Source organism: Streptomyces sp. NPDC048623 (genome assembly GCF_040650755.1).
In the GTDB taxonomy this organism is placed as follows: domain Bacteria; phylum Actinomycetota; class Actinomycetes; order Streptomycetales; family Streptomycetaceae; genus Streptomyces.
Genome location: NZ_JBEZHV010000001.1, coordinates 165,328 through 218,285, shown reverse-complemented (window position 1 = coordinate 218,285; position 52,958 = coordinate 165,328). Strand labels below are relative to the sequence as shown.

Below are 52,958 nucleotides of genomic sequence, written 5' to 3'. Positions count from 1 at the left end.
CCGCACCCGGCCCGGAAATCGAACCCGCCGGGTAGGGACTGGACGAAGCGGTAGTCGAGACGGTGGGCGCCGAAGGCCCCGTACAGCGCGATCTTGTTGAGGTGGCGGTAGGGCGTGGCGGCGAGGGCACGCCGGAGGTGTTCGAGCTCGGACCCGAGGGCGAGGGCGCCCGGAGGAAGCCGGTGGAGGGGCAGGACGAGGGTGGGCCCGGGGGCGTCGTGAGCGAGGACGACGGTGGCGGGGACGGTCCGTTCGCGCTGCGCGCGAGCGCGCCCCTGTTGCGGGCGCCGGCCCGCCCTGACCGGTTGCGGCCGGTTGCCCGCGCCGTCCCGTTGTGGGCATTCGTCCCGCAGGGCGGGACGGGCGGGCACACGGGACGGCGCCCTCGGCGGCGCCTCCGCCCCCTGCACCCCCGCGCCCCCTGCACCCGCACCTACCGGTGCCGCCCCGCCCGCAGGGCCGACCCCGCCGCCCGCCGGGCCACCCGCCCCGCAGAACCCGCCGCCCCCGGGCGCTGACGCCGGCCCGGGACGCCAAGGTCCCGCGACATCACGCCGCACAACCCACCGGAATCCGCATCCCCTGCACGACCTCCGTCCACAACTCATGCACCGCCAGCCCCCACAACGCCATCGCGATGTGCTGGTTCGGCCGCTCCAGATGCCGCGCCAACAGCCTCCCCACCCGGTCCGCCCGCACCTTCCCGCCCAGCACCAGCCGCGCAGGCGACAACAACTCCCGCACCGTCTCCAACAGCGGCCCGCCCGGCGCGATCATCGCCGCGATCGGCAGCGTGAACGGCTGCTTCGGCCGGTTCAGGACGCCCGCCGGCAGCAGCTCCGCCCCCGCCCCGTACAGCGCCCGCTTCCCCGTCCGCTCCCGCACCAGCAGGGCACGCGCGTGCGCGACCACCGACGGCTGGCAGAACGGCATCCGCGCCTCCACCGCCCACGCCATCGACAGATGGTCGACCCGCCGCAGGTGGTACGCGGGCAGCCGCCACCGCGTCTCGAAGGCGGACATCACCTTCACCCGGTCTGTCCCCGTCGCCTCCGCCGAGCGCAGCTCCTGCTCGATCCGGTCGCCCGCCGACCCCTGGTCGGCGATGAAGGCGGCGTACGACGAGGTGTACAGGTGCTCCCGCAGCAGCCTCGGCGCCGCCGACAGCGCGTCCGCGTACCCGCTCGCCCAGTCCACGCCGGGCGGCGCCGTCAGCGCCGCCCGCATCCGGTCGTACCCCCCGAAGAGCTCGTCCGCGCCGTCCCCGGCGAGCGCGACGGTGAAGCCGTTCTCGCGTACGGCGCGGAAGAGCGCGTACGTCGAGAGCGCGATCGGGTCGGCGTTCGGCTGCCCCAGGTGCCGTACCGTCCGGGTGAGCAGCGACGGGATCTCGTCGGGGTCGACGGTCACCTCGTGGTGCACGGTGCGGGCCCGCCGGGCGACGGAACGCGCGTACGCCGCCTCCGAGTCGGGCCACTTGCCCCGGTAGGTGAGGTGGAAGGTGTGCAGCGGCGGCGCGTCCGTCTCGCGCGTGTGCTCGGCGGCGAGCGCCGTGACGAGGCCGGAGTCGAGCCCGCCGCTGGTGATCGCGCACACGGGCGCGTCGGCGGTGGCGAGCCGCCGCACCTCGTGCCGGAGCACGTCCTGGGTGTCGCCGACCGGCCTCGCCACCGCATATGGCGCGCGTCGGCGCACGACGGGCGCCCGCCCCGGCCGTACGAGCGCGGTCGCGCCCGGCGGCAGGACGCTGATCCCGTCGAGGGCGGTCTGGGAGGCGTACGGGGTACGGGTCGCGAGCACGGTGTCGAGGGCGTCCTCGCGCGGCGCGATCCGCACTCCCTCGAACGCGAGCAGGGCCGGGATCTCGGACGCGAAGCGGGTCGAGCCGTCGTACGGGTCGTGGTGGACGTGGATCGGCTTCATGCCCATGTCATCGACGGCGAGCACGAGTTGGAGGTTGCCAGGCCGCAGGTCGAGGACGGCGACCGCGAACATCCCGTCCAGGTGCTCGGCGAAGGCCGGCCCGTACTCGGCGTACAGCGCGGGCAGCAGCGTGCCGTCGCAGCGGTCGGGGAAGCGGTGGCCGCGCGCGGCAAGGCGGCGGCGCAGCTCGGCGTGGTTGTAGATCTCACCGTTGAGCACGGCGAGGATGCCGGGGAGGTGCGGCAGCCGGTACGGCTGCGCGCCGCCGCACGGGTCGGTGACCGCGAGCCGGTCGCAGCCGAGCGACCAGCCGGGGCCGCTGAGCACCCGGTGCTCGTCGGGGCCGCCGTGCCGTTGGCGGGCGGAGACCGCCGCGAGCTCGGCGGGGTCGGGACGGGCCGCGTCCGTGCCTGCGGCGAGGGAGCCGAGAATCCTGCACATTGCCGGTCGCCTCCGGATCACTTGACCGATGTCAACTTCTCGCACCAATGATTTGAATCTACCAAGTTTTTGAATGGCGCGTAAGTGCCATGTCCTGTTCACGCCACGCCCTGGCCTTGCGACACCCCCGCCCCGCCAACAGGCTGACCCCATGGAGGACTTGGAGACCGACTTCGCGATCGACCCGAATGCCCGGAGCGCGCCGGAGTCACTGCTGGTGGTGGCCGCGCACCCGGACGACATCGAGTTCTGCGTGAGCGGCACCGTCATGCAGTGGATCGAACGCGGTACCCGCGTCACGTACTGCATCGTCACGGACGGCGGCGCCGGCGGTTACGATCCGATGCTCCCCCGCCAGGCCATGGCGGACCTGCGCCGCGCCGAGCAGGTCCACTCGGCGAAGCTCAGCGGCGTCGCCGACGTGCGCTTCCTCGGCTACGCCGACAGCTTCGTCGAGGCGGACGTGCGGCTGCGGCGCGACCTGTGCCGGGTCATCCGCGAGGTGCGGCCCCAGCGGTGCATCGTCCCCTCCCCCGAGATCAACTGGGCCCGCGCCGCCGACCTCCACCCCGACCACCGCGCCGTCGGCGAGGCCTGCCTGCGCGCGATCTACCCCGAGGCCCGCAACCCCTTCGCCCACCCCGAACTCCTCAAGGCGGAGGGCCTGGAGCCCTGGATCGTCCACGAGCTCTGGCTGATGACGGGCCCGACCCCGAACCAGTACGTGGACGTCACCCCCGTCTTCGACCGCAAGGTCGAGGCCCTGCGCATCCACACCTCCCAGACGGCCCACTTCGACGACCTGGCGGGCCTGCTACGGGACTGGCTCAGCGAACACGCGAGAGCGGGCGGCCTGCCGGCGGGGCGGATGGCGGAGGCGTTCCAGATCGTCCACATCGACTGAGGCGCGCGCGGCCGGCGGGGCCGGAGCCCCGCCGGCTACGGGGTCACGCGGGGTTGCGCGGGAAGAACGTGACGCGGTTGTCGCCGGTGTACTGGAACTCGCCGCCCGGCAGGCAGTTCTCGCCCTCGACGGTGCCGAGGCCGTCGCAGTGCTCCGCACTCAGCCGCATGAACACCGTGCTCGTGTGCTCCCCGGCACTCAGCGGACGCAGCGGCGCGGTGGCGAAATAGGTGAAGGGGAGCCCCGACTCGCTGTCGATCTCGGTGCGGCGCACCGTCTCGGGACCGAAGGTGAAACTCCGCTCCCGGACCGTGTCGATGTCGTTGACGACGCGGACACCGAGAAACTTCGCGAGGAAGTCGTCCATGGGCGCGGGACGCTGGGGGGTGTAGCCCGCGGGATACACGGCCTCCTCGGCGCTCGCCGCCGTCCCCCAGGAGGGGAAGGTCCTGACCCACTGCTCGCCGACGAACGCCTCGCGGCAGGGCGGCGGGCCGATGAGCCGCTGAGTGACGCCGAGGAACACGTTCAGGTCCTGCCCCTCGAAGAAGCAGACGTGCTCGGCAGGCGGCCGAGCCTGGGCGCCGGCACTGCCGGGCAGCGCCATGACCAGGGCGAATGCGGCGAAGGCGACGGACGCGGCGGCGAGACGGAGACGGGTTCGGCGGCCGGCTCGCGTGCCGGTTCTGGGCTGTGTCATGCGGCGAGAATGACCGGCCCGCCGAACCGCCCACGCCCGGACACGCCGCCCCTCTGCCACATGGACGAGCGCGGGCGGCTGTGGAGTACCCTCAATACCCACGGGGGTATCCAACAGCCTGCTGGAACGACTGGAGCGCGCACACCATGGACTACGGCATTCCCGTCACCGTCGACCTCCCCTTCGCCGACGCCGTCGACCGCGTACGCGCGGCCCTCGCCGAGCAGGGCTTCGGCATCCTCACCGAGATCGATGTCCAGGCGACCCTGAAGACGAAGATCGGCGCGGAGATGGAGGACTACCTCATCCTCGGCGCCTGCAACCCGCCGCTGGCCCACCGCGCACTGGAGGCGGACCGCCACATCGGGCTGCTCCTGCCGTGCAACGTGGTGGTACGCGCCGATGGCGAGCCGGGCCGCACCATCGTCGAGGCGATGGACCCGCAGCTCATGGTCTCCGTGACCGGCCGCCCGGAGCTGGCGGCGGTCGCCGAGGAGGCGGGGACGCGGCTGCGGGCGGCGCTGGGGTCGCTGGCGGGGTGAGGGTCGGTGGCGGGTGGCGCGGGGGTCGCTCCTGTACGGCCGTGATCCGTTCAGAGCAGGTGCGGCGGCGGCACGACCAGCACCACGGCGATCAAGCGCGGCCGCAACCGCGGAAGAGCCTGGGTCTCGAACCAGCCGCCGCACGGCAGCGTGTGCCGACGGGCGGTGCCTGGGGTGGGCTCGCCGAGCTCGGAGGGGTCGATGCCAAGATTGGCCAGGTCGACGATCTGGTCAGCGAGGGCCGTCACCTCGTCGCGGACCAGCTTGGGATAGCTGACCTGGTCCTCTGCCTGGAACGCGTAATCCCACATCCATTCGTCGGTCATCGATCGACTCCGCCGCCCCTGCCGAGGCCGGCCTCGGCCGCGGCGGCACGGCGGATACCGCTGATCTCGGCGGCGATACCGAGTGCGGCAGGCGGGTCGGCGACTTCCTCGGCCGCCGCCTCCAACTCGTGCAGCCGGGCCGCGGTCTCGGGGTGCCGGGCGATGGCGACCTCGACAGCCCAGGCCTCCGCGAACACCCGCAGCGGGGTCGACGACGTCTCGGCGCGGGCGCGCGCGGTGGCCGCCGCCCGGTCCTGATCGAACTGCGGAAGCAGGTGGGGGGCGACCTGGGCGAGCACGGAACGGATCGCCTCGGCCTGCACAGGCGGCTGCGGTACGGCGGCGGGATTGTGGGCGGGCTGGCTCATGCTGCTTCGCTCCCTTCGTCGAGATCGCCGTTCATGGGCCCAGGCTCCCACAGAAGTCCCTTCGTCGGGGTCGTCGAGGAGACACGGGAGCCGTTCCGGCGACCCGCCACTGCGCAGCTCGCACCACACCGTCTTCCCGTACGGCCCCTGCTCCACCCCCCACCGCACCGCCACGGCCTCCACCAACCCGAGCCCCCGCCCCGACTCGGCCCCGTCGGTGACCTCCCGCAGTACGGGCCACACCCGCGGGTCCGGATCGGTGACGGCCAGCCGCAGACTGCCGGAGCGCGCGGCGGTCACCCGTACGGTCACCGGGGTCCCCTCGCCGACGTGCCGGATGACGTTCGTCAGCAACTCGCTCACACAGAGCCGCAGATCGTCCCCCACCAGTATCCGCCGCACCACCGGCACCTCCTTGGGCAGAGCCAGGACGTCCACGGCGAACGGCAGCCTCACCCGCCGACCCCGGTCGCCGCCTTCCGCAGCACGGCGGTCAGCCGGCGGGCGGTCGCCACGTGACAGTTGCCGAGCGCGACGAGCGGAGGGTGGATGTACGTCCCGACGATGCTCAGCAGATCCACCCCGAGCGACGGCAACGTGATGCCGTGAGCTGCGAGTGCGTCGCGCAATGCATCGACGTCGGGCCGGATGTCCTCGTTCTCGTCCAGCATGAGGAAAGTCACCTTCCATTGCGTACCGTGACGGACCCCTCACACGCTGCCGCCTCCAGGCCCTACCGTGGAAGGGTTTCCCGCTCCACGAAGCACGGTGCGAAAGGCGGTCAACGGTGGCTGCACGCAAGGAGATCGACGGCTCGGCAGGCGTTCCGCAGTTCTACGGGAAGGAGCTGCGCTTCAAGAGAGAGGAGGCCGGCCTGACGTTGAAGAAGCTGGTCGAGGGCAGCTTCTACGGCATCACGTACCTGAGCGAGATCGAACGCGGCGAGCGCAGCATGCCGCTGGACCTGGCCAGGCACGTGGACCGCGAGCTGAAGACGGACGGCTTCTTCGAACGGCGCTGCAACGACGCACGCGAGGCGAGACTGAAGGGCCATGCCCCGTACTTCGAACGCGTGCTGGAGGCGGAGAAGCGCGCGACGACGATCGAGCAATGGTCGCCCACCGTATTTCCGGGCCTGCTCCAGACCGCCCCGTACATGCGCGCACTGTTCCGGGGTGAATGGACGCAGGAACTGCCGGAGGAGGTCGACGAGAAGATCACCGGCCGCCTCACGCGCGCCAAGCTCTTCGAGCAGGACCACAAGCAGCCCGAGTACACAGTCATCCTGCACGAGTCCCTCGTGCGACTGCCGGTGATGCCCGGCCCGCAGATGGCCGACCAACTCGACCACATCGCCGCCCTGATCAACCGAGGCCGGGTCTTTGCGCAGATCCTCCCGTGGAACGCGGGAGCGCACCCTCTGATGCTGGGCAACGCGATGATGCTGGACTTCGCGGACGCCCCTCCGCTCGTCTACATGGAGGGGCAGCACCACGGGCACACCATCGACGATCCAGCCCTCGTGAAGCAGTATCGAAGGTCGTACGATCTGCTGAGGGCCGCTGCCATGCCGCTGGGGGCGTCCCTCGCCCTGATCAAGGACGCGGCAGAGGGTTACCGAAATGGCAAGCAGCCGGATCGATTTGAGCGCCGCGACCTGGCGTAAGAGCAGCTACAGCAACACGTCCGGCGGCGATTGCCTGGAGGTCGCGGACAACGTGGGCGGCCACGTCCCCGTACGCGACTCCAAGCGGCCCACCGGCCCCGTCCTGGTGGTCACCGCCACCGCCTGGGCGCCCTTCATCGCAGCGGTGAAGGTCACGACGGGCTGAGCCGGAAACCCCTGTCCCGCCAGTCCGCGAAGGCGGCCGGTCGGCCGTTGACACTCAGCGGCAGGATCCGGTCGCACGTGGCCCGCGCGTCGAACCACATCTCGCCCCGGTGCGGACCGGTGACGACCAGGAGGGGGCTACAACCGCGGCCGCCCTCCTGGAGGTAAACGGCGCCGGCCGTCTTGCGCTCTTCGAGGACCCCGCACTCGTCGTCCCACGCCCGCCAGGCCCCCGCGTCCTCGCGCGGCGGCTCGCGGTCGCCCAGCTCAGCGTCGTACGCGGCGTACGAGTCGGGGTGCGGGAACGGCTCGGTGAGGAGGTGGTAGTTGGTGTCGTCGTCGCCGTACCAGACCCAGCCCCGCGGCCCGCGCCACAGCGGGCGGAACCCGGCACCGCGGCTCACGCGCAGCAGGTGGTCGCGGTAGGCGTCCGGGAAGGTAATCCCGAGGTCGCCCTCCGCCTCGCGGACTTCCGTCTCGGTCAGCGGCGGGTGCGACGGGTCCACGTACGTGTCCCACTGGCCGGGGGTGACGCGGTCGTGGCGGTGGCCGAGCGCCAGGCGTTGGCACTCGGCCGACCAGTCCGGGCTTCCCGTCACGGCATCAGTTCAGGGCGCCGAAGAGCGCGACCGCGACCGCCAGGTACACGATGAGGGCCGCGAGGGCGACGCCCAGCATGGCTATCACCTTGACGGGCGTCGACAGCTGCGTGCGGGCGATCTTCACGTTGGTGAGCATGGCCAAGGCGCCGAGTGCGCCGCCGATCATGCCGCCGACGGCGATCAGGGCCAGCGGGAGCGCGGCGAGCACCTTCTGCCAGGTCGTGAGTCCGGCGAAGGGCTTCTTCTTGTCGAGGGGAGCGAGGGGCGGGAGCTGCGGCGCCTGGGACATGCCTGGACCTTCTGGTGCGGGTGAACGATGACCGCCCGCTCGACGGGCCTCGCGGGCGCCCGATCGTATCCGGCCGGATGACCGGCGAACACCCGCCTCCTCAGGCGTGATGCGTGCTCGGATCTTGAGCAGGGGGGCCGGGTGAACGACGAAGGGCGCGGCCCTCCATGATCACGTGATTCCACTCGCGTGATCGTGAAGGCCGCGCCTGCATGCCACCCTGCCCGACGCTGCACACGCCACGCCATCACGAAGGTTCTGAATAGCCTTCCAGGATCCGCTCCCACTCTCCGATAAGGCCAATCCTAAGCAGCGAATCCATTTCACCGTGATCGATTTGCCCGACCAAAACCCCGGCGAGATAGACCGTAAAGGTTACTCCAACCTCAGCAGAGATGCGGCACATCTCATGGATGACGAGTTTGACCTCTTCCAAATGTGCGCGATCAACCGCCTCATCAATCTCATCGCGCCATGGCGGCAAGGCCGTAAAGAGTGACAAAGTTAGGCCCACGGTCCGCCGACCTTCGGCGTCTACCTCGTCGACGAACCTGGGAGGCTCGATCACCCACGGTCGAAGACGAGCCAAACCCTCCACAACAGGTCGAAGTGGGGTGACGGCCGAATCGTTCGGGGCTGCGTCTAATGAAACCAGTAGCAAGTCAACTGGATGATCTTCACGCATGCCTGGATTGTATCGAAATCCGCCTGTCACGCGCCGTCAGGCCCAGCCCAGCTCCCTGATTCCTCGAATTCCGCACAGCCGTCATGCTCGAACCGGACAGTCCCGTCGAAAGGCGACGCCGCGTTCGCGCATGCGCCGTAATCCAGTCCGAGTGTTCCGGAGAGCGGAAACCAGAAGCGGCACCCTCCGCACTGCTCGGCGTACCAGGATTCCCGATACTCGGGATCGTCCGTGCGGCGATTCCTGTTCTGGATCCATCGGTCATGGATCTCATCGAGTTCACCGGGCCCGCGCGCCGCGTGGCCCTTACCCATCGCCAGCGGCCACCCTGCGCTCACATCCCGTCGTCTCGGCGGAGACTCAGTCGAGGCAGAACTCGTTGCCCTCGATGTCCTGCATGTTGATGCAGGACTCGTTCTCCTCGTCGGCGAGCAGGACCTTTCCCTGTACGGCGCCGAGCGCGACCAGGCGGTCGGATTCGGCCTGGAGGGCGGCCAGGCGCTCCTCGCCCACGAGGCCGGTGCCGGCGCGTACGTCGAGATGGACGCGGTTCTTGACGACCTTGCCCTCGGGGACGCGCTGGAAGAGCACGCGCGGGCCCTCGCCGGTGGGGTCGGTACAGGCGAACCAGTCGACCTGGCCCTCGGGGGCCTCGGGGGCGACGTAGCCGAGCACCTCGGCCCAGAAGTGGGCGAGGCGGACGGGGTCGGCGCAGTCGATGGTGACCTGGAACTTCCTGAGCATTGCCATCTGGCCACCGTAGCAAGGGGCTTCGCGGAGAGCCGGGGATTAATCCCTGGCGAGGACGCGGGCCCGGCTTCGAGAATCGGCGGATGCATGACGTGACACTCTCGGACGGGACCATCACGCTGTCGCCGCTCCGCCCGGAGGATGTGGACGCCCATCTCGCGGGCGAGGACGAGCTGCTGGTGCGCTGGCTCAACGGCGGGCCCGGGGCGCGCGAGGGCGTCGAGGCGTACGTCCGGCACTGCCGGGAGCAGTGGGACGCGGGCGGGCCGCTCCGGGCCTTCGGGATCCGGGTGGGGGCGGACGGGGCGCTCGCGGGGACGGTCGACCTGCGGTTCGAGGGGGAGGGGCTGGCCCCCGGGCAGGTGAACGTCGCGTACGGGCTGTATCCGTCGTGGCGGGGCCGCGGTCTGGCGACCCGGGCGGTGCTCCTGGCGGCGGAGTACGCGGCCCGGGAGGGCGGAGCGGAGGCGGTGATCCAGGTCGACCCGGAGAACCCCGCATCCGCCGCCGTCGCCCGGCGGGCCGGATTCACGCCCGCCGAGCCGCCGGCCGGCGGTCGGGAGGCTCGCCTCGACCGGTACGTCCAGGACCTGCGCGGCGACCGCGCGGGACGAGCCCGGCCGTCATGTGACCCACGTCACCCGCCGCTCCTGTCAGGAATCGCCGCGCTGTCCCGCTCAAGCCATCGACAGCAGGCGCAACGACAGGAGCGAGAGAGACATGAAGCAGATGAAGCACCGCATCGTCGTTCTCGGGGCCGGGTACGCCGGGGCCTATGTGGCCGGGACCCTGGCGCGGCGGCTGGCCGCGGCGGACGCCGAGATCAGCGTGGTCAACGCCGAGCCCGACTTCGTGCAGCGGCTGCGGCTGCACCAGCTCGCGGCCGGGCAGGAGATCGAGGCTCCGCGGCTCGCCGAGGTCTTCGCGGGTACGGGGGTACGGCTGCGCCTGGCACGCGTCACCGCGGTCGACCCCGAGCGGCAGGTCGTCGCCGTGGCCGACGCGGACGGTGGCGGGGAGCTCGGGTACGACACGCTCGTGTACGCGCTCGGCAGTCACGGTGACGACCACGGCGTCCCCGGGGTCGCCGAGCACGCCTTCGACGTCGCCGCCCGGCCCTCGGCACTGCGCCTGCGCGAGCGCCTGGACGGTCTGGAGGGGATGCGCGAGGGCGGGCGGGTGGTGGTCGTCGGGGACGGGCTGACCGGGATCGAGACCGCCACCGAGATCGCCGAGTCCCGGCCCGGCCTGGCGGTGGCGCTGGTCGCCCGCGGGGAGCTGGGCGCCCGGCTCTCCACCGGGGCCCGCAGCCATCTGCGCGAGGCGTGCGACCGGCTGGGGATCACGGTCTGGGAGCACACCGAGGTCGAAGCCGTCGAGGCGGCGCGGGTGGTGTGCGCCGACGGCACCGTACTGGCGTCGGACGCGACCGTGTGGACGGCCGGGTTCGCGGTCGCGCCCCTCGCCGCCGCCAGCGACCTCGAGGTCACCGAGAACGGCCGGATCGTCGTCGACCGCACCATGCGGTCGGTCTCGCACCCGAACGTCTACGCCGTCGGCGACAGCGCCGACGCCGTCGCCGACAACGGCCGCCCCCTGCCGATGTCCTGCGCCTCGGCCGGCTACACCGGCATGCAGGCAACGGCCGCGATCGTGGCTCGCCTGACCGGCCGCACGGTCACGAACACCAGGCTGGAATACGTCGGCAACCACATCAGCCTCGGGCGGCGGGACGCGATCCTGCAGATGGTCGACGAGGAGGGGCAGGCCAAGCCGAAGTACCTGGGCGGCCGGACGGCCGCACGGATCAAGGCGGGCATCCTCTGGGGGTCGCTGTGGACCACCTCCCACCCGACCTTCGGCCTGCCCCGGCGCAGGCACCGCCTGGCCGACGTGCCCACCAGTACGGCCGCGGCCGCCCGGGCCACCGCCTGACCGACCCCTCAACTCACCTCTGCCACAGCCTCTAGGGTGGTCCACGTGGACAGCTCCGCCACCGATCCCTTCGACACCGATCGGTTCGAGGCCGGCCGGAACCGGCTGGCCTCGCTCGCGTACCGGCTGCTCGGCTCCGCCGGCGACGCCGAGGACGCCGTGCAGGACGCGTTCCTGCACTGGCAGGCCGCCGACCGGCAGCGGATCAGGGTGCCGGAGGCGTGGCTGACCAAGGTGGTCACCCACCTGTGCCTCGACCGGCTCCGTTCGGCCCAGGCCCGCCGCGAACGCGCCGTCGGCGCCTGGCTGCCCGAGCCGCTCCTCGACGGCGACCCGATGCTCGGCCCCGCCGACACCTTCGAGCAGCGCGAATCGGTCTCGCTGGCCGTGCTGACGCTCATGGAGCGCCTGTCGCCCGTCGAGCGGGCCGTCTACGTGCTGCGCGAGGCGTTCGACCACAGTCACGCCGAGATCGCCGAGATCCTCGACATCACCGAGTCCGCGAGCCAGCAGCACCTCCACCGGGCCCGGCGCCGCATCACCGCCGCGCGCCGCGGCGGCACCGAGGTCGACCGGGCGGCCGCCCGCAGGATCGTCGAGGAGTTCCTCGCCGCCGCCTCGTCCGGCCGCACCGAACGGCTGGTGGCGCTGCTCACCGACGACGCGACCGCGATCTCCGACGGCGCCGGTCTGACCGAGAAGCTGCTGCGGTACGACACCGCACAGCGCGTCGCCGCCGTCGCGAGGGCCGGCTTCCGGCCCACCCCCGCGAAGCGGCGCCTGGCCGGCGGCACGCCCGCCATCCACTTCGCGCTGGTCAACGGCACCCCCGCCATCCTCACCGTGGTGGGCGACCGGGTCGTCGGCTCCGTGACCTTCGACCTCGCGGGCGGAAAGATCGCCACCGTGCGCGGCATCGCCGCCCCCGTCCGCCTCGTCCGCCTCACGGAGGCCTGGCGGCGGCACGGACCGGACACGCCGCTGATCAGCGAGTGGTGACCCGACGCCGCCGCCTGCCGGGCCCGCGGGTCAGGACCGACAGGTCAGGGCAGACGGGTCAGGACCGCGCGGCCGGCTTCCACTCCTCCGCCAGGAGGCCGAGCAGCACCTCGTCCAGGAACTCGCCGAGCACCCACGCCGAGGAGCGCAGCAATCCCTCGCGGACGAAGCCGTTGCGTTCGGCGGCGCGGAGCATGGCGTGGTTGTCGGCGAGGGTGTCGATCTGGAGGCGGTGCAGGCCGCGGACGACGAAGCCGTAGTGGGTGAGGACCGCGACGATGTCGGTGCCGTAGCCCTTGCCGCGGGCGGACGGGAGGAGGCCGAGGCCGATGTGGGCGGTGCGGTTGTGGGTGTCGATGCCCCACAGGGTCGCCACGCCGATCAGCGTGCCGCCCTCCAGCTCCACCACGGAGAACGGGACGACTCCTTCCTTGGAGTCGTCGCCGACGAGCCGCGGATCGTTCGAGCCGGGTCTGATCGGACGCCACGGCCCGCCCTCGGCCCTCGATCCGGTGACGACGTCGTCGAAGAGCTCGGTCCGCAGGATCGGTATGTCTTCCTCGTGCCGGGCGCGGAGCCCGACCTTCTCACCCTTGAGCATGCGAGCTTCCTACCGGGCGGGGGCGGGCACGGCAAACCGTTAACTGCCCATCGCGCGAGGTACGTTGTCTGCCATGACTGAACGGGGAATCACTTCTGACACCTGGCCGCCCGCCCCCATACAGACCGAGCGCCTCGTGCTCCGCGCGTCCGAGGCGCGGGACCGGGCGGCGTTCGTCGAGCTGTTCGCGTCGCCCGAGGTGGGCACGTACATCGGCGGCGCGCGGCCGCGCGAGGAGCTGGAGCGCGCGATGCCCGAGGTGCCGGGGCAGCGGCCCGGCTCCTTCGTGGTCGAGCGCGACGGCGCGATGATCGGCATGGTCACGCTCGACCGCCAGGACGGCGGGGAGAGCGAGCTCGGGTATCTCTTCCTGCCGGAGGCGTGGGGACACGGGTACGCGGGCGAGGCGTGCGCGGCTGCGCTCGGCTGGGCCGCCGGGGCGCGGCCCGGTGAGCCGGTCGTGCTCCGGACCCGGTCCGACAACGAGCGCGCGATGCGTCTCGCGGCGAAGCTGGGGTTCACCGAGGTGAAGCGGTACGAGGAGTACGGCGCCGAGCAGTGGCTCGGCATGCGGTAGGGCCACCGGAACGACCCTCGCGCCACCACCCACCCAGCGCCGGCACCGGCACCGGCGCCGGCGTCGGTGTCCGGAACCGATGTCGACAGCGGGCGCGTCCGCCCAGGGGAACGGAAGACCGACGTCGCTTCTGCCTGGAGGACCCGCCGATGACCGGAACGGCCGCCGCCCGCTACCTCTATCTGACCCGGCACGGGGAGGCCTCCGCGGACGAGAGCGCGCTGACGGAGGCGGGGCGGCGGCAGGCCGGGCTGCTCGGGGAGCGGTTGCGCGGGGTGCCGCTGGCGGCGATCCACCACGGGCCGCTGGCCCGCGCCGAGGAGACGGCGCGGCTCGTGGGCGCGGCGCTCGACGGCGTACCGCTGCGGTGTGACGAGGCGGCCGGGGACTACGTGCCGTACGTGCCGGGGCGGGAGGAGCTGCCCGCCGCGTCGGCGGACGCGATGCTCGGCTTCCTCGGCGGCTTCCCGGCCGAGGAGCGCGAGCAGGGGCCGGGGCTCGCGGCGGCGGCGCTCGCGCGGTTCACCGGGCCGGTGGCCGGGGACGAGCCGCGTCACGAGCTCGTCGTGACGCACAACTTCCTGGCCGGCTGGCTCGTACGGGCCGCGCTCGACGCGCCGGAGGCGCGCTGGATGGGCATCAACCACGCCAACGCCGCCCTGACGGTGATCCGTTACGCCCCCGGCCGCGCGCCCGCGCTGCTCCTCTTCAACGACACCGGCCACCTGCCTGCGGAGCTCCGCTGGACGGGTTTCCCGCCGGAGCTCCACGTCTGAGCGCCGCCTCACCAGTGGGTGACGATCTTGCGTGGGCGGTCCGTCCAGTCCGCGAAGGTCGCCGGGCGTCCCTCGCACGACATCGGCACGATCAGGTCGCAGGTGGCGCGGGCGTCGAACCACATCTCGCCGCGATGGGGGCCGGTGACGACCAGGAGGGTGTTGAAGCCGCAGCCGCCCTCCTGGAGGTAGACGGCGCCAGCGGTCTTCCGTTCCTGCAGCACTCCGCACTCGTCGTCCCAGGCCTCCCAGGCCGCCGCGTCCTCGCGCGGCGGCTCGCGGTCGCCCAGCTCGTCGTCGTAGGCGGCGTACGAGTCGGGGTGCGGGAAGTCCGTGGTGAGCAGGTCGTAGTTGGTGTCCCGGTCGCCCCACCAGCCCCACCCGTCGGGCCCGCGCCAGAGCCGGTTGAAGCCCTGGCCCTGACCCCGGCCCCCGCCACCGCCACCACCCCCGCCGCCGGCACTGACGAGGAGCAGGTACTCCCGGTACTCGTCCGGGAATCGGATCCCCAACTCCCGCTCGGCCTCGACGACTTCACCCAGGGTCAGCGGCGGCGCCGCCGGCTTCCCGTACTGCTGCGCGGCAGGGCCGGTGTGGGGGTCGTGTCGGTGGCCGCGCGCCAGGCGCCGATACTCCGCTGACCAGTCCGCCGACCAGTCGGCCGTCCAGTCCTCCGTACGCACCCGCCGAGTCTAGAACGGGTCAGGCGGGCCGCCCCGCGGAGTCCGTCACCTCACCCGAGGCGTCCTGCCGTGTCACGCCGGTGATGCTCAGGAACACCCCCCAGGCGGCCAGCAGCACCGCGACGAGCGTGTTCCACCAGCTCGGTGTGAGCCAGGGGAACGAACCCACGATGAACACCGCCGCGGCAGCGATGCCCACGACTCTCCCAAGGGGGCCACCGCTCGTCGACCACGTGAGCGTCACCGCGGCGACGGCGAAGCCCAGCAGCGCCAGATGAAGGGCGCCGTACATCGAGCTGATGAGCAGAGCCGACGCATCAGGGGACAGGCGAATCCCGAACACCGGGTACACCAGGCGACCGACGACGAGCAGAAGCACCAGGAGAGAGACGAGAGCGACGGCAAGGGCAGCCAGTCCGATGTCGATCCGTGCCGACCGTTCGGCTCTCCGAGCGCCGAAGAGGCCACGTGCACCGGCCCCCCAGCTCACGATCGCGAAGAACAGCAGCTCGTCGCTCCATGACAGCAGCGCCTTGCCGTTGTCGACCCACGCCGTCATGTCGGCCGCCTCGGACGGCACGCCCGGGAGCAGCGAGAGGAGGAGAAGAGCGACGCCGGCGAGCGACGCGCCCGCGGCCGTGAGCAATCCATGGACGCGTTCGGCAGGGGGCCTCATGGTCGGTCTCATCGCCGCACAGCCTAGACGGCCCGTCGTCCGTCCCAACAGGCCCCCGGCGCAGCGGGACTAGCGCGCCCTGCGCTCCCGGTCGGCCGGGCGGCGGCGGCCCCGTACCGCCCACGCCCTCGCCGTCAGGGCGATCGAGCCGTCGCGTTCCAGGGGGACGGCGGAGGCGTAGGCGGTACGGACGCGGTCGCGGTCGCCGGCGGTGAGGGAGGTGACGTAGGCGGGGGCCGGGCCCTGGCCAGCGAGGAAGGGGTCCCAGAGGTCCGCGAAGCCGGGGAAGACGGTGGGGACGTCGATCGCGGTCGTCGTGACGTCGGTCAGGCCCGCGTCCGTCCACAGGCTGTGCAGCCGTTCGGGACGGCAGATCCCGAAGCGCCGGCCTTCGTCGAGGGCGACCGCCGCGGCCGGGTCGACGGTGGCGACGGCGTCCCAGAAGCGGCGCAGGAAGCCGGGGTGCTCGGCGTAGTCCCACACGTACGCGGCGGCCAGGCCGTCGCCCGGGCGCACCGCGCGGGCGAGTTCGGCGGCGCCGACGGCCGGTGCGGGGAGGAAGTTCAGGGCCAGGCCGCTGACGGCCACGTCGTACGCCCCGTCGGGGACCGGGAGGGCCGTCGCGTCGGCCACCGCGAAGGCGGCCGGGACATCACCATGGCCAGTGGCCCGGGCCGTACGGACGAAGGGTTCCGACAGGTCGAGGCCCACGAGCGCGCGGGGGCGGCAGCGGTCCGCCACCACGGACGACAGGGCCCCCGTCCCGCAGCCCACGTCCAGCCAGCTCAGCCCGTCCGCACGGCCGAGCCAGTCCGTGAACCGGGCCGCGACCAGCCGACTCCAGCGGCCCATGTACCGCTCGTACGCCTCGCCGGTCTCCCACATGTACGCGCCTCTGCCCGTGCCCCTGCCCATGGCCTCACCTCGTGCCGCCTCTGGCCGACTCCTCAGTCCAGCGTCTCCTCCTTGCCCGGCGTGAGCCAGCGCAGGCGGCCCGCGAGGGCGGGGTCCGCGGCGAACGCGGCGGTGATGCGGGCCGGGTCCTCGGCGAGGTGGGCCCAGGAGTCGAAGTGCAGCGGGACGACCTGGCGGGCGCCGAGGGTACGGGCGAGGGCCGCGCCCTCGGCGGCGCTGAGCGAGAAGGCCCGGTCGCCGGTGGACGGGAAGTGCGCGTCGCCGAAGTGCAGGAACGCCGTGTCGAGCGCGAACCGCTCCCCGATCCCGTCCAGCGCGTCATGGCGGACGGTGTCGCCGGAGACGTACAGCGTCCCGTCCTCGGTCTCGATGACGAACCCGGTCACCGGGCCGGTGGCCTGCTCGGTGCCCTCGGGGCCGTGCCGGGCCGGGGTCGCGGTGACGGTGACGGTCGTGCCGCCCGCGGTGACGGTACGGCGCTCCCAGGGCGCGAGCCCCTCCGCCCGGCCGGCACCCTCGCCGTCACCGAGGCGGGCCGCGGCCTCCGGTGTCGTGAGGACGAGCGCGGCGCGGCCGAGCACCTCGCGGCCCGCGTGGTCCAGGTTGTCGAAGTGCTGGTCGTGCGAGAGCAGCACGAGGTCGAGGGGCGGCAGCCGATCGGCGGGGAGGGCGGGGCCCGCGGTGCGGTGGAGGGGGCGGGCCGCCTCGTAGTCGGCGGGGGCCGCGTCGAAGGCGGGGTCGGTGAGGACGGTGAGTCCGCCGATACGGAGCAGCACGGTGGCCGTGCCGATGTAGGTGGCGGTGACGGCGGTCGCGGCGGTGGTCATGGTCTTGCGCCTCCTGGAACGGGTCCTGGAACGGGGTTCGACTCGACGCCGAGGAAACTAGACCGATCGGTCTCGGTTCGTCAACTGAACTTAGCAGTTCAGCGATTGCTCGCCTCGGGCCGCCGCCGGGCGGAATACGATCGGGCCGTCGGCGGCTGACCACAGCTGACGGCAGAAACACCCCCAGCAGTAGTCAGCAGTCAGTCGAAGGAGATTCCTCATGGCGCAGGTCGCGCTCAAGGGCAACCCGGTCACGGTCGACGGCACCCTGCCCGCCACGGGCACCCAGGCTCCCGAGTTCACCCTGGTCGGCGAGGGTCTCGCGGACAAGTCGCTGAAGGACTTCGCGGGCCGCCGCAAGGTCCTCAACATCTTCCCGAGCGTGGACACGCCCACCTGTGCCGCGTCGGTGCGCGCGTTCAACGCGAGCGCCGCCGAGCTCGACAACACCGTGGTGCTCTGCATCTCCGCGGACCTGCCCTTCGCGCAGGCCCGCTTCTGCGGCGCCGAGGGCCTGGAGAACGTGCAGAACCTCTCCACCCTCCGCGGCCGCGAGTTCCACACCGCCTACGGCGTCTCGATCGCCGACGGCCCGCTGGCCGGCCTGACCGCCCGCGCGGTCGTCGTCCTCGACGAGGACGACAAGGTCCTCCACACGGAGCTCGTCAACGAGATCTCCCAGGAGCCGAACTACGAGGCCGCGCTCGCCGCCCTGAAGTAGGCCCCGCAGACCCGCAGCACCGCAGCACTCCCGGGCCCGCCCGGCGCAGCACCGTCGCGCCGCGCGGGCCCGCCGCGCGCCGCAGCCCGCCCGTACCGACCCGTACCCCGCCCCTACCCGCCCGTACCGTCCTACGATCGAAGCATGTCACGACGCACCGGCTCGGACGACGGTTCCGACTCCCGCTCGTACCTCTCCCTCTGGTCCAAGGACTCCTTCCTCTCCATCGGGTCCGTCGGGTCCTTCATGTCCATCGGCTCCGTCGGATCCGCCTTCTCCATCGGGTCCGTCGGGTCCTTCCTCAGCGTCGGGTCGCTGCTCTCCGCACGCTCCCTGCTCGCCGTGATGTCGTGGCGGTCGGTGCGGGCCGTCATGGGCTCGCGGTGCGTGCCGGGCGGGCGGAAACTGGAGGAGTAGCGCGGCCGCCAGGCGGGGGTGCCCCGGAGGAGTGGTCATGGGCGGCACGGGCGGCATGAGCAGTACGGCGTTGGAGACCCTGCGCGAGCGGTTGCGGGGCGAGGTGATCGGCCCGCAGGACGCGGGGTACGACGAGGCCCGGACGATCTACAACGCGATGATCGACCGGCGGCCCGCGGCGATCGCACGGTGCGCGGACCGGACGGACGTACGGGCGGCGGTGCGCCTCGCGCGCGAGACCGGTACGGATCTGGCGGTGTGCGGCGGCGGCCACAGCGGCGGCGGCCTGGGCATGATCGACGACGCGCTCGTGATCGATCTGTCGGGCGGGCTGCGCTGGGTACGGGTCGATCCCGAGACGCGTACGGCCCTCGTCGGCGGCGGCAGCCAACTCGGCGACCTGGACCACGAGGCGCACGGCCACGGGCTCGCCACCCCCGCCGGGGTGATGTCGACGACCGGCGTCGGCGGACTCACGCTCGGCGGCGGGCACGGGCATCTGACCCGCGCGTACGGGCTGACCATCGACAACCTCCTCGCGGCGGACGTGGTCCTCGCCGACGGTTCGACCGTCACCGCCTCGGCCGAGGAGCACCAGGACCTGTTCTGGGCGCTGCGCGGCGGCGGCGGCAACTTCGGCATCGTCACCGCGTTCCGCTTCGCCCTGCACCCGGTGGACACCGTCGGGCTCGCGGTCACGCTGTGGGACCCGGAGCACATCGGGGCGGTGCTGCGCTGGTACCGGGAGTTCCTGCCGGCCGCCCCCGAGGACCTGAACGGCTTCTTCGCCACGCTGACGGTGCCGCCGGGGCCGCCGTTCCCGGAGGAGATCCACCACAGGAAGATGTGCGGCGTGGTGTGGTGCACCACGGGGCCGACGGACGAGGAGACGCTGGCGAAGCTGTTCGTGCCGGTCGCCGAACCCGCCCCGCCGGTCTTCCACTTCGCGACACCGATCCCGTACCCCGGGATCCAGACGATGTTCGACGAGCTCATCCCGAAGGGGCTGCAGTGGTACTGGCGCGGTGACTTCTTCGACCGTGTCACGGAGGACGCGATCGACGTGCACCGCACGTTCCTGGAGCGCATGCCGACCGAGCTGTCGACCATGCACCTGTACCCGGTCGACGGCGCCGCCCACCGGCCCGGCCCGATGGACACGGCGTGGGCCTACCGCGACGCCGTCTGGTCCGGCGTGATCGGCGGCGTCGGCACCGAACCGGCCGAGGCGGGCGCGCTCCGCGACTGGGCGGTGAGCTACTGGGACGCGCTGCACCCGCAGTCGATGGGCGGTGCGTACGTCAACTTCATCGGCCAGGACGAGCCGCAGGAGCGGGTGCGGGCGACGTACCGGGGCCACTACGAGCGGCTGGCGGAGGTGAAGCGGACGTACGACCCGGAGAACGTCTTCCACCACAACCAGAACATCCTTCCGGCCGGTTGACGACCGACCGACGTCCGACCGATGAGTTTTGCGGTGATCATGGGTCGTAGTAGGTGCAACGACATCACCGAGATCCCGAGATCACCGAGGACCCATCATGCGCAAGCTCATCGCCTCCGCCTTCGTCTCGCTCGACGGCGTCGTCGAGGCCCCGGGCGGCGAGCCCGGCTACCGCAACTCCGGCTGGACCTTCAAGCACACCGAGTTCCTGCCCGAGGCCTACGAGCTCAAGGGCCGGGAGCAGCGGGAGGCCACGGCGATGCTGCTCGGCCGCACGAGCTACGAGGCGTTCAGCCCGGTGTGGCCGGACATGGCGGACTTCGCGGACTACAAGGAGATGCCGAAGTACGTCGTGTCCACCACCCTCACCGAGGACGACCTGGTGTCGAACTGGGGCGAGACCACGATCCTGCGCTCGCTCGACGAGGTCGCCGCGCTGAAGGAGACCGAGGGCGGCCCGATCATCGTCCACGGCAGCGCGACCCTGGTCCGCGCCCTCGCGGACGCGGACCTGATCGACCGCTACCACCTGCTGGTCTTCCCGCTCCTGCTCGGCGCGGGCAAGCGCCTCTTCAGCACGACGGACAAGGACGCGCAGAAGCTGAGGCTGGTGGAGCACGAGGCGTACGCGAACGGGGTGCAGAAGCAGGTCTTCGACGTGGTGCGATGACGGGCCCCCGGCGGGGTCGGTGTATATACTGACCCGCACCGGATATACGCCCTGTCGGGAGGCTGCCGTGACCAAGACCCTGGTCGACATCGACGACGAGATGCTCGCCCTCGCCCAGCGGCAGCTCGGCACCAAGACCAAGCGCGACACCATCAACCGGGCGCTGTCGATAGCGGCATCCCTCAGCGCGGACGATCGCGCCCGCGCGCTCCGGTGGCTCCAGGACAACCTCGCGGAATACGTCGACCTCGACTACCTGGACGAACAGGAGCGACGGGGCCGATGAACTACCTCGCCGACACCTCGGCGGTGTGGCGCCTCCTGCGCGGGCGGGCCGGAGCGCCCTGGCCCGAGCGGGTGGCGCGCGGGCAGGTCGCACTCTGCCCGCCCGTCGAGGCGGAGCTGATGCCGGCGATGCGGTCCGACCGCGACTGCGAGCCGTTCCTCAGCATGCTGGGCCAGACCTTCGGCTGGGTGCCGGCCGTGGACGACCCGTGGCCTGAGGTTTTCGCCGTCCAGCGGGAGCTGGTGCGGATCGGACACCACCGCGGGCCGTCGCCGATGGACATCCTGATCGCGCTGACCGCGCGGCAGCACCGGCTGACGCTCATCCACGTGGACGACGACTTCGGCGCCATCGCGAAGGTGTGCCCGGACATCGCCATGGTCCGGCTCGACGCACTCTGAGCTGCGGCTCACCCCACCAGCCGCACCGCCAGCACCACGATCAGCGTGCTCGATGCCAGGGCCGTCGCCAGGCGGCCGCGTGGGCCGGTCAGGGTTCGGCCCAGGAGGGTGCCGCCGGTGGTGAGGAGGAGTTGCCAGCTGGCCGAGGCGAGGAGGGCGGCGAGGACGAAGGCGGTGCGGGTGGCGAGGGTGGAGGGGGCCGCGGCGGGGCCGGTCGCGAGGATGAGGGCGGCGAAGTAGATCACCGTCATGGGGTTGAGGATCGTGATGCCCAGGAAGGTGAGATAGGCGCGGGCCGGGCCGGGGCCGGGGGCGCCGTCGTCGCGGGAGGCGAGCGCGCCGGCGCGGTGGGCGCGGACGGCCGTCACGGCGGCGCGGACCGCGAGGGCCACCAGGACCACCGCGGACGCCCACCGCAGCGGCGCCATCACCGGCGTGAGCAGCGGGACCAGGACCGAGCCGCCCGCGACCGCGAGCAGCGCGTACACGCCGTCCGCCGTGGCGACGCCGAGCGCCGCCGCCGCGCCGGTGCGCCAGTCCGTGCGGGCCGTGACGGCCACCAGATAGGCGCCGACCGCGCCGACCGGGATCGCGATGCCGTAACCGGCGAGCAGGCCGGCCACCGCCGCCGCGATCACGCGACGGGCGGGGTCGCGCCTCCCGGGGCGCCGCACTGCTGCTGTCGGGCACCGGCAACGCGAACGGCGACGGCGACGAAGCGGGCAGCGGCAGTACGGTCAGCGGTCATGCGGTGCAGCTTCCCGCCGCCCGGCCGCCCGCCGCAATCCGTTTTCGAGCACCGCCTACGGATTGCCGCCTACGGATTCACGATCACCTTCACCGCTTCGTCGACCTTCGGCATGACCTGCGCCCCGTTCTCGTGGAAGATCGGCATCGCCTTCTCCACGAACGCCCGGAACGCCGCCTCCGACTCCCAGAAGTCCACCACCCGCCAGCCGCCCGTGCCGTCCGGGCCGCCCGCGTGGGCCAGGAAGCCCGGCATCGGGAACCAGGGGGCGGAGGTGATCTGCTCGGTCATGCGCTCGTACTGCTCCTGCGTGCCGCCGGGGATCTCGACGGTGACGATGACGGGCATGGGGTGCTCCCGTGAGAGGGGAAGGGGGGCGGGGGTGCCGACACCAGCACACCAGCCCACCCCCCACCCCGCACGTACACCACCGCCGAACGAACGAAGGACCCGCCGCCCTCAGCGGTAGATGAGCAGTTCCCGCTCGGTCGCGCCCGTCAGTTCGTAACGGGTTCTGACCAGCGGGCGGCCCGAATAGATGCGGATCAAGGTGGCCGCGTCACCGTGGAAGCGGGCCGGGGCGCGGCCCTCGACCGTGTTGCCGAGGTCGACCTCGCCGGCGTGGTCCGCGAGCACGCCGACGAGGCGCGGGGTCTCCCGCCTGCGGCTGGTGACGGACAGCAGCGGAAGGGCCAGGGCGAGGGCCGCGCCGCAGTAGGCGCCGGGCTCGCCGAAGGCCTCCCGTACGTCCCCGGCGTGCACCCACTCGCCGAGGGCGACCGCGTCGAGCCGCCCGTCCTCCTGCTCGGCGATGACCGGACCGGCCTCGCTCAGGCCGCGCTCCAGCTCGTCGAGGACCCGGCCGAGCGGCCAGTCCTCGCGCTCGGCCACGTCGCAGGCGTTGGCCTCGGGCAGGAACACGCCCTCCTCCAACCGCCCCTCGACGATCCTGACCAGCGCGGCCCCGCAGTGCGCGAGCACCTGCCGCGCGGTCCAGCCGGGACACGCGGTCCGGTTCTCGTACGCCTCCTCGGGCGTGCGCCGCAGCAGCGGCATCAGCAGGTCCCGCTCCGTCGTGAGCAGACGGTCCGGGAGCCACGGATCACGTACGTACTCGGTACACATACGACCTCAGTAGCGGTAGTGGTCCGGCTTGTAGGGGCCGTCGACCTTGACGCCGATGTAGGCGGCCTGCTCGGGGCGGAGGGTGGTGAGCTTGACGCCGAGGGAGTCGAGGTGGAGACGGGCGACCTTCTCGTCGAGGTGCTTCGGGAGGGTGTAGACGTCGGTCGGGTACTCCTCCGGCTTGGTGAAGAGCTCGATCTGGGCCAGGGTCTGGTCCGCGAAGGAGTTCGACATCACGAAGGACGGGTGACCGGTCGCGTTGCCGAGGTTGAGGAGCCGGCCCTCGGACAGCACGATGACGACCTTGCCGTCGGGGAAGGTCCAGGTGTGGACCTGGGGCTTGACCTCGTCCTTCACGATCCCGGGGATCTGGGCCAACCCCGCCATGTCGATCTCGTTGTCGAAGTGGCCGATGTTGCCGACGATCGCCTGGTGCTTCATGCGGGCGATGTCGGACGCCATGATGATGTCCTTGTTGCCCGTCGTGGTGACGAAGATGTCGGCGGTCTCCACGACCTCGTCCAGGGTGGCGACCTGGTAGCCGTCCATGGCGGCCTGGAGGGCGCAGATGGGGTCGATCTCGGTGACGATCACGCGGGCGCCCTGGCCGCGCAGGGACTCGGCGCAGCCCTTGCCGACGTCACCGTAGCCGCAGACCACGGCCGTCTTGCCGCCGATCAGCACGTCGGTGGCGCGGTTGATGCCATCGATGAGCGAGTGACGGCAGCCGTACTTGTTGTCGAACTTCGACTTCGTCACGGCGTCGTTCACATTGATCGCCGGGAAGAGGAGAGCGCCGTCGCGGTGCATCTCGTAGAGACGGTGGACACCGGTGGTGGTCTCCTCCGTCACGCCGCGGATACCGGCCGCGAGCGAGGCCCAGTCCAGGGTGCTGTTCTCCAGCAGGGCGCGAACCACGGCCAGTTCCTCGTTGGAGACCTCCGGCAGAGCACCGGTCTTCTGGTACTCCACACCCTTGTGGACGAGGAGGGTGGCGTCGCCGCCGTCGTCCAGGATCATGTTGGGGCCTTCGCCACCGGGCCAGGTGAGCGCCTGCTCGGTGCACCACCAGTACTCCTCCAGGGTCTCACCCTTCCAGGCGAAGACCGGGATGCCGGCGGCGGCGATGGCGGCGGCGGCGTGGTCCTGGGTCGAGTAGATGTTGCAGGAGACCCAGCGGACCTCGGCGCCGAGCGCGACCAGGGTCTCGATGAGCACGGCCGTCTGGACGGTCATGTGCAGGGAGCCCGTGATGCGGGCGCCGGCGAGCGGCTGGGTCTTGGCGTACTCGCGGCGGATGGACATCAGGCCGGGCATCTCGTGCTCGGCCAGCGTGATCTCCTTGCGGCCGAACGCGGCCAGGGAGAGGTCCGCGACCTTGAAGTCGGAAAACACGGCATCGGTGAACTCAGACACGTGCGAGGCTCCTTGAAGCTCGGGAAGCTTGGATCGATCGGTGGATTTCGAGGGCCGCCGTGGACTTGTTGAGCGTGATGTAGTGCAGGCCGGGCGCGCCCTCGGCGAGCAGCCGCTCGCCCATCGCGGTCGCGTGCTCCACCCCGATCCGGTACGCGGCGGCCGGGTCGTCCTTCGCCGCCTCCAGACGGTGCGCCAGGTCCTCGGGGAAGGCAGCGTTCGACAGCTCGGCGAAGCGGCGGATCTGCCGTACGTCGGTGGCGGGCATGATCTCCGGGATGATCGGGGTGTCGCAGCCGGCCGCCGCGACCCGGTCCCGGAGCCGCAGATAGTCCTCCGGGTCGAAGAACATCTGGGTGATCGCGTAGTCCGCGCCCGCCCGGCACTTGGCGACGAAATGCCTGATGTCGCTCTCCCAGTCGGGCGAGCGCGGGTGGCCCTCCGGGAAGGCCGCGACGCCGATCCGGAACTCCCCCAAGGACCGTACGAGCTCGACGAGTTCGTACGCGTGGGTGAAACCGTCCGGGTGCGCGGTCCACTCGCCGCACGGGTCGCCCGGAGGGTCGCCACGCAGGACGAGGACGTCACGGACACCGGCGTCGGCATAGGCGCCGATGATCGCGCGCAGCTCGGCCACCGAGTGGCCGACGGCCGTGAGGTGCGCGACCGGCCGCAGGGTGGTCTCGCGGACGATGCGCTGGGTGACGTCGATGGTGCGGTCGCGGGAGGAGCCGCCGGCGCCGTACGTCACGGAGACGAAGTCCGGCGCGAGCGCCTCCACGCGGCGGATGGCGTTCCACAGCGTCCGCTCACCCCTGTCGGTCTTCGGCGGGAAGAACTCGAACGAGAAGGTCGGCTTCACCTGCGGCCTCCCGCGTTGAAGTAGGTCGCCTCGGGGTGGTGGACGACGAAGGCGTCCGTGGACTGCTCGGGGTGCAGCTGGTACTCCTCCGACAGCGCGACCCCGATCCGCTCCGGCCGCAGCAGCGCGGCGATCTTCGCCCGGTCCTCCAGGTCGGGGCAGGCGGGATAGCCGAGGGAGTAGCGGCAGCCCTGGTACTCGGTGCGCAGGATGCCTTCCAGGCCTGCCGCGTCGGTGCCCCCGATGCCCCACTCGCCGCGCACCCGTGCGTGCCAGTACTCCGCCAGAGCCTCCGCCAACTGCACGGACAGGCCGTGCAGTTCGAGGTAGTCGCGGTACGAGTCGGCGGCGAACAGCTTCGCCGTCTCCTCCCCGATCCTCGACCCCACGGTGACGATCTGGAGGCCCAGGACATCGACCTCGCCGGAGTCCTCCGGGCGGAAGTAGTCCGCCAGGCAGAGGTGCCGGCCCCGTTCCTGGCGGGGGAAGGAGAAGCGGGTCCGCTCGTTCCCGTCCTCGTCCAGGACGATCAGGTCGTCGCCCTTGGACACGCACGGGAAGTAGCCGTAGACCACGGCCGCTTCGACCAGCCGGTCGGTCTGGATGCGGTCCAGCCAGCCGCGCAGCCGCGCCCGGCCCTCCGACTCGATCAGCTCCTTGTCCTTCAGGCCCCACTGGCCCTTGAACAGCGCACCCTCGTCCAACCACGAGGCGTACTCGCCCAGTTGGATTCCCTTGACCACCTTCGTCCCGAGGAACGGCGGCTCCGGTACGACGTTGTCGGCGGCCACATCGGAACGTCCGGCCGGCTCCGCCTCGCGCACCTCCAGGACCGGGGCCTCCCGCTTGGGCACGCGCCGCTGCTTCAGCTCCGGCAGTACGGCTCCGGGCACGCCCCGCTTCACCGCCATGAGCGCGTCCATCAACCGCAGGCCCTCGAAGGCGTCCCGCGCGTAACGGACCTCGCCGTCATACAGCTCGTGCAGGTCCTGCTCGACATACGCCCTGGTCAGCGCCGCACCGCCCAGGATCACCGGATACCTGTCGGCCAGCCCGCGCCCGTTCAGCTCCTCCAGATTCTCCTTCATGATCACCGTGGACTTGACCAGCAGGCCCGACATCCCGATCACATCGGCCCGGTGCTCCTCCGCAGCCTCCAGGATCGCCGAAACCGGCTGCTTGATCCCGATGTTGACCACGTTGTAGCCGTTGTTGGACAGGATGATGTCGACAAGATTCTTTCCGATGTCGTGCACATCACCGCGCACGGTCGCGAGCACGATCGTGCCCTTCCCGTCCCCCGCATCCGACTTCTCCATGTGCGGCTCCAGATACGCCACCGCGGTCTTCATCACCTCCGCCGACTGCAGCACGAACGGCAGCTGCATCTGCCCCGAGCCGAACAGCTCCCCGACCGTCTTCATGCCGTCCAGCAGCACCTCGTTGACGATCTCCAGCGCCGGCCGCCCCACCAGCGCCGCATCCAGATCCGCCTCCAGGCCGTTCTTCTCGCCGTCCACGATCCGCCGCTTCAGGCGCTCCTCCAGCGGCAGGGCGAGGAGCTCCTCCGCCTTGCCGGCCTTCAGGGACTTCGCCGTCGCGCCCTCGAACAGCTCAAGCAACCGCTGCAGCGGGTCATAGCCCTCCCGTCGCCGGTCGTAGATCAGATCGAGCGCGACCTCGACCTGCTCCGGCTCAAGCCTGGCGATCGGAAGGATCTTCGACGCGTGCACGATGGCCGAGTCCAGGCCGGCCTTCACGCACTCGTCCAGGAACACCGAGTTGAGAACGATCCGCGCCGCCGGATTGAGCCCGAAGGAGATGTTCGACAACCCCAGGGTCGTCTGCACATCGGGGTGCCGCCGCTTGAGCTCCCGGATCGCCTCGATCGTCGCGATCCCGTCGCCCCGTGACTCCTCCTGGCCCGTGCAGATCGTGAAGGTGAGGGTGTCGATCAGGATGTCGCACTCCCTGATCCCCCACCGCCCCGTCAGGTCGGCGATCAGGCGCTCCGCGATCCCGACCTTCTTCTCCGCCGTCCGGGCCTGTCCCTCCTCGTCGATCGTCAGCGCCATCAGCGCCGCGCCGTGCTCCCGCGCGAGCGCCGTGACCTGCGCGAACCGCGACTCGGGCCCGTCGCCGTCCTCGTAGTTGACCGAGTTGAGCACCGCTCGGCCGCCCAGCTTCTCCAGACCGGCCCGCAGCACCCCCACCTCGGTGGAGTCGAGCACGATCGGCAGCGTCGAGGCCGTCGCGAAACGCCCGGCCAGCTCCGCCATGTCGGCGACGCCGTCACGCCCGACATAGTCCACGCACAGATCGAGCATGTGCGCGCCCTCGCGGATCTGGTCCCGCGCCATCTCGACGCAGTCGTCCCAGCGGCCCTCCAGCATCGCCTCGCGGAACTTCTTCGAACCGTTGGCGTTCGTCCGCTCGCCGATGGCCAGGTATGACGTGTCCTGGCGGAACGGCACATGGCTGTAGAGCGACGAGGCCCCCGGCTCGGCGGCCGGCGTCCTGGCCGGCACCGCCGCGCCCCGCACCCGTTCCACGATCTCCCGCAGGTGCTCCGGAGTCGTACCGCAGCAGCCGCCGACGAGGGCAGGGCCGTAGTCCCGTACGAAGGCCTCCTGCGCGTCCGCCAGTTCGGCCGGCGACAGCGGATAGTGCGCGCCCTCCGAAGTGAGCACCGGCAGACCGGCGTTGGGCATGACGGACACCGGGATGCGGGCGTGCCGGGAGAGGTGCCGCAGATGCTCGGCCATCTCGGCCGGGCCGGTGGCGCAGTTGAGGCCGATCATGTCGATGCCCAGTGGCTCCAGGGCCGTCAGGGCGGCGCCGATCTCCGACCCGAGGAGCATCGTCCCCGTCGTCTCGACCGTCACCTGCACGATCAGCGGCAGGTCCATGCCGAACGCGTCGAGCGCTCGCCGGGCGCCGATGACGGCCGCCTTGGTCTGCAGCAGATCCTGCGAGGTCTCGACGAGCAGCGCGTCCGCGCCGCCGGAGAGCAGCCCCTCCGCGTTCTGCCGGTACGCGTCCCGCAGCGGCTCGTACGTGACGTGGCCGAGCGTGGGCAGTTTGGTGCCCGGGCCCATGGAGCCGAGCACCCAGCGCGGGCGCCCGTCGGCGGCCGTGTGCGTGTCGGCGACCCCGCGGGCGATCCGCGCACCCGCCTCGGACAGCTCGTACACGCGCTGCTCGATGCCGTACTCGGCGAGCGCCGCCAGGTTCGCGCCGAAGGTGTTGGTCTCGACGCAGTCCACGCCGACCGCGAAGTAGGCGTCGTGGACGGAGGCCACGACATCGGGCCGGGTGAGGTTCAGGATCTCGTTGCAGCCCTCCAGGTTCTGGAAGTCGTCGAGACTCGGGTCGGCGGCCTGGAGCATGGTGCCCATCGCCCCGTCCGCGACCACGACCCGCCTGCCGAACTCCTCACGGAGGGAAACCTTCGACCGGCTCATGTCAGCCCCCTCAGATGGCTGAGCAGCTCCGCGGTGCAGCCCACGCCGTACGTCGTCCGGATGCGGTCCAGGAGCGAGTCGCGGTGCAGCCGGTACTCCTGCGTCCCCACGTAGTCGAGGACGGTCGAGGCGACCGCGCAGCCCAGCTGGGCCGCGCACCGCTCGGGCACGCCCCACAGCGTTCCGGCGAGGAAGCCGGCCCGGAAGGCGTCGCCGACGCCCGTGGGGTCGACCACGCCCGCGACCGCGGGCACCGCCGGCACGGCGAGCGGGGCCCGGGCCTCGCCCCGGATCCGTACCCCGGCCTCGCCGTGGGTGGTGATCCAGGTGCCGACCCGGCGCAGCACCTCCGCCTCCGGCCAGCCGGTCTTCTCCGACAGCAGGGCCGTCTCGTACTCGTTGGTGAACAGGAAGCGCGCCCCGTCCACCAGTTCCGCCACCTGGGCGCCGTCGAGCCGCGCGAGCTGCTGCGAGGGGTCGGCGGCGAACGGCACCCCGAGCTCGCGGCACACGCGCGCGTGGCGCAGCATCGCCTCGGGGTCGTCCGGGGAGACGAGCACCAGGTCGAGGCGCCCGGTGCGGGCGAGGACGTCCCGCAGGTCGATCTCGCGGGCCTCGGCCATCGCCCCGGCGTAGAAGGTGGCGATCTGGTTCTGCGCCCGGTCGGTCGTACAGACGAACCGGGCGGTGTGGAGCGCCTCGCTGACACGCACCGAGTCGGTGTCCACACCGTGGTCCTTCAGCCAGATCCGGTACGGCTCGAAGTCGGCGCCGACCGCGCCCACGAGGACGGGGCGCAGGCCGAGCACGCCGAGTCCGAAGGCGATGTTCGCTGCCACTCCGCCGCGCCTGACCTCCAGGTTGTCGGCGAGGAACGACAGGGAGACCTTGTCGAGCCGGTCGGCGATCAGCTGTTCGCTGAACCAGCCGGGGAAGGTCATCAGATGGTCGGTCGCGATGGATCCCGTGACAGCGATACGCATTTCTCAGACCCCCGCTGCCTGCTTCAGGGCCTCGACCCGGTCGGTGCGCTCCCAGGTGAACTCCGGGAGCTCGCGGCCGAAGTGCCCGTACGCCGCCGTGGCCGCGTAGACGGGGCGCTTCAGGTCCAGATCGCGGATGATCGCGGCCGGACGGAGGTCGAAGACCTCGCTGACGGCCTCCTGGATCCGCTCGTCGGGCAGGGAGCCCGTGCCGAAGGTCTCCACGAAGAGGCCGACGGGCTCGGCCTTGCCGATCGCGTACGCGACCTGCACCTCGCAGCGCTTGGCCAGACCCGCCGCGACCACGTTCTTCGCGACCCACCGCATCGCGTACGCGGCGCTGCGGTCGACCTTCGACGGGTCCTTGCCCGAGAACGCGCCGCCGCCGTGCCGCGCCATGCCGCCGTACGTGTCGATGATGATCTTCCGGCCGGTGAGGCCGGCGTCGCCCATCGGGCCGCCGATCTCGAAACGCCCGGTCGGGTTGACCAGCAGCCGGTAGCCGTCGGACTCCAGGTTCACGCCCTCCTCGGCGAGCTGCTTGAGGACGTGCTCGACGACGTGCTCGCGCACGTCCGGGGCGAGCAGGCCCTCGACCGAGATGTCGGCGGCGTGCTGGGAGGAGACGACGACCGTGTCGAGACGGACCGGCCGGTCGCCGTCGTACTCGATGGTGACCTGGGTCTTGCCGTCCGGGCGCAGATACGGCACGGTGCCGTCCTTGCGGACCTCGGTCAGGCGGCGCGACAGGCGGTGCGCGAGCGCGATCGGCAGCGGCATCAGTTCGGCGGTGTCGTCACAGGCGTAGCCGAACATCAGGCCCTGGTCGCCGGCGCCCTGGGACGCGAGCTCGTCCTCCGCGCCCTCGACCCGCGCCTCGTGGGCGGTGTCGACGCCCTGCGCGATGTCGGGCGACTGCGCGCCGATGGACACCGACACACCGCAGGAGGCGCCGTCGAAGCCCTTGGCGGAGGAGTCGTAACCGATGTCCAGGACCGCGTCCCGCACCAGCTGCGCTATCGGCGCGTAGGCGGAGGTGGTGACCTCGCCGGCGATGTGCACCTGGCCGGTGGTGATCAGGGTCTCGACCGCGACCCGGGAGTGCGGGTCCTGGGCGAGCAGGGCGTCCAGGATCGTGTCGCTGATCCGGTCCGCGATCTTGTCGGGGTGGCCCTCGGTCACGGACTCCGAGGTGAACAGGCGGCGGCTCATGCCTGCACCGCCGTCTTGTCGTCGGCGAAGAAGTGCTGCTCGATGGCGCCGAGGGTACGGATGGAGTCGACCTCCAGGGTCTCCATCTGGATCGCGGTGCCGCTCTCCTGCTCCAGGAGGAAGACGAACTCGACGAAGGACAGCGAGTCGATGAGGCGGTTCTCGATCAGGTCGAGGTCGGAGGCGATGTCGTCGCGCTCGGGGTGACGCTCGAGGATCCAGTTCTTCACGGTCTGCAGGCCGTCGGCCATGATGCTTCTCCTCATTAGCTACTGCTGCTGGTTACGTGCGGGGTGGGGGCGTCACGTACGGGGTGGGGGCGATGATCGGCGCGGCGACCGCGACCGCGTAGTCCACGTCGTGGCTGATGGACACGGTGATCTCGGAGATGCCGGACTCCTGGGCCATCTCGGCCGCGGGTCCGCGCAGCTCCACCAGCGGCCAGCCGCCCTCGGAGCGGCGTACGACGATGTCCGGCCAGGGCAGGAACCTGCCCCGGACCCGTAACGTCTTGAAGGCCGCTTCCTTGGCCGCGATCCGGCCGCACAGGCTCAGGACGTCGAGCCCGCCGGCCGTGCGGCAGTCGTCGAGTTCGCCGGGGGTGAGCATCCGCTCGAAGAACCTCTCGCCGTACTGCGCGAGAAGCCTGCGGACACGGTTGACGGACACGATGTCCATGCCGAGGTTCGCCCAGCCCAGGCCGCCCGCCGGCGGGGCCACGGGACGGGCCGGCACGTCAGATCACCGGCCCGGCCGCGAGACTCGCACCATTCGCGGCACTCGCGGCACTCGCGGCACTCGCGGCGCTCGCATCGGTGCGCATGCGGGCGTTCGCGTCGAGGACCGCCTCGGTCGCGGCCTCCCAGCCGCCGTGCCGGCGGGTCAGCGCCGACAGCCAGCGTTCCAGGCCGAAGGCGACACAGCTGGTGAAAGCGGGCCCGCCGGAGGACTCCAGGGTGATGTCGCAGCGGTCGCCGAAGAAGTTCCGGTGCGTGTTGACCGAGGCGATCGCCAGGTCCTCGTACAGGAACTCGTGCTTCACCGGCGTGAGCCGCTGGAGCAGCGCCTTGGAGCCGCCCTTGTCGAAGAACGGGTCGCAGGCGGCCTCCTTGCGCAGCGGCAGGTCGAGCGCCGCGGCGAAAACGTGGATCCGGGCGGTGAAGTCCGCCAGGTGGGCCTCGGCGTGCTCGCGCCCGCCGATGGCCACGATCTCCCGCATGCGGAAGCCGAGTTGGCGCCGCATCCCCTCGTAGTGGGTCTCCTTGCGGAAGCACCAGGAGCAGATCGTGACGAGGGTGTCGTCGGCGACCCGGGTCCCCTGGTGGGTGAGGTAGACGGCGTAGCAGGACGCCGAGGGCAGTGCGAGCGCGGCCGGTTCGAGCGCCGTGGCCGGGAAGCAGCCGGTGTCGGCGGAGAAGGGCTCGGTCGCGCGCCGCTCCAGGTCGAGCGGGGCGGCGACGACGGCCTGGTGGGGGAAGTTGTCGTAGTAGTCGAGCCGGGCCAGGTCGGCGGCCGGGAGCAGCGGGGGCATGGTCATCGGGCGGGCGCCCGCGGCCACCCCCCAGCCCTCGAAGGTGTCGTCGAGGAGCCGCAGCAGGCGGGTCCCCTCGGGGCCGAGCACGGGAAGTCCCCGTGTCGCGCCCTTGGTCTCCCCGACGCTCTGCGTCCCGGGGGTCGTCACGGTCATGATCTCTTCACCTCTCGGGGCGGGTCCCCGTGCTCAGAGGACCGGCAGGGAGTCGTCGGAGAAGATCCCGATCTTCTGGAAGAAGGCCAGCGGCTTGCGGATGATCCTGCGCTCGACGGCGCGGCGGCGCTCGTCGGCGATCAGGCTCTTGCGCAGGCCGAGCGGGTCCGCGATGCCGGCGTCCTTGTACACCTGCGGGTTGTAGAGCGAGTTGATGCTGAAGACGACATAGCGCTTGAGGTACGCCTCGACCTCCCGGATCCGCTCGGCGCTGACCGCCTCGCACATGCGCAGGTAGAGCAGCGAGACCAGCTCGCGCCCGAAGGCGATGTGACGGGACTCGTCCTGGTGGTGGATGCGGTTGACCTCGCGGACGGTGTGGCAGAGGGAGGCGTCCTTGCCCATCAGGGAGTTGTGGTGGTCGACCAGCTCCTCGAAGAACAGGATGCGGGTGAAGACCAGGAAGTTCTCGATCTCGGGCTCCCAGGCGGAGTCGGCGCTCATGGCGGGGGAGCCGTAGATCTTGTCGCCGTACCGGCGGCAGAACTCGGAGAAGAACCACATGTGTTCGTTCTCCTCACCGATGAAGTGGTGGAAGAAGTCCGACGGGACCTCGAAGCCGGGCATGTGGATGCGGCCGATGACCTCGATGAGGAGCTCGCGGATGCCGTGCACGTTGAGGCTGTAGAAGTTGATCGACTCCCACTTCGACAGCCGCTGAAGCGTTTCCTCGCCGAGGGTGTCGAAGTGGTCGGTGCCGTAGACGCTGAGCAGCTCCGGAGTCATCCAGTACTGCTTCTCCTCCAGCGTCTCGGGCCACTGGAAGGTCTGGTACGGGTTGTAGTAGTCCTCGACGGAACGCTCGCTGAGCCGCTCCAGGATCTCCATGAACCGGTCGGTGACGGGCAGGGCGGCGCCCATGTTCTCGCTCCTCGTGGTGTCGGGGGTCGGGGCCGGGATCGGCCGCTACGGCCGGACTTCGTAGACCGCGTTGACCGGGGTCTCGTTCGCGCGCCGCCAGCGGGTGAAGCCGGCCTCCTCGGCGATGGCGCGGAAGGCCTTCTCGCCGGAGTGGTTGCCGAGCGCGTGCGGGCCGCGCTGGGCGACCGCGACGGGCAGGCACATCACGGCGGACAGGGCCATGAACATGCGGGCGGCCGGGGTCTGGGTGTCGATGTCGGCGGGCGAGACGTTCGACTCGACGAGCATCCAGGTGCCGTCGGCGTCGAGCGACTTGTGCACGTGCTGGGCGGCGGCGACCGGGTCGCCCATGTCGTGCAGGGCGTTGAAGAAGCAGACCAGGTCGTAGCCGGAGCCCGGGTAGTCGTCGGCCGAGGCGACGTCGAAGACGACCCGGTCGGACAGGCCGGCCTCCTCGGCGAGCTGGCGCGCGATCGAGATGGCCTCCTCGGAGTAGTCGAAGCCGTGGACGGTGGCGTTCGGGAAGGCCCTGGCGATGAGCAGCGTGGTGTGGCCGACGCCGCAGCCGACGTCGGCGACGGTGCCGCCGGCGGCCAGCTTGTCGGTGACCTCGTGCAGGGACGGCAGCCAGTCCGGGACGAGCTTGTGCTCGTACGTCGGCTGGAAGAAGGAGCCCATGCCGGTGTCGAGCGCCGCGTCGTGCTCGGCCCAGCCGACGCCGTCACCGGTCCGGTACGCCTCGACGAGCAGGTCCTCGGTGGCGTACAGCGCCTTGAGCGCCGTGAAGAAGCCGGCGGCGTAGGTGACCGCGGTCGGGTCGGCGAGCACCTCGACGTGGTCGGCGGGCAGGGTGTACGTGAGCGAGCTCGGGTGCCGCTCCACGTACCCGGCGGACAGCTGGGCGTGCAGCCACTCCTCGACGTACCGCTCGTTCGTGCCGGTCTTCCCGGCGAGCTGCGCGGCGGTGAGCGGGCCGTCGGAGGCCAGGGCCTTGTAGAGGCCGAGGCGCTCGCCGAGGGCGACGGTCAGTCCGCGCACGGCCGCGCCGGCGTCGGTGATGACCTTCTGGTGGAAGTCGTGGGCACTTGTGCTGTGGGCGCTCATGCGGCCTTGTCCTCCTCGTACGCGGGGAGATCGCAGGTGAACAGGAAGGAGCGGGGCACGCGCGGGACGGAGCGGGCCGGCACCGGGTAGGGCCAGCGGTCGAAGTCGGCGCCGGGCTCGCCCGGCTGCCTGACCTCGCGCACCGCCCAGCCGCAGTCGGCGAGCAGCGCCTCGGGCTCCTCGGTGCCGAAGAGCCACGGGTTGCCGTCCTCCTCCAGGGCCTTCATGAAGGACCGGGCGAGCGGGTTCTCCAGGGCGGCCTTGGAGATGACGTCGCCGAGCAGCACGGAGCCGGGGGCGGCGTGCGCGGCGAGCAGCGCGATGAGGGTGCGGACGGCCTGCTCGGGCAGGAAGAACAGCAGGCCCTCGACGACCCAGAGGACGGGCTCCTCGCTCTTCCAGCCGGCCTCCTTCAGGGGGCCGGTCCAGTCCTGGGTGAGGTCGACGGGGACGGTGATCCGGGTACGGCCGGCCGGCGCGGGTTCCTGGGCCAGCATCTCGGCCTTGGCCTCCAGGAGCGCCGGGCGGTCGAGCTCGTAGACGGTGACGCCGTCGGGCCAGGGCAGCCGGAAGAAGCGGGTGTCCATGCCGGCGGCGAGGAAGACGACCTGCTTGATGCCGCGCTCCTCGACCGTCCTCACGATCTGGCGGTCCAGGTAGGTGGTGCGGATGGCGAGGAACGGCACGGTGCCGCCGCCGGCGTAGCGCTCGAGCAGTTCGAAGCCGATCTGGTCGGCGACGGTGCGCGCGTAGGGATCGGCGAACAGCCGGTCCTCGCGCTCGGTCTCCAGGGCACGCGCGGCGGCGGTCCACTGGGCGGTGCGGGATACGGCCTCCACAGGAGGTCTCCCTTCACTGGTGGGTGGTCACTTCGCAGGTGGGGGGTGTTCGGACGGCCGTGTTCGGCGCGCTCTCAGGCACCCGGTCTCAGGCACCTGGTCTCAGGCGCTCATGGCCACTGCGGGCACGCTCTTCCTCGTGCGGCCGCAGCACCCGGCCGGGTCCTCGGCGGCGGGCATCGACGACAGACGACCGGCCTCGGACCCGGCGGGACGGCGCCGGAAGATGCTGTGCAGGATCATGCTGAACACGGCCGTCCCGTCGGCGGCCACCAGCGTGCAGCGCGGCTTGACGGTGCCGCTGGTGGGGTTGAACGGCGACGGCGTGGCGCCGAGGATCTCGACGCGCGCGGTGAGGACGTCGCCGGGGCGCACGGGACGCAGATAGCGGACCTCGTCGATGCCGGGCGAGCCCATGCAGGCGCTGTAGGCGAGCAGCCCGTCGACGTAGCGGCGCATGAACATCGCCTGGGTGTGGAAGCCGCTGGCGATCAGCCCGCCGAACTGCGAGTCCTCGGCGAGCTCGGGGTCCGTGTGGAAGGGCTGCGGGTCGAAGCGCCTGCCGAACTCCAGCACCTCCTCCGCCGTGACGGTGACGGTGCCCAGCTCGTGGACGTCGCCGGGCCGGAAGTCCTCGAAGTAGCGCATCTCGCGCCCTCCTTGACCTAGGAGTGGTCGTTTCCTGGCATCCCCCAATCTACGAATCACTCATTTATTTTGTCAACCCAAAAAAAGCTGGAATCACCCCCGGTCCAGGGCCTGTCGGAGTGCCTGCCTGACGTCCTCCCACAGGTCCTCGACGTCCTCCACGCCGACCGACAGGCGCACGAGCCCGGGCGCGATCCCGGCGGCCGCCAGCGCCTCGGCGTCCAGCTCGCGGTGGGAGGTGGAGGCCGGGTGGGTGACCAGCGATTCCACGCCGCCGAGGGACAGCGCGAGCTTCGCGACCCGTACGCCCTCGATGAAGGCCCGGCCGGCCTCGCGCCCGCCCGCGAGCTCGAAGGACAGCAGCCCGCCTCCGCCCGACAGGACCTTGCGGGCGGTGGCGTACGAGGGATGGCCGGCCAGCCACGGGTAGTGCACGGCCGTGACGTCGGGGCGGCGGGCGAGCCGTTCGGCGAGCACGGCCGCGTTGGCGCAGTGCTCGCGCATCCGCAGCGGGAGGGTCGGTATCCCGCGCAGGGTGAGCCAGGCGGCGAACGGGTCGGCGCACGCGCCGAGTTCGACCGTGCGCGGCCAGACCGTACGGCGCAGGGCGTCGTCGGCGAAGACGGCGGCGCCGCCGAGCACGTCGGAGTGCCCGGCGAGGTACTTGGTGGTGGAGTGCACGACCACGTCCGCGCCCAGCTCCAGGGGGCGGCAGAGGACGGGCGAGGCGAGGGAGTTGTCGACGACGGAGGTCACCCCCGTCCGGCGGGCGGCGGCGAGCAGCGCCGGCAGCTCGGGCACCCGGCCGGTCGGGTTGGCGATCGTCTCCAGGACGAGCAGCCGGGTCGCGGGGTGCTGCGCGGCGGCCTCGAACTCCGCCACGTCGTCGCCCGACACGTAGGTGACGTGGATGCCGTGGCGGGCGGCGAGGTCGGACAGGACCGCGTAGGTCCCGCCGTACAGACAGCGCTGCGCGACCACCCGGTCGCCGGGCTTGAGCAGCGCGAGCAGCACGCCGCTGATCGCCCCCATCCCGGACGCGAAGGCGATGGCCCCGGCGCCCCCTTCGAGCCCGGCGAGGGTCTGCTCCAGGGCCCGTACGGTCGGATTGCCGCGCCGGCTGTAGACGTACGGCCCGTCGGGCCCGGCCATGGCCTCGGCGAGTTCGTCGGCGGAGGAGAAGGCGAAGGCGGAGGACTGGACGAGGGGGACGGAGAGCGGGTGACTGCCGGGCGAAAGAGGCGGGTTGGCGACGTGGACGGCGCGGGTGCCGATGTCCATGGCGGGTTCCTCTCGGACGGGGTTCTGGAGGTACGGGAAAGGGGCCGCCCGATGTCCGGCGTACGGAACATCGGGCGGCCCCTCGGGGCTCGTACGGCAGGCTGGGCCGGTTACGCGGAGACCTTCTCGCCCTGCGGGGCGGCGGCCGGGGCGTCGGCGGCCGGGGCCCTGTCGGACTTCATCACCAGGAGGGTGACGATGCCGCCGACCGCGGCGATGACCGCGGCGCCGATGAAGGCGGCGGAGAAGCCCTCGGTGAGCTTGGGCAGGTTGCCGAGCCGGGCGGCGCCCTGGGACATGGCGACGGCGGTGAGCGCGGCGAGGCCGAGCGCGGAGCCGACGTTGTAGGTGGTGTTGACGATGCCGGAGGCGAGACCGGCCTGCTCCTGCGGGGCGCCGGACATGGCGGTCATCATCGTCGGGATGTAGGCGAGGGACATGCCGAGGGCGGCGACGAGCGAGGCCGGCAGGACGTCGACCAGGAAGGTGCCGGTGGGCTCGACGGCGGACAGCCAGACCAGGCCGGCGGCGAGGACGAGCAGACCGATGCCGATGAGCGGCTTGGCCCCGAACCGGCCCATGAGGCGGGCGGTGATGGCCGTCATGAAGATCATGAGGAGCACGGTCATCGGGAGGAGCGCGGCGCCGGACGCGAAGGCCCCGTAACCGAGCACCTGCTGGAGGTAGAGGTTGAGGAAGTACCACATCGGGATCCAGGCAGCGCCGAGCAGCGTCATGGCCAGGTTGGCGGAGCCGAGGCGCGGGACCCGCCAGACGCTGAGCGGCATGAGGGGCTCGCGGACGGCCGTCTGGATCACGAAGAAGAGGCCGATGAGGACGACGGCGCCGAGGAGTTCGAGGACGGTGGCGGTGGTGCCCCAGCCGACCTCGGGGGCGCGGACGACGGCGAAGACACCGAGGGCGAGACCGGCGGTGACGGAGACGGCGCCGATGATGTCGACGGAGCCGCGGCGGGACTCGACGTTCGGGAGGAGCCTGGTCGCGGCGAGGGTCGCGAGGCCGATCGGGACGTAGATGACGAAGCACAGCTGCCACCAGGCCCACTCGGTGAACACGCCGCCGAGGAAGACACCGGCGGTGCCGCCGGCCGGGGCCGCGGCGCCGTAGAGCGCCATCGCCTTGCCGAGCTCGCGCGGGTCGTGCATGAAGAGCATCATCAGCAGGGTCATCGCGGAGGGCGCGATGAGCGCACCGCCGACGCCCTGGACGGCGCGGCCGACGATCTCGACCCAGGCGGTCTGCGCGGCCGCGGCGACGATCGAGCCGGCGATCATGATCGCCCAGCCGGAGACGAAGATCTTGCGGGCTCCGACGAGGTCGGAGAGGCGGCCGCCGAGCAGCAGCAGACCGCCGAAGACGATGACGTAGGCGTTGAACACCCACTGCAGCTCGCTCTGGGAGAAGCCCAGTTGCTCCTGCATCTTCGGCAGTGCGACGCCGATGATCGAGGTGTCCATGATGACCATGAACTGCGCGGCGGCAAGCACGGCAAGTGCCCACCAGCGCCGGGGATTGACGGTTGCGGTTGACATTGCCCTGACCCTTCACTCGCGGTTACATACCCCTGGGGGGTACCTGCACGGAGGACCGTAGCATACCCGTGGGGGGTATGTAAGAGCGAGTTGAGGGCCGGATGGGACACGCCGCGGCCGGACCGCGGCCGGACCGCGAACGGACCGCGGCCGGACCGCGAACGGCCACCGGACGGCCCATGGGCGGACCACGAACGGACCGGGCGCACGATGCGTACCGGCGGCATACCGGCCACGGCCGGGGGCCGGGCGGCAGAATGCCCCCATGACCGCCCCGATGAAGGCAGACCAGGCAGACCGGGAGCAGGAACTGCTCCACCGCTGGACGACGACCCTGCTCGCGGCGCGGGCCGGCCGCGGGGGCCCCGACCCCGTGCCGTACGGCCGGAACCTGCTGTCCCGCTGGACCGAACCGCACCGCCGCTACCACACCGCCGACCACCTGCGGGCGGTCCTCGACCGCATCGACGAACTGACCGACCAGGGCGGAGAGGGCGGAGAGCTGGAACTCGTCCGCCTCGGCGCCTGGTTCCACGACGCGGTCTACCGCCCGGACCGCACCGAGAACGAGGAACGCTCCGCCGCCCTCGCCGAACGCGCCCTCACCGAGGCCGGCCTGACCCCCCACGAGGTCACCGAGGTCGCCCGCCTGGTCCGCCTCACGATCACCCACGACCCGGCCCCCGGCGACCTCAACGGCGAGACGCTGTGCGACGCGGACCTCGCGATCCTGGCGAGCCGGCCCGATACCTACCAGGGGTATACGGCGGCGGTCCGCGAGGAATACGCCTTCGTCCCGGACGCCGCCTTCCGCGAGGGCCGCGCCTCCGTCCTCCGCCAACTCCTCGCCCTGCCCCGCCTGTTCAGGACCCCGTACGGCGCGGCGGTGTGGGAGGAGCGGGCCCGGGAGAACCTGGAGCGGGAGCTGAAGGAACTGACGGATCCGGCCGGCGAAGGCTGAGCCGCCTGGCGGCCGGTCCGGACCGGACCGGGGCGTCGTCGGTCAGCGCTTGACGATCCGGTCGAGGACGGCGGCGATGCCGGACTTGACCGCGTCACGGTGGTGGAGAGGCTGCGCGGGCAGTTCGCTGGTGGGACGCACACCCCGGTCGGCGAGGATGTAGAGCAGGCGCAGGGTGCGCAGGCAGTTGCTGATGTGAGCGGGCACCGGGGTGCTGATGCGGTCGGCCCCGAAGCGGTCGGCGATCGGATCCAGCCAGCCGACGGCGTCGCGTTCGCCCAGGTCGGTTCGGGTGAGGACCCGGCCGATCGCCCGGGCCAGGCGGTCGTCCTCCAACTGGTCGTAGACATGGTCGGTGGGCGCCGTCAGCCGCGCGGCTGCGAGGTCCAGCATCCGCACCGGCGCCACCTCGGGGTGACGGCCGAAGCCGGCGAGCAGGTCCGCACCATGCGCCACCGCGTGAAGCCAGCCGAGTGTCTCGTCGTGGCCGCGCAGATCCCGCTCCGCCGGATACCAGCGCTCGAACGCGTCCACCCAACCGGCCCTGAAGTCCCCCGCGGTCACCAGCATGTCCAGCACGAGGGGCGCGAAGGCGCGGGCCTCGACCCGCGGGTCGGTGAACCGGGCGGCCATCTCGTCCCCCAGCTCCAGCTGCCGGGACGTCCCGATCACCCCGCGAGCGATCCAGGTCGCGAGGACGGTGTAGGGCGCGCCGTCCCGGACCAGTGGATCGGGATCCGCCAGGGCACGGGACAGCTCGGAGACGAGGTCGTCCAGGGGCCGGTCAGCGGGCACGGCACAGTCGGCGGCCTCGACGCCCTTCCAGTCGATCATGACGGGCAGAGTAGGCCCCGCCGTCGCCACACGCCCGCGAATTACGCCCCGGCCAGGCGGCACTTCGCCCGGGAAACGCTCGACAGAGCGGCGACCGCCCTCATCCGCCCGTACCTGGTCGCCGGCGAACGACAGGAGCAGCGCGCCCTGCAACGGCGGTGATGCCTCAGCCTCGTCATGGCGGCGGGCTTCGGGCTCGGCCTGGACACCCGGGACATCCACGCCATGAGGGTCGCCTGGTGAACGAGTCGACCCTTGACCCGCCATCGCGGAAGCCTGTCCGCATGTGCGTACGCTGCCACCACGTCACGGACACCGCAGCGTCTCGCCTGCGCCGGTCGTCCCGGTCGGACTCAGTACGACTGAAGCTCGATCAGGCGGCCCTCCGGGTCGCGGACGTGGGCGCTGCGGAGGGTCGGGCCCCACTCGGGGCGGTCGGCCGGGGTGGTGGCGGGGGTGGCGCCGTGGGCGAGGCAGAGGGTGAAGGAGCGGTCCACGTCGGGGACGTGGAAGACGAGGACGGCGGTGTCCTGGGCGGGGGCCGGGGCCGGGGGGAGCGCGGTGGTGCCGAGGGTGGCGGCCATCGCGGTGCGGTCGAAGAGCGAGAGGACGGCGCGGTCGTCCCGGTCCCAGTTGGCGTACGGGCCCGACGGGGCGCCCTTCGCCAGGCGGGCGCCGGTCAGGGGCGGGAGGACCGCGTCGTAGAAGTGGAAGCAGTCGGCGAAGCGGGTGACGAGCAGCCGGGGGTACGGGGCGTCCATGCCGGGCCTTCCTCGCAGGGCCTTCCTCGCAGGAGGCTGCCATCAGTAGGTGCAGGCCCACTATAGGGGTGCACCTAGAATTCCCGCATGGACTCCGCACACGCCGCCCCGCCCACCCTGCTCGACCTGAGCACCTACCTCCTCTCCCGCGTCGGCAAGACCGCCCGCGGCCGGCTCGCCGCCCGGCTCGCGCCGCGCGAACTGCGGTTGTGGGACATGGCGGTGCTCGCCGCGCTCGCCGACTTCGGGCCGCACGCGCAGCGGGATCTGGTCGTACGGCTCGGAGTGGACGCCAGCGACATGACCAAGGTGATCGACCAGCTGGCCGCCGCCGGCTGGGTCGGGCGGGCCCGCGATCCGCGCGACCGGCGCCGGGTCTCGGTGTCCCTCACCCCCGAGGGGCGGACCGCCCTCGCCGAGCTCGACGCCGAGGCCCGCGCCGTCCAGGACGAGCTCCTCGCCCCGCTCGACGCGGACGAGCGGCGCACCCTCCACACCCTGCTGCTGCGGGTGCACCAGGGGCTGCAGGCCCCTGCCCCCACCCCGTCCCGTCCCGGATCGCGAGACGTTCGCTCACGGAGGAATGACAGGGACTAACCCCGGGTTGGCCCTGACATGCCGTCGACGAACGCCGAAGCCACACCGCCGTCCCCCGGACCCGCCCCGACCACCGGCACCTCCACCGCCACCGCCACCGCCGCCACCCGCATGCCCCTGGCCGTCTACATCCTCGGCCTCTCCGTCTTCGCGCTCGGCACGAGCGAGTTCATGCTGTCCGGGCTCCTGCCGCCCATCGCGGAGGACATGCACGTGTCCATCCCCCGCGCCGGACTCCTCATCTCCGCCTTCGCCATCGGCATGGTGGTCGGCGCTCCGCTGCTCGCCGTCGCCACGCTCCGGCTGCCCCGCAAGACCACCCTCATCGCCCTGATCAGCCTCTTCGGCCTCGGCCAGGTCGCCGGCGCGCTCGCGCCGAACTACGCGGTGCTCTTCGTCTCGCGCGTGATGAGCGCGCTCGCCTGCGCCGGCTTCTGGGCGGTCGGCGCGGGCGTCGCCATCGCCATGGTGCCGATGAGCGCCCGCGCCCGGGCCATGGCCGTGATGATCGGCGGCCTGTCCATCGCCAACGTGCTCGGCGTCCCCGCCGGCGCCTTCCTCGGCGAACACCTCGGCTGGCGCTCGGCGTTCTGGGCTGTCGCCGCCGCCTCCGCGACAGCCCTCGCCGGCGTCGTCACCCGCATCCCGCACATCCCGCTGCCCGAGACCAGGCCCCGGCTCAAGCACGAACTGGTCATCTACCGCGACCGGCAGGTGCTGCTCGCCGTCCTCGTCACCGCCCTCGCCGCCGGTGGCGTCTTCTGCGCCTTCTCCTACCTGGCCCCGCTGCTCACCGACGTCTCCGGCCTCGGCGAGAGCTGGGTCTCCGGCGTCCTCGCCCTCTTCGGCATCGGCGCCCTCCTCGGCACGTACATCGGCGGCCGCGTCGCCGACGCCCACCTCTTCGGCGTCCTCCTCAGCGGCATCACCGCCTCCACCGTCTTCCTCGTCGCGCTCGCCCTGTTCGCGTCGAGCCCGGTCGCCACGATCGCGCTGACCTTCCTCCTCGGCGTCTCCGCCTTCTACACGGCCCCCGCTCTCAACGCCCGTCTGTTCAACGTCGCCGGCGCCGCCCCCACCCTCGCCGGCGCCACCACCACCGCCGCCTTCAACCTCGGCAACACCGGCGGCCCCTGGCTCGGCGGCACCGTCATCGACGCCGGCCTCGGCTTCGCCTCCCCGGCCTGGGCGGGCGCCGCGATGACGCTGCTCGGCCTCGCCGCGGTCGCCGTCTCCCTGCGCCTGACGAAGTCTCGCTCGCGGGTGGTCATGAGCGTCCGCGGCAGCGCCCGCGGCAGCGACCGCGGCAGCGACCGCGGCAGCGACCGGCCCGCCCCCGCCTCACGCCGAGATCGCGTCCTGGACCAGACGGGTCATCAGGGGTGACGGCTCGACCGCCAACTCCCGCCGCAGCAGGCGCCGGTACTCCTGGTAGCGCTTCACCGCGCACGCCCGGTTGCCCTCGGCCAGCAGGATCTCCAGCAGGATCCGCTGCGCCGTCTCCCTGATCGGGTCGATCTGGGTCGCGGTCAACGCCGTCTGGAACGCCTCCAGATACTCGCCCTCGCGGCGCAGCCGCTCCGCGAGGGCCTCAAGCGCGTGCAGCCGCAGCTGGTCCCAGCGCTCGCGCTCCAGGACCAGCCACTCGTCCGGCCACTGCGGCAGCAGCTCGTCCTGGAGGCGTGCCACCAGGGTCTCGCGTTCCGCGGCCGGGACGCCGTCCGTCGCCGCGCGCTGCGCCGTCACCCGTACGAGGTTCAGGTCGACGTCCACGACCGGGGCGAGCCGCAGCCGCCGGTCCACGCACTCGACCGCCGTCACAGGCCCGGCCCGGCGGCCGTGGCACAGCGCGGTCCTGAGGTTCGCGGACGCCCTGCTCGGGATGCAGTCGGGCCAGAGCAGCTCGGCTGCCGCACCCCGGTACACGCCGGCCGTGTGCACCGCGAGCAGCGCCAACAGGCGCTGTGCCCCTGAGGGGAGGGGGATGCGGCATCCGGCGTATGAGAGCTCGAAGGCCCCGAGCAGTTCGAGGAATACGCCGTTCGATGACACACCCCTCACTGTGCAACCGGCCCGTGGATCACGCATCCGCTCCCCGCCCCGCCGGCCCGCCCCTCCCCGCCCGGCAGCCCGCGCCTCACGGCGTCTCTCCGCCCGACGCCGACGCATCCCGGCCGGCCCCCGGCCCGCCCCGCGCGGCGTTCTGACCGGGGGCGCAGACGCCCCGGAAATGGTCACGCGCACGCTCCGGAAACGCTCCGGCGACGCCGCTTGGACAGTCCGGGTGACGTTCCGGGCGACATTCCCGGAACGACGCCCCCCGACGCTCGTACCGACGTAGCAGCGGGCCGGACGGCCGGCGGATCGGGAGGTCGGGATGAAGCCTCGGGAGGTCCTCGGCGAACTCCGCGCACGGCCCGGTGAGCCGTTCGGCGACCCCCGGGTGTGCGTGGCGCTGCTCGACGGACCCGTCGACCTCGCCCACCCCTGTTTCGCCGGCGCCGACCTGACCCGCCTGGACACCCTCGTGAGCGAGCCCGCCGGAACCGGCCCGATGTCCCTGCACGGGACCCACGTCGCCGGCCTCCTCTTCGGCGTGCCCGGCCCCGGCAGTCCCGTCACCGGGCTCGTCCCGCGCTGCCGCGGCCTTGTCCTGCCGGTCTTCCGCGACGACGGCGACGGCCGGGTGCCTCAGCTCGACCTGGCCCGCGCCATCGAGCGGGCGGTCGAGGAGGGCGCGCACGTCATCAACATCAGCGGCGGCGAACGGGCCGCCGACGGGCAGGCCGACCCCCTGCTCGACCGGGCCCTGCGGCTCTGCGCGGACCGCGGCGTGCTCGTCGTCTCGGCCGTCGGGAACGACGGCGCCGACACCCTCCAGGTGCCCGCCGCCCACCCCTCCGTCCTGGCCGTCGGCGCCGCCGCGGCCGACGGCCGGCCGCTCGACCTCAGCAACTGGGGTGCCGCCTACCGCACCCACGGAATCCTCGCCCCCGGCCAGGACATCGAGGGCGCCGCCCCCGGCGGCGGCACCGCCGCCCTGACCGGGAGCAGCTTCGCCACCCCCCTCGTGGCCGGTACGGCGGCCCTGCTCGTCGCGGCCCAGCTGGCCGGCGGCGGCACGGCGGACCCGAAGGCCGCGGGGCAGACCCTGCTCACGACGGCCACCGCCCCCGGCCACTGCGCCGACCCGGACGCCCCGGCCTGCCGCCGCGGGCTCGGCGGCAGCCTGGACGCCGTCCGGGCGCTCGCCCACGTCACCAGGACCAGGAAAGAGGACACAGCCGTGACCACTCCCGCAGCCGAATCCGCAGCAGCCGCCGCAGCCGCAGCCAGTCCCGCGGCCGCCCCCGCGCCCACGCCTGCTCCCGCACCCGCACCCGCACCCGCACCCGCGGTGGCCCCCGCCGGGTACGAGACCCCGGCGCCCGCGCCCCTTCCGCCCTCACCCCCGCCCCAGACCCCGGCACCGGTGCCGGCGGGCATCACCGCGGACGGCGGAGCAGCCGCGCCGCCCCCGGTCCACGCCCCGGCACCGGCACCGGTCCAGCCCCCGCCGCCGGCCCCCGTACAGGCGCAGGTCCAGCCCCCGGCCCCCGTGTACGCCTCCCCGCACTCCGGCGTACGCCCCGCGTGCGGATGCGGCGGCGACCCGGCCACCTGCACCTGCGGAGGCGGAGACGTTGGTACGACGGGGGGACGCCAGCTGGTCTACGCGATCGGCACCATCGGCTTCGACTACCCGACCGAGGCCCGCCGCGACGGCTTCCGGCAGCAGATGCCGTACATCTCCACCACCGTCAAAGACGAGGAAGTCGAGCAGGAACCCGATCCGTACAACGTGAACCAGCTCCACGACTACCTCATGGGCGCCCCCTGGGCGTGCGACAAGCTCACCTGGACCCTCGTCATGGACGGGGCCACGGTGTACGCGCTTGAGGCCGAGGCCCCCGTGGCCATGGACTGGGGTCAGCCGCTGGTACTCCCCGAAGAGGTCCAGAAGGCGCGCAAGACAGTCGCACAGCTCGCCGCCGCGAAGAAGAAGTCCGCCGACCAGATCCTCGCGATGATGGCCAGTCCCCCGGTGTCGACCGTCTACCGCGTGTTCCGCGACGCCATCGCGGGGCAGGCCATCAACGTCGAGCGGCAGAAGGACAAGCGCACCGACTACATCTCCCGCGTGTCCATCCCCGGTGTCCTCACCGGCCGCACCACGCGTCTCTACTCCGGCCAGATCGTGCCCGTGGTCGAGGTGAAGAGCCGGGGCCTGTACACCTGGCACGAGTCCGTGCTCGTCGACACCGTCATCAAGCAGATCAAGGAAGAGGCCGGCAGGCAGAAGGTCACGGTCCGCAACACGGACGAGCTGGACCTCACGATCCGTTCCTTCCTCGACAAGATCTACTACCAGTTCCGCAACCTGGGGCAGACCTCCGCCGACCGCGCACTCAACTTCATGGGCACCAACACCTACTCGTTCAGCAACATGCTGGCGCAGGGCCTGCTGTCGTCGAGCAAGGTGCCGGGCTCCAGCAAGAACCTGTTCGCGCTCGACAACATCACCGTCACCAAGAGCCCGTACTGCCGCGTCGGTTCGGACTGCCAGGACGTGACCGTGACCTTCTACGACCCGGAGGACGAGCGCAGGTCCCGGCTCTCGTACCAGTTCACCATCGACGTGAGCGACGAGCTGCCGGTCACCCTCGCCCCGGTCCACACCTTCCTCGGCTCCTACTGACCCTCGGCTCACGAGAGGAGAGTCCCATGAACACCCGGCGCACCCCACACCCCCGTCCCCCGGGCGCGCTGCCCCTCCAGGCCCGCCCCGTCCACCGCGACGCGTACGAGGCCGGCGCGGACCCCCGTACCGGCGTCGGGGCCGCCAAGTCCCCCTGCGCCACCATGACCGGCCCGGCCAGGCAGATGTGCTACGCGAGTTACGGCGTGGCCTGACCGCAGCCTGACCGGAGCCTTCGAGAAGGAACACCGAGGAGAGAACACCGAGAAAGGACACCGTGATGTTCGACGAGACCCACACCACCCACGACACCGGCAGCGACACGCCCCGCCGGTCCCCCGCCGGACAGCTCCGGCTCCAGCTCCCGCAGCAGTCGGCGCCCGTCCAGCGCGGCAAGCACCCCGAGGGCGCGGACGCGTCCGGCGGCGCGGCGGCCAGTGGCCTGCTGGGCAGCCTGCTCGGCGACATCCTGCCGTTCTGAGGGCCTTGCCCCTCTGAGGGCGCCACGCCCGCGAGGCAGGAGACGAAAGGGAAAGGAGAACACCATGTTCAAGGAGACCCAGGCCAAGGACGGCGGCGTCGAAACGCCCCGCCGCTCCCCCGCCGGACAGCTCCGGCTCCAGATGCCCCAGCAGTCCGCACCCGTCGAGCGCGGCAAGCACCCCGAGGGCGGGGACGCCTCCGGCGGCGCGGCGGCCAACGGCTTCCTCGGCAGCCTGCTCAGCGACGTCCTGCCGTTCTGAGTCGCACGTCGCGCGTCTCGAATCGCGCGTCTCGAATCGCGAATCGCGAGTACCGAGTCCTGAGGAAGCACCATGCGACTCGATCTGCCGAAACAGGCACCGTCAGTGGACCGGCGGGAGCACTACCTGCCGTTCCGCATCGTCGTCATAGCCCATCCCCCGGGCCTTCCTGAGTTCCTGGTGCACCAGCCGCCGAAGGGGCCCTTCGGGTCCCTGCCCGCCGACCCCGCACCTCTCGTGCAGGGGTACGGGCGCGGCTGGACCTGCGCACCGACAGGGGGCTGCCGGTGGACCGGCGTCCTGTGAAGTCCTGTGAGGGAAAGGGAAGGGGCCGGGCCGAGCAACCGGCGGCCCGGCCCCGCAGGACAGATCCCGTGGAAAGGAGCCGACACCATGGCCGGCCTCCGCGCGGCCGTCTCCTGGCCGAACGACAAGACGTACCTCTTCTTCGACGACGACACCTACGACCGCTACGACTCGGTCACCGGCCTCCGCGAGGACTCCGGCCTGCCCCTGTCCAACTGGCCCCGGCTGCCCCGCTCGCCCGACGCCTTCGCGTGGTGGGGCGCGGGCAAGGCGTACGCCTTCACCGGCGCCGACTACCTGCGGTACGACGAGCCTTCCGACGGGGTCGACCCCGACTACCCGCGCCCGATCGCCGGCAATTGGACCGGCCTGTTCCCCACGGACATCGACGCGGCGGTGAACTGGGGCAACGGCAAGCTGTACCTCTTCAAGGGCGACTCCTACGTCCGCTACGACATCACCGCCGACCGGGTCGACCCCGGATACCCCCTACCGATCGCCGGCAACTGGACCGGGGTGTTCCCCTCGGACATCGACGCCGTGACGTACCCGGGCGGGCGCCACGCCTACTTCTTCCGCGGCGGAGAGTGGCGGCGCTTCGACGTGGACGCCGACGCGGTGGACGCGAGCGGTCCGCTCGACGCCTCCTTCCAGCTCGCGCCCACCCCCTCGGGCGGGGTCACGGCCGCCCGGCTGCTCACCCTCACCCAGGCGAACCGGCTCATGGCCGACCTGCTGCGGCGCGGCAAGCTGACCCTCAAGAGCCCCGCGTTCGTCGACGGCCCGGCCGGGATCGTGCAGCCCAAGCCCGACCAGCGCGTGGTGGTCAGTCCGCCGGCCTTCGACGGCATCCGCTACACCAACCAGATCGCCCCGGCGTCCGCCGTCATCGACAACCTCGACCAGCGCATGCTGATCGCGCTGTACCGCCTGACCCGCTGGATCAACTCCTCGCATCCCGACGTCGCCGAACTCCTCCACCTGGGCATCGGCCACGGCGGGCCCAACCCGAAGGACTGCCACAACCAGGGCCGGGCGATCGACCTCTCGGGCATCAAGGGCACGGTGGACGGGACGCCGTTCACCCGGGGGATCCAGAAGGACTGGGGCGACCTGCCGCCCGGACATCAGCAACCGGGCGTCGTACGCATCGCTCCGGCGATCGACCCGCTCACGTACGGGCTGTTCACGACGGCCTTCCGGTTCGGTACGTACGAGTGCGAGGGCAACGCCATCGGTACGGGCAACACGTGGCCCATGCCGGAACTGGCCGGGGGCGGCTTCGTGGTCTACCCGGACCACAAGGACCCCGGGCTCGCGGCCCAGCACTCCAACCACATCCACATGCAGATCGGCGTCACGAAACTGCCGTGACGCCGACGCTGCGAACCATCGGACAGGTCAGTACGGCTTGACCAGGACGTGCGCGGCGCCCGGGACGCCGACCTTCAGGAGCTCGTCCTCCTCCGCCGTCGTCGGCGCGCCCATCTCCTGCTTGAGGACCGCGCGGGACAGCGCCTGCACCCACATCGCGCGCGGGCGGCGGCGGGCCTCCCAGGCGGCGAGGGCCGCGGGGACGGACTCCCCGTCCCGGAGCGCGTCCCGGAGCGCGTCGGCGAGGACGACCGCGTCCTCGACGGCCATCGCCGCGCCCTGGGCCAGGTGCGGGGTGGAGGCGTGGGCGGCGTCACCGGCGAGGACCACCCGGCCGACGTGCCACGGCTCCTCCACCGTCACCTGGGAGATACGGGTGTACACGACCGCGGCCGGGTCGGTGACGGAGGCGAGGGCCTCGGCGATCGGGCCGGAGAACGCCGCGAGCCGCTTGGCGAGCTCCTCGTGGGCGGTGTCCGGACCCGGGCGGTACGTCTCCTCCTCGGCGAACACCGCGCCCAGGTACATGAGTTCGTCGGTGATCGGGGTGAGCAGCGCCTTCGCCTGCTCGGCCATGCACATCACGACGCCCTCGACCTGCGGCAGCCGCGGCACGGTGACCCGCCAGTTGGCGAAGCCGGTGTACTCGGGCGCGTACCGGTCCCCGTAGAGGCGCGTGCGGAGCGGCGACCCGATGCCGTCGAAGCCGACGACGAGGTCCCAGCGCCCGGCGGAGCCGTCGGTGAGCGTCACGTCGACGCCCTCGCCGTCGTCGGCGAGCGTCGCGATGGTGGCGCCGAGCCGGATCGTGGCGCCCGCGGCGCGCGCGGCGTCGGCGAGCAGGGCGGCGAGCGCGGGCCGGGGGATGCCGTTGGCGGACGGGACGTCGTCCATCCGCGGCTGCGGGATCCGGGCGCGCGGGTTGCCGGCCGGGTCCGCGATGGTGAGGATCTCCCACTCGTAACCGGCCGCGAGGCAGGCGTCGAGCACGCCGGCCTCACGCATGACGTGCAGGGCGTTGGAGGGCTGGATGATGCCCACGCCGAGCGCGTCCAGCTCGTCGCGGACCTCGACGACCTCGACGGTGTGGCCGCGGCGGGCGAGGAGGGTGGCGAGGGTGAGGCCGCCTATGCCGCCGCCGTGGACGAGGACGCGAAGAGAAGACGCCGGGGAAGATTCCATCTCGAATGCCTCCAGGGGCAGTTGTCGTAAGGGGAATCGAGTCGAGGGGAGCTGTCAGGCCGGGGCCGGAAGGCTCATCAGGTGGTCGATCAGGGCAAGGAGCGTCTCCTTGCCGAAACCGCGCTGCCGTACGTCCCCGATCAGGAGCGGGACCTGCGGGTCGAGGTCGAGCGCGGCCCGGATCTCCTCCGGCGTACGGGTGTTGAGGCCGTGGAAGCAGTTGATGGCCACGACGAAGGGGATCTTGCGGCTCTCGAAGAAGTCGATGGACGCGAAACTCGTGTCGAGGCGGCGGGTGTCGGCGATGACGACGCCGCCGAGGGCGCCGTTGACCAGGTCGTTCCACATGAACCAGAAACGTTCCTGGCCGGGGGTGCCGAAGAGGTAGACCACGACCTCGTCGCTGACGGTGATGCGGCCGAAGTCCAGGGCGACGGTGGTCGTGTCCTTGGCGCCCACGCCCGCCAGGTCGTCGACGCCGACGCTGGCACTGGTGAGGTACTCCTCGGTCCGCAGCGGGGTGACCTCGCTGACCGTGCCGACCAGGGTGGTCTTGCCGACGCCGAAACCGCCGGCGACGAGGATCTTGACGGCCGCGGGGGCGGCCGGGGTGCTGATCATGAGGTGTCAGAGTCTCCGGATTCCGTCACGGACGGCGGCCAGCAGGCTGTGCGGGTAACCGCCGCCGGCGGCCCGGGCCACCGACAGCGGTGCGCGGGCGGTGAGCAGGCCGAGGCCGACCAGGTCGCCCAGCAGGATCTTGGTCACCGACACGGGGAGGCCGAGGGCGGCGGCGACCTCCGCGAGTGCCATGGGGCGGCGGCAGTGGTCGAGGATCAGCCGGTGTTCGGGCTGGAGTCGCTGGGGGCGGAGCGGCCGGCCGAACTCGTCGAGGGGCTCCTCGACGGTGGTGATCACCGTGATGAGGGTGAGGTCGTCCCGGTCGGGGGCGGTCCGGCCACGGGTCACGGTGTACGGGCGGACCATGGTGCCCGAGTCGTCCTCGTACCCGCCCTCGTCGCCGTACCCGTTCCCGTCGCCGTACCCACTCCCGTCGCCGTACGCGTGCCCGAAAGCCTCTCCGAAGGCCTCTCCGGGTACGTCGTCGGGCAGGCCCTCGGGCCGCGGGTCCCCCTGCTCCCAGCCGGTGTTCATCCGAGGGGCCCGGCCTGGGTGCCGAAGGCGTCGAACGGGGACCGGGCGGTCGTGCCCAGCTTCTGGCCGACCTGCTGGACGAGGTTGTGCATGGAGAGCGACATGACCTCCGCGTCCACCTCCTGCGAGGCGACGACGGCGAGGTGGCTGCCCTGACCCGCGGCGATGATGAAGAGCCAGAGCTCGGAGAGCTCGACGATGACCTGGTGGACCGCACCGCCGTCGAAGAGCTGGCCGACCCCCCGGGCCAGGCTCTGCTGGCCGGTGCAGATCGCCGCGAGACGCTCGGCGGAGGCCCGTTCGAGCGTCTGGGAGTGACTGATCACCAGGCCGTCGTCGGAGAGCAGCACGGCACTCCGGGTCTCGGCGACGGACTCCACCAGGCCGTCGAGCAGCCAGTCCAGCTCCTGGTGGGTGGCGGTTGTGCGGGTCATGACCATTCTTCTCTCGTGGAGGGGTTGGGGGAGGCGTCGGCGGAGGGAACGGAAGACGGGGTGTTCGCGCGGGCCTCGCGCGAACGGCGCTGGAAGGCGCCGATCGTGGCGCCTGCGCGGCGGGGCGCGGGCCGCAGCATCGGCTCGGTGCGCCAGTCCGGCGGCGGAGCCGCCTGGGTCGGCGGCACGTCCGGGGCGATCCGCAGCTCGTCGACGAGGCTGGCCTGCCGCACGCGGCGCGGCAGCGGCTGCTCGGACGCGGTGACGGCGCCGGGCTCGGGTACGGGGCCGGGCTCGGGCTCGTACGCCAGGGGCTGCTCGGGTACGGGGACGTCGGCGCCCTCGTACCCGTACGGGTTCGGGCTCCGGTGGTACGGCAAAGACGCCTCCGGCGCCTCGTACTGCCCCGTCACCTCGGCCATGGCCCGGCCCCGGCCACGGCTGGGCAGGGCGGGCTCGCGCTCGTCGGTCGCGGCCGGGCGCGGCAGCGGCATGACGACGGGCGGAGCCGGAGCCACCGGAGCCGCAGCGGCCACCGGGACCGCGGCGGCCACCGGCGCATCGTCTGCGGGCTGCTCCCCCGGCCCGGTCACGAGCTCGTTCGGTACGAGGACGACGGCGCGCGTCCCGCCGTACACCGAGGACCGGAACTCGACGCGCAGACCGTGCTGGGCGGCGAGGCGCGAGACCACGTGCAGGCCGAGCCGGATGTCGTCGGAGTGGGCGAGGAGGTCCATCCGG

64 protein-coding genes and 1 pseudogene (2 of these 65 only partly in view) are annotated in these 52,958 nt (G+C 71.9%); 24 read left to right on the top strand and 41 right to left on the bottom strand.

Features of this window, described 5'->3' with window-relative positions; translation table 11 throughout:
- Positions 1–371, bottom strand: partial view of a hypothetical protein gene (locus AB0C73_RS01140; RefSeq protein WP_362523191.1) — the 5' end (the start) only. It extends 619 nt beyond the left edge of the window; 371 of the gene's 990 nt are visible here — the first part of the coding sequence; its start codon is at positions 369–371; the stop codon falls past the left edge of the window.
- Between the two features lie 178 nt (positions 372–549).
- Positions 550–2,364, bottom strand: a complete 1,815-nt coding sequence (gene asnB, locus AB0C73_RS01135) for an asparagine synthase (glutamine-hydrolyzing) (RefSeq protein ID WP_362523189.1) — start codon at positions 2,362–2,364, stop codon at positions 550–552.
- A 151-nt stretch (positions 2,365–2,515) separates the two neighbouring features.
- On the opposite strand from asnB, the gene AB0C73_RS01130 reads away from it, so the two are divergent.
- Positions 2,516–3,268 (top strand): PIG-L deacetylase family protein, encoded by a 753-nt coding sequence (locus AB0C73_RS01130; RefSeq protein WP_362523187.1) that lies wholly within the window; start codon positions 2,516–2,518, stop codon positions 3,266–3,268.
- 43 nt (positions 3,269–3,311) lie between these two features.
- Here the strand turns inward: AB0C73_RS01130 and AB0C73_RS01125 are convergent, their stop codons facing one another.
- A complete protein-coding gene (locus tag AB0C73_RS01125; protein WP_362523185.1) occupies positions 3,312–3,968 on the bottom strand; it encodes a hypothetical protein in 657 nt (218 codons plus the stop codon).
- Positions 3,969–4,114: 146 nt separating this feature from the next.
- Between AB0C73_RS01125 and AB0C73_RS01120 the strand changes: the two genes are divergently transcribed.
- A complete protein-coding gene (locus AB0C73_RS01120; RefSeq protein WP_362523184.1) occupies positions 4,115–4,510 on the top strand; it encodes a DUF302 domain-containing protein in 396 nt (131 codons plus the stop codon).
- A 50-nt stretch (positions 4,511–4,560) separates the two neighbouring features.
- Here the strand turns inward: AB0C73_RS01120 and AB0C73_RS01115 are convergent, their stop codons facing one another.
- Genes AB0C73_RS01115 through AB0C73_RS01105 form a run of 3 tightly spaced genes read right to left on the bottom strand, consistent with a single transcriptional unit; the run spans position 4,561 to position 5,875 of the window.
- Positions 4,561–4,836, bottom strand: a complete 276-nt coding sequence (locus AB0C73_RS01115) for a hypothetical protein (protein WP_362523182.1) — start codon at positions 4,834–4,836, stop codon at positions 4,561–4,563.
- A complete protein-coding gene (locus AB0C73_RS01110) occupies positions 4,833–5,660 on the bottom strand; it encodes an ATP-binding protein (protein ID WP_362523180.1) in 828 nt (275 codons plus the stop codon). The genes AB0C73_RS01115 and AB0C73_RS01110 overlap by 4 nt, the downstream gene beginning before the upstream one ends.
- A complete protein-coding gene (locus AB0C73_RS01105; protein WP_362523178.1) occupies positions 5,657–5,875 on the bottom strand; it encodes a hypothetical protein in 219 nt (72 codons plus the stop codon). The genes AB0C73_RS01110 and AB0C73_RS01105 overlap by 4 nt, the downstream gene beginning before the upstream one ends.
- Positions 5,876–5,991: 116 nt before the next feature.
- On the opposite strand from AB0C73_RS01105, the gene AB0C73_RS01100 reads away from it, so the two are divergent.
- Both AB0C73_RS01100 and AB0C73_RS01095 read left to right on the top strand, forming a co-directional pair.
- Entirely contained in the window at positions 5,992–6,870 is an 879-nt protein-coding gene (locus tag AB0C73_RS01100; RefSeq protein WP_362523177.1) for a helix-turn-helix transcriptional regulator, read from the top strand.
- Positions 6,827–7,036 (top strand): DUF397 domain-containing protein, encoded by a 210-nt coding sequence (locus AB0C73_RS01095; protein WP_362523176.1) that lies wholly within the window; start codon positions 6,827–6,829, stop codon positions 7,034–7,036. Before AB0C73_RS01100 ends, AB0C73_RS01095 begins: the two co-directional genes overlap by 44 nt.
- Here AB0C73_RS01095 and AB0C73_RS01090 read toward each other — a convergent pair.
- From AB0C73_RS01090 to AB0C73_RS01070, 5 genes are all read right to left on the bottom strand, one after another.
- Positions 7,023–7,634 carry an SMI1/KNR4 family protein gene (locus AB0C73_RS01090; RefSeq protein WP_362523174.1) on the bottom strand — a complete coding sequence of 204 codons (612 nt, stop codon included), beginning with the start codon at positions 7,632–7,634 and terminating at the stop codon, positions 7,023–7,025. The genes AB0C73_RS01095 and AB0C73_RS01090 overlap by 14 nt on opposite strands.
- Positions 7,635–7,638: 4 nt before the next feature.
- Entirely contained in the window at positions 7,639–7,926 is a 288-nt protein-coding gene (locus AB0C73_RS01085) for a hypothetical protein (RefSeq protein ID WP_362523173.1), read from the bottom strand.
- Positions 7,927–8,173: 247 nt separating this feature from the next.
- Complete coding sequence (locus tag AB0C73_RS01080) at positions 8,174–8,611, bottom strand: hypothetical protein (protein ID WP_362523171.1); 438 nt, start codon at positions 8,609–8,611, stop codon at positions 8,174–8,176.
- 26 nt (positions 8,612–8,637) lie between these two features.
- The gene (locus AB0C73_RS01075) at positions 8,638–8,925 is read right to left on the bottom strand and encodes a DUF3027 domain-containing protein (protein WP_362523169.1); all 288 of its coding nucleotides are present in this window, start codon (positions 8,923–8,925) and stop codon (positions 8,638–8,640) included.
- Between the two features lie 46 nt (positions 8,926–8,971).
- Positions 8,972–9,361: a VOC family protein gene (locus AB0C73_RS01070; protein WP_362523168.1), complete on the bottom strand. Its 390-nt coding sequence runs from the start codon at positions 9,359–9,361 to the stop codon at positions 8,972–8,974.
- An 83-nt stretch (positions 9,362–9,444) separates the two neighbouring features.
- Between AB0C73_RS01070 and AB0C73_RS01065 the strand changes: the two are divergent.
- The 3 genes and pseudogenes from AB0C73_RS01065 to AB0C73_RS01055 form a co-directional block, all read left to right on the top strand.
- Positions 9,445–9,882, top strand: a pseudogene (locus tag AB0C73_RS01065) (GNAT family N-acetyltransferase); the annotation flags it as partial.
- A 208-nt stretch (positions 9,883–10,090) separates the two neighbouring features.
- Positions 10,091–11,296, top strand: a complete 1,206-nt coding sequence (locus tag AB0C73_RS01060) for an FAD-dependent oxidoreductase (RefSeq protein WP_362523849.1) — start codon at positions 10,091–10,093, stop codon at positions 11,294–11,296.
- 45 nt (positions 11,297–11,341) lie between these two features.
- The gene (locus tag AB0C73_RS01055; protein WP_362523166.1) at positions 11,342–12,295 is read left to right on the top strand and encodes a sigma-70 family RNA polymerase sigma factor; all 954 of its coding nucleotides are present in this window, start codon (positions 11,342–11,344) and stop codon (positions 12,293–12,295) included.
- Positions 12,296–12,353: 58 nt separating this feature from the next.
- Here the strand turns inward: AB0C73_RS01055 and AB0C73_RS01050 are convergent, their stop codons facing one another.
- The gene (locus tag AB0C73_RS01050; protein WP_362523164.1) at positions 12,354–12,896 is read right to left on the bottom strand and encodes a GNAT family protein; all 543 of its coding nucleotides are present in this window, start codon (positions 12,894–12,896) and stop codon (positions 12,354–12,356) included.
- A 73-nt stretch (positions 12,897–12,969) separates the two neighbouring features.
- Here AB0C73_RS01050 and AB0C73_RS01045 point away from each other — a divergent pair, with 73 nt between their 5' ends.
- Together AB0C73_RS01045 and AB0C73_RS01040 are read left to right on the top strand one after the other, a co-directional pair.
- Positions 12,970–13,473, top strand: a complete 504-nt coding sequence (locus tag AB0C73_RS01045) for a GNAT family N-acetyltransferase (protein WP_362523162.1) — start codon at positions 12,970–12,972, stop codon at positions 13,471–13,473.
- A 149-nt stretch (positions 13,474–13,622) separates the two neighbouring features.
- Positions 13,623–14,249 carry a histidine phosphatase family protein gene (locus tag AB0C73_RS01040; protein ID WP_362523160.1) on the top strand — a complete coding sequence of 209 codons (627 nt, stop codon included), beginning with the start codon at positions 13,623–13,625 and terminating at the stop codon, positions 14,247–14,249.
- An 8-nt stretch (positions 14,250–14,257) separates the two neighbouring features.
- Here the strand turns inward: AB0C73_RS01040 and AB0C73_RS01035 are convergent, their stop codons facing one another.
- The 4 genes from AB0C73_RS01035 to AB0C73_RS01020 are packed head-to-tail and all read right to left on the bottom strand — an operon-like array spanning position 14,258 to position 17,350.
- A complete protein-coding gene (locus AB0C73_RS01035; RefSeq protein WP_362523158.1) occupies positions 14,258–14,932 on the bottom strand; it encodes an SMI1/KNR4 family protein in 675 nt (224 codons plus the stop codon).
- Positions 14,933–14,951: 19 nt separating this feature from the next.
- Positions 14,952–15,620, bottom strand: a complete 669-nt coding sequence (locus tag AB0C73_RS01030; RefSeq protein WP_362523156.1) for a hypothetical protein — start codon at positions 15,618–15,620, stop codon at positions 14,952–14,954.
- A gap of 57 nt (positions 15,621–15,677) precedes the next feature.
- On the bottom strand, positions 15,678–16,523 hold the full coding sequence (locus AB0C73_RS01025; protein WP_362523155.1) for a class I SAM-dependent methyltransferase: 846 nt from the start codon (positions 16,521–16,523) through the stop codon (positions 15,678–15,680).
- 32 nt (positions 16,524–16,555) lie between these two features.
- Positions 16,556–17,350, bottom strand: coding sequence for an MBL fold metallo-hydrolase (locus AB0C73_RS01020; protein ID WP_362523153.1), 795 nt, complete (start codon positions 17,348–17,350; stop codon positions 16,556–16,558).
- Between the two features lie 220 nt (positions 17,351–17,570).
- On the opposite strand from AB0C73_RS01020, the gene tpx reads away from it, so the two are divergent.
- The 6 genes from tpx (at position 17,571) to AB0C73_RS00990 (ending at position 21,289) form a co-directional block, all read left to right on the top strand.
- Positions 17,571–18,071 (top strand): thiol peroxidase, encoded by a 501-nt coding sequence (gene tpx, locus AB0C73_RS01015; RefSeq protein WP_362523151.1) that lies wholly within the window; start codon positions 17,571–17,573, stop codon positions 18,069–18,071.
- Between the two features lie 144 nt (positions 18,072–18,215).
- Positions 18,216–18,488: a hypothetical protein gene (locus AB0C73_RS01010; protein ID WP_362523149.1), complete on the top strand. Its 273-nt coding sequence runs from the start codon at positions 18,216–18,218 to the stop codon at positions 18,486–18,488.
- A 55-nt stretch (positions 18,489–18,543) separates the two neighbouring features.
- Positions 18,544–19,932: an FAD-binding oxidoreductase gene (locus AB0C73_RS01005; protein WP_362523847.1), complete on the top strand. Its 1,389-nt coding sequence runs from the start codon at positions 18,544–18,546 to the stop codon at positions 19,930–19,932.
- A gap of 97 nt (positions 19,933–20,029) precedes the next feature.
- Positions 20,030–20,602 (top strand): dihydrofolate reductase family protein, encoded by a 573-nt coding sequence (locus AB0C73_RS01000; RefSeq protein ID WP_362523148.1) that lies wholly within the window; start codon positions 20,030–20,032, stop codon positions 20,600–20,602.
- 67 nt (positions 20,603–20,669) lie between these two features.
- Entirely contained in the window at positions 20,670–20,888 is a 219-nt protein-coding gene (locus tag AB0C73_RS00995) for a type II toxin-antitoxin system VapB family antitoxin (RefSeq protein ID WP_362523146.1), read from the top strand.
- Positions 20,885–21,289, top strand: coding sequence for a PIN domain-containing protein (locus AB0C73_RS00990; RefSeq protein ID WP_362523144.1), 405 nt, complete (start codon positions 20,885–20,887; stop codon positions 21,287–21,289). The genes AB0C73_RS00995 and AB0C73_RS00990 overlap by 4 nt, the downstream gene beginning before the upstream one ends.
- Before the next feature lie 8 nt (positions 21,290–21,297).
- Here the strand turns inward: AB0C73_RS00990 and AB0C73_RS00985 are convergent, their stop codons facing one another.
- The 17 genes from AB0C73_RS00985 to AB0C73_RS00905 form a co-directional block, all read right to left on the bottom strand.
- Positions 21,298–21,927, bottom strand: coding sequence for a LysE family transporter (locus tag AB0C73_RS00985; protein WP_362523142.1), 630 nt, complete (start codon positions 21,925–21,927; stop codon positions 21,298–21,300).
- A 179-nt stretch (positions 21,928–22,106) separates the two neighbouring features.
- Positions 22,107–22,385, bottom strand: a complete 279-nt coding sequence (locus AB0C73_RS00980; protein WP_362523141.1) for an antibiotic biosynthesis monooxygenase — start codon at positions 22,383–22,385, stop codon at positions 22,107–22,109.
- A gap of 111 nt (positions 22,386–22,496) precedes the next feature.
- The gene (locus tag AB0C73_RS00975; protein WP_362523139.1) at positions 22,497–23,162 is read right to left on the bottom strand and encodes a maleylpyruvate isomerase family mycothiol-dependent enzyme; all 666 of its coding nucleotides are present in this window, start codon (positions 23,160–23,162) and stop codon (positions 22,497–22,499) included.
- A 6-nt stretch (positions 23,163–23,168) separates the two neighbouring features.
- Positions 23,169–24,557, bottom strand: coding sequence for an adenosylhomocysteinase (gene ahcY / locus AB0C73_RS00970; protein ID WP_362523845.1), 1,389 nt, complete (start codon positions 24,555–24,557; stop codon positions 23,169–23,171).
- A gap of 13 nt (positions 24,558–24,570) precedes the next feature.
- A complete protein-coding gene (gene metF / locus AB0C73_RS00965) occupies positions 24,571–25,440 on the bottom strand; it encodes a methylenetetrahydrofolate reductase [NAD(P)H] (RefSeq protein WP_362523137.1) in 870 nt (289 codons plus the stop codon).
- Positions 25,437–28,904 carry a methionine synthase gene (gene metH, locus AB0C73_RS00960; RefSeq protein ID WP_362523136.1) on the bottom strand — a complete coding sequence of 1,156 codons (3,468 nt, stop codon included), beginning with the start codon at positions 28,902–28,904 and terminating at the stop codon, positions 25,437–25,439. Before metH ends, metF begins: the two co-directional genes overlap by 4 nt.
- Complete coding sequence (locus AB0C73_RS00955) at positions 28,901–29,887, bottom strand: carbohydrate kinase family protein (RefSeq protein ID WP_362523134.1); 987 nt, start codon at positions 29,885–29,887, stop codon at positions 28,901–28,903. The genes metH and AB0C73_RS00955 overlap by 4 nt, the downstream gene beginning before the upstream one ends.
- A gap of 3 nt (positions 29,888–29,890) precedes the next feature.
- On the bottom strand, positions 29,891–31,099 hold the full coding sequence (gene metK, locus AB0C73_RS00950; protein ID WP_362523132.1) for a methionine adenosyltransferase: 1,209 nt from the start codon (positions 31,097–31,099) through the stop codon (positions 29,891–29,893).
- Positions 31,096–31,350 (bottom strand): acyl carrier protein, encoded by a 255-nt coding sequence (locus AB0C73_RS00945; protein ID WP_362523130.1) that lies wholly within the window; start codon positions 31,348–31,350, stop codon positions 31,096–31,098. Before AB0C73_RS00945 ends, metK begins: the two co-directional genes overlap by 4 nt.
- Positions 31,351–31,381: 31 nt before the next feature.
- Positions 31,382–31,834 (bottom strand): holo-ACP synthase, encoded by a 453-nt coding sequence (gene acpS / locus AB0C73_RS00940; protein ID WP_362523129.1) that lies wholly within the window; start codon positions 31,832–31,834, stop codon positions 31,382–31,384.
- Between the two features lies 1 nt (position 31,835).
- Positions 31,836–32,786, bottom strand: a complete 951-nt coding sequence (locus AB0C73_RS00935; RefSeq protein ID WP_362523127.1) for a hypothetical protein — start codon at positions 32,784–32,786, stop codon at positions 31,836–31,838.
- 33 nt (positions 32,787–32,819) lie between these two features.
- Positions 32,820–33,707 carry a diiron oxygenase gene (locus tag AB0C73_RS00930; RefSeq protein WP_362523125.1) on the bottom strand — a complete coding sequence of 296 codons (888 nt, stop codon included), beginning with the start codon at positions 33,705–33,707 and terminating at the stop codon, positions 32,820–32,822.
- A gap of 45 nt (positions 33,708–33,752) precedes the next feature.
- Positions 33,753–34,811 carry a class I SAM-dependent methyltransferase gene (locus AB0C73_RS00925; protein WP_362523124.1) on the bottom strand — a complete coding sequence of 353 codons (1,059 nt, stop codon included), beginning with the start codon at positions 34,809–34,811 and terminating at the stop codon, positions 33,753–33,755.
- Positions 34,808–35,650, bottom strand: coding sequence for an SAM-dependent methyltransferase (locus tag AB0C73_RS00920; RefSeq protein ID WP_362523122.1), 843 nt, complete (start codon positions 35,648–35,650; stop codon positions 34,808–34,810). Before AB0C73_RS00920 ends, AB0C73_RS00925 begins: the two co-directional genes overlap by 4 nt.
- 102 nt (positions 35,651–35,752) lie before the next feature.
- Complete coding sequence (locus tag AB0C73_RS00915; protein ID WP_362523121.1) at positions 35,753–36,298, bottom strand: MaoC family dehydratase; 546 nt, start codon at positions 36,296–36,298, stop codon at positions 35,753–35,755.
- Positions 36,299–36,391: 93 nt separating this feature from the next.
- Positions 36,392–37,579: an aminotransferase class I/II-fold pyridoxal phosphate-dependent enzyme gene (locus AB0C73_RS00910; protein ID WP_362523119.1), complete on the bottom strand. Its 1,188-nt coding sequence runs from the start codon at positions 37,577–37,579 to the stop codon at positions 36,392–36,394.
- Between the two features lie 110 nt (positions 37,580–37,689).
- A complete protein-coding gene (locus AB0C73_RS00905) occupies positions 37,690–39,132 on the bottom strand; it encodes an MFS transporter (protein ID WP_362523117.1) in 1,443 nt (480 codons plus the stop codon).
- Positions 39,133–39,397: 265 nt separating this feature from the next.
- Between AB0C73_RS00905 and AB0C73_RS00900 the strand changes: the two genes are divergently transcribed.
- Complete coding sequence (locus tag AB0C73_RS00900; protein ID WP_362523115.1) at positions 39,398–40,093, top strand: hypothetical protein; 696 nt, start codon at positions 39,398–39,400, stop codon at positions 40,091–40,093.
- 42 nt (positions 40,094–40,135) lie between these two features.
- On the opposite strand, the gene AB0C73_RS00895 is transcribed toward AB0C73_RS00900, so the two are convergent.
- Both AB0C73_RS00895 and AB0C73_RS00890 read right to left on the bottom strand, forming a co-directional pair.
- Complete coding sequence (locus AB0C73_RS00895; protein ID WP_362523113.1) at positions 40,136–40,927, bottom strand: DUF2785 domain-containing protein; 792 nt, start codon at positions 40,925–40,927, stop codon at positions 40,136–40,138.
- Positions 40,928–41,280: 353 nt separating this feature from the next.
- Positions 41,281–41,688, bottom strand: a complete 408-nt coding sequence (locus tag AB0C73_RS00890; protein WP_362523111.1) for a glyoxalase/bleomycin resistance/extradiol dioxygenase family protein — start codon at positions 41,686–41,688, stop codon at positions 41,281–41,283.
- An 87-nt stretch (positions 41,689–41,775) separates the two neighbouring features.
- Between AB0C73_RS00890 and AB0C73_RS00885 the strand changes: the two genes are divergently transcribed.
- Together AB0C73_RS00885 and AB0C73_RS00880 are read left to right on the top strand one after the other, a co-directional pair.
- On the top strand, positions 41,776–42,285 hold the full coding sequence (locus tag AB0C73_RS00885) for a MarR family winged helix-turn-helix transcriptional regulator (protein ID WP_362523110.1): 510 nt from the start codon (positions 41,776–41,778) through the stop codon (positions 42,283–42,285).
- Positions 42,286–42,396: 111 nt separating this feature from the next.
- Positions 42,397–43,671: a Cmx/CmrA family chloramphenicol efflux MFS transporter gene (locus AB0C73_RS00880; protein ID WP_362523843.1), complete on the top strand. Its 1,275-nt coding sequence runs from the start codon at positions 42,397–42,399 to the stop codon at positions 43,669–43,671.
- Here AB0C73_RS00880 and AB0C73_RS00875 read toward each other — a convergent pair.
- Positions 43,627–44,337 (bottom strand): BTAD domain-containing putative transcriptional regulator, encoded by a 711-nt coding sequence (locus AB0C73_RS00875; RefSeq protein WP_362523108.1) that lies wholly within the window; start codon positions 44,335–44,337, stop codon positions 43,627–43,629. The genes AB0C73_RS00880 and AB0C73_RS00875 overlap by 45 nt on opposite strands.
- Positions 44,338–44,662: 325 nt before the next feature.
- Between AB0C73_RS00875 and AB0C73_RS00870 the strand changes: the two genes are divergently transcribed.
- The 6 genes from AB0C73_RS00870 to AB0C73_RS00845 all read left to right on the top strand — a co-directional run bounded on the left by AB0C73_RS00870 (position 44,663) and on the right by AB0C73_RS00845 (position 49,446).
- Positions 44,663–47,023, top strand: a complete 2,361-nt coding sequence (locus tag AB0C73_RS00870; protein WP_362523106.1) for a S8 family serine peptidase — start codon at positions 44,663–44,665, stop codon at positions 47,021–47,023.
- A gap of 26 nt (positions 47,024–47,049) precedes the next feature.
- Entirely contained in the window at positions 47,050–47,238 is a 189-nt protein-coding gene (locus tag AB0C73_RS00865) for a hypothetical protein (protein WP_362523104.1), read from the top strand.
- 65 nt (positions 47,239–47,303) lie between these two features.
- Positions 47,304–47,504, top strand: coding sequence for a hypothetical protein (locus AB0C73_RS00860; protein ID WP_362523102.1), 201 nt, complete (start codon positions 47,304–47,306; stop codon positions 47,502–47,504).
- A gap of 64 nt (positions 47,505–47,568) precedes the next feature.
- The gene (locus AB0C73_RS00855) at positions 47,569–47,766 is read left to right on the top strand and encodes a hypothetical protein (RefSeq protein ID WP_362523101.1); all 198 of its coding nucleotides are present in this window, start codon (positions 47,569–47,571) and stop codon (positions 47,764–47,766) included.
- Between the two features lie 72 nt (positions 47,767–47,838).
- Positions 47,839–48,072: a hypothetical protein gene (locus AB0C73_RS00850; protein ID WP_362523100.1), complete on the top strand. Its 234-nt coding sequence runs from the start codon at positions 47,839–47,841 to the stop codon at positions 48,070–48,072.
- 87 nt (positions 48,073–48,159) lie between these two features.
- A complete protein-coding gene (locus AB0C73_RS00845; RefSeq protein WP_362523098.1) occupies positions 48,160–49,446 on the top strand; it encodes a hemopexin repeat-containing protein in 1,287 nt (428 codons plus the stop codon).
- A 27-nt stretch (positions 49,447–49,473) separates the two neighbouring features.
- On the opposite strand, the gene AB0C73_RS00840 is transcribed toward AB0C73_RS00845, so the two are convergent.
- From AB0C73_RS00840 to AB0C73_RS00820, 5 genes are all read right to left on the bottom strand, one after another.
- Positions 49,474–50,628 carry an FAD-dependent monooxygenase gene (locus AB0C73_RS00840; RefSeq protein ID WP_362523096.1) on the bottom strand — a complete coding sequence of 385 codons (1,155 nt, stop codon included), beginning with the start codon at positions 50,626–50,628 and terminating at the stop codon, positions 49,474–49,476.
- A 54-nt stretch (positions 50,629–50,682) separates the two neighbouring features.
- Complete coding sequence (locus AB0C73_RS00835; protein ID WP_362523094.1) at positions 50,683–51,249, bottom strand: ATP/GTP-binding protein; 567 nt, start codon at positions 51,247–51,249, stop codon at positions 50,683–50,685.
- 6 nt (positions 51,250–51,255) lie between these two features.
- On the bottom strand, positions 51,256–51,615 hold the full coding sequence (locus AB0C73_RS00830) for a DUF742 domain-containing protein (protein ID WP_362523842.1): 360 nt from the start codon (positions 51,613–51,615) through the stop codon (positions 51,256–51,258).
- A gap of 164 nt (positions 51,616–51,779) precedes the next feature.
- Positions 51,780–52,217, bottom strand: a complete 438-nt coding sequence (locus AB0C73_RS00825) for a roadblock/LC7 domain-containing protein (protein ID WP_362523092.1) — start codon at positions 52,215–52,217, stop codon at positions 51,780–51,782.
- Positions 52,214–52,958: the 3' portion of a nitrate- and nitrite sensing domain-containing protein gene (locus AB0C73_RS00820; protein ID WP_362523091.1), read on the bottom strand. Its footprint extends 1,823 nt past the window's final position; the window shows 745 of its 2,568 coding nt (coding positions 1,824–2,568); its start codon lies off the right edge, out of view; the stop codon is at positions 52,214–52,216. The genes AB0C73_RS00825 and AB0C73_RS00820 overlap by 4 nt, the downstream gene beginning before the upstream one ends.

Coding starts and splice junctions, on each gene's coding strand:
- AB0C73_RS00845 (WP_362523098.1), top strand. CDS start 48,160: ATGGCCGGCCTCCGCGCGGCCGTCTCCTGGCCGAACGACAAGACGTAC.
- AB0C73_RS00855 (WP_362523101.1), top strand. CDS start 47,569: ATGTTCAAGGAGACCCAGGCCAAGGACGGCGGCGTCGAAACGCCCCGC.
- AB0C73_RS01085 (WP_362523173.1), bottom strand. CDS start 7,926: ATGTCCCAGGCGCCGCAGCTCCCGCCCCTCGCTCCCCTCGACAAGAAG.
- AB0C73_RS00980 (WP_362523141.1), bottom strand. CDS start 22,385: ATGCCCGTCATCGTCACCGTCGAGATCCCCGGCGGCACGCAGGAGCAG.
- AB0C73_RS00990 (WP_362523144.1), top strand. CDS start 20,885: ATGAACTACCTCGCCGACACCTCGGCGGTGTGGCGCCTCCTGCGCGGG.
- AB0C73_RS01095 (WP_362523176.1), top strand. CDS start 6,827: ATGGCAAGCAGCCGGATCGATTTGAGCGCCGCGACCTGGCGTAAGAGC.
- AB0C73_RS00895 (WP_362523113.1), bottom strand. CDS start 40,927: ATGATCGACTGGAAGGGCGTCGAGGCCGCCGACTGTGCCGTGCCCGCT.
- AB0C73_RS00825 (WP_362523092.1), bottom strand. CDS start 52,217: ATGACCCGCACAACCGCCACCCACCAGGAGCTGGACTGGCTGCTCGAC.
- AB0C73_RS01010 (WP_362523149.1), top strand. CDS start 18,216: ATGTCACGACGCACCGGCTCGGACGACGGTTCCGACTCCCGCTCGTAC.
- AB0C73_RS00835 (WP_362523094.1), bottom strand. CDS start 51,249: ATGATCAGCACCCCGGCCGCCCCCGCGGCCGTCAAGATCCTCGTCGCC.
- AB0C73_RS01060 (WP_362523849.1), top strand. CDS start 10,091: ATGAAGCACCGCATCGTCGTTCTCGGGGCCGGGTACGCCGGGGCCTAT.
- AB0C73_RS00945 (WP_362523130.1), bottom strand. CDS start 31,350: ATGGCCGACGGCCTGCAGACCGTGAAGAACTGGATCCTCGAGCGTCAC.
- AB0C73_RS01030 (WP_362523156.1), bottom strand. CDS start 15,620: ATGAGACCGACCATGAGGCCCCCTGCCGAACGCGTCCATGGATTGCTC.
- AB0C73_RS00890 (WP_362523111.1), bottom strand. CDS start 41,688: ATGGACGCCCCGTACCCCCGGCTGCTCGTCACCCGCTTCGCCGACTGC.
- AB0C73_RS01050 (WP_362523164.1), bottom strand. CDS start 12,896: ATGCTCAAGGGTGAGAAGGTCGGGCTCCGCGCCCGGCACGAGGAAGAC.
- AB0C73_RS00905 (WP_362523117.1), bottom strand. CDS start 39,132: ATGTCAACCGCAACCGTCAATCCCCGGCGCTGGTGGGCACTTGCCGTG.
- AB0C73_RS00870 (WP_362523106.1), top strand. CDS start 44,663: ATGAAGCCTCGGGAGGTCCTCGGCGAACTCCGCGCACGGCCCGGTGAG.
- AB0C73_RS00975 (WP_362523139.1), bottom strand. CDS start 23,162: ATGTGTACCGAGTACGTACGTGATCCGTGGCTCCCGGACCGTCTGCTC.
- AB0C73_RS01105 (WP_362523178.1), bottom strand. CDS start 5,875: ATGCTGGACGAGAACGAGGACATCCGGCCCGACGTCGATGCATTGCGC.
- AB0C73_RS01025 (WP_362523155.1), bottom strand. CDS start 16,523: ATGGGCAGGGGCACGGGCAGAGGCGCGTACATGTGGGAGACCGGCGAG.
- AB0C73_RS00865 (WP_362523104.1), top strand. CDS start 47,050: ATGAACACCCGGCGCACCCCACACCCCCGTCCCCCGGGCGCGCTGCCC.
- AB0C73_RS00925 (WP_362523124.1), bottom strand. CDS start 34,811: ATGAGCGCCCACAGCACAAGTGCCCACGACTTCCACCAGAAGGTCATC.
- AB0C73_RS01005 (WP_362523847.1), top strand. CDS start 18,544: ATGAGCAGTACGGCGTTGGAGACCCTGCGCGAGCGGTTGCGGGGCGAG.
- AB0C73_RS00935 (WP_362523127.1), bottom strand. CDS start 32,786: ATGACCGTGACGACCCCCGGGACGCAGAGCGTCGGGGAGACCAAGGGC.
- AB0C73_RS00880 (WP_362523843.1), top strand. CDS start 42,397: ATGCCCCTGGCCGTCTACATCCTCGGCCTCTCCGTCTTCGCGCTCGGC.
- AB0C73_RS00840 (WP_362523096.1), bottom strand. CDS start 50,628: ATGGAATCTTCCCCGGCGTCTTCTCTTCGCGTCCTCGTCCACGGCGGC.
- metK (WP_362523132.1), bottom strand. CDS start 31,099: ATGAGCCGCCGCCTGTTCACCTCGGAGTCCGTGACCGAGGGCCACCCC.
- AB0C73_RS01000 (WP_362523148.1), top strand. CDS start 20,030: ATGCGCAAGCTCATCGCCTCCGCCTTCGTCTCGCTCGACGGCGTCGTC.
- AB0C73_RS01120 (WP_362523184.1), top strand. CDS start 4,115: ATGGACTACGGCATTCCCGTCACCGTCGACCTCCCCTTCGCCGACGCC.
- asnB (WP_362523189.1), bottom strand. CDS start 2,364: ATGTGCAGGATTCTCGGCTCCCTCGCCGCAGGCACGGACGCGGCCCGT.
- AB0C73_RS01070 (WP_362523168.1), bottom strand. CDS start 9,361: ATGGCAATGCTCAGGAAGTTCCAGGTCACCATCGACTGCGCCGACCCC.
- AB0C73_RS01125 (WP_362523185.1), bottom strand. CDS start 3,968: ATGACACAGCCCAGAACCGGCACGCGAGCCGGCCGCCGAACCCGTCTC.
- AB0C73_RS01130 (WP_362523187.1), top strand. CDS start 2,516: ATGGAGGACTTGGAGACCGACTTCGCGATCGACCCGAATGCCCGGAGC.
- tpx (WP_362523151.1), top strand. CDS start 17,571: ATGGCGCAGGTCGCGCTCAAGGGCAACCCGGTCACGGTCGACGGCACC.
- AB0C73_RS00915 (WP_362523121.1), bottom strand. CDS start 36,298: ATGCGCTACTTCGAGGACTTCCGGCCCGGCGACGTCCACGAGCTGGGC.
- metH (WP_362523136.1), bottom strand. CDS start 28,904: ATGAGCCGGTCGAAGGTTTCCCTCCGTGAGGAGTTCGGCAGGCGGGTC.
- AB0C73_RS01045 (WP_362523162.1), top strand. CDS start 12,970: ATGACTGAACGGGGAATCACTTCTGACACCTGGCCGCCCGCCCCCATA.
- AB0C73_RS00850 (WP_362523100.1), top strand. CDS start 47,839: ATGCGACTCGATCTGCCGAAACAGGCACCGTCAGTGGACCGGCGGGAG.
- AB0C73_RS00900 (WP_362523115.1), top strand. CDS start 39,398: ATGACCGCCCCGATGAAGGCAGACCAGGCAGACCGGGAGCAGGAACTG.
- AB0C73_RS01040 (WP_362523160.1), top strand. CDS start 13,623: ATGACCGGAACGGCCGCCGCCCGCTACCTCTATCTGACCCGGCACGGG.
- AB0C73_RS00860 (WP_362523102.1), top strand. CDS start 47,304: ATGTTCGACGAGACCCACACCACCCACGACACCGGCAGCGACACGCCC.
- AB0C73_RS01020 (WP_362523153.1), bottom strand. CDS start 17,350: ATGACCACCGCCGCGACCGCCGTCACCGCCACCTACATCGGCACGGCC.
- AB0C73_RS01080 (WP_362523171.1), bottom strand. CDS start 8,611: ATGCGTGAAGATCATCCAGTTGACTTGCTACTGGTTTCATTAGACGCA.
- AB0C73_RS00830 (WP_362523842.1), bottom strand. CDS start 51,615: ATGGTCCGCCCGTACACCGTGACCCGTGGCCGGACCGCCCCCGACCGG.
- AB0C73_RS00930 (WP_362523125.1), bottom strand. CDS start 33,707: ATGGGCGCCGCCCTGCCCGTCACCGACCGGTTCATGGAGATCCTGGAG.
- AB0C73_RS01075 (WP_362523169.1), bottom strand. CDS start 8,925: ATGGGTAAGGGCCACGCGGCGCGCGGGCCCGGTGAACTCGATGAGATC.
- AB0C73_RS00910 (WP_362523119.1), bottom strand. CDS start 37,579: ATGGACATCGGCACCCGCGCCGTCCACGTCGCCAACCCGCCTCTTTCG.
- AB0C73_RS01115 (WP_362523182.1), bottom strand. CDS start 4,836: ATGACCGACGAATGGATGTGGGATTACGCGTTCCAGGCAGAGGACCAG.
- AB0C73_RS00885 (WP_362523110.1), top strand. CDS start 41,776: ATGGACTCCGCACACGCCGCCCCGCCCACCCTGCTCGACCTGAGCACC.
- AB0C73_RS00955 (WP_362523134.1), bottom strand. CDS start 29,887: ATGCGTATCGCTGTCACGGGATCCATCGCGACCGACCATCTGATGACC.